We start from the raw sequence: 53,618 nt of genomic DNA, 5'->3' as shown, positions 1-53,618 counted from the left end.
GGTGGTCCGTGGTGTCCGGCCCGAGGTTTGCCCTCCCCGTTCCGACATGTACTAATCTACCCTTCGTGGGGAAGGGTGTCAAGCCGGGTCGCCAACTGCGCCGGCCCGGCTTGGCAGCGGCCCCGCTCCCCCAGCGGCCACTGCGCGCTCCGCCGGCGAGCCCGGCGAGGACCGCCACCGGTCCGAGGCGCGCCGGTGCCGGCGGGCAGGGCCGTGCCCCGGGTGCGCGGTCTGCGCACCCGGGGCACACCCGTCACTCCTGCGGGACGCAGCAGCTGAGCGGTATGCCTTCGAGGCCGAAGTCCTCGGCGTCCGCTGGGATGTAGTAGCTCTTGGACGCCTTGCGGAGCTTCGCGGTGGACGCCTTGTCCAGCAGGAGTGTGGTGTACGGGCCCTTCCGGGAGGTGTTGATCGGGCCGACCTTGCCCTGGAGTCCGTTGAGGTACTTCGGGCTCATGCCCTGGATGCGGACCGCGTCCCCGGTGGTGAGCATGGCGGCGCGGGCGGAGTTGAGGAACTTGGTTCGCTGGTGGGAGAGCTCGAAGAACCGGTCGATCTCGGGGTCGGTCGCCTGGCTGGCCAGGTAGGCGGCAACGTCGGCGACGGTGACGGTGCTGGTCACTGGTGGTCGTCTTTCTCTTCGAAGGCTGACGGCTTGGACGTGGTGCGGATGGTCAGGCGCCTTCGGCGCGTCAGGACGGCTTCGTCGGGGTGGTGAGTTCCTTGCAGCAGCCGAGCGGCACCCGCAGGCTGTAGTGCTTCGTGGTGGGGGAGATGTACTTGTAGAGCTGGATCGTCTGGAACGACTGCTCGTCCAGGCGGACGACGGCGCGGGGCTCGCCGGTGCGAGGGCGCTGGATCTCGACGATCGTGCCGGAGAGGCCGTTCATGTACTTCGTCCCGAGCTTCTCCAGCTCGACGTTCATGCCGGTGGTGATCGCGGCAGCGCGCTCGCTGCGCAGCGTCTTGCGGCGCACCTCGGCGGTGGCCTCCAGCGTGGCGAGGTCCTCGCGGCTGGCCTGGGTCGTGAGGAAGTTGACGGCCTCGGGGAAGGTGATGGTCATGGCGTGGCGTCTTTCGTTGCGAGGGCTGGTCCGGGGCGGCCTGCGTAGGCCGCCCCGGACCTGGCGGAGGGTCAGCTCAGGTCGATGACGAACACGTCGACGGTCCGGACTGCGCCGTCCCGCTCGTTCGCGCGGTCGGCGTCCGGCCTGCCCGGCCGCGCCTCGGCGGTGGCCTTCGGGGCGGGCCGCTGCGGGGCGCCCGGACCGTTGACGGCGACCAGCAGGGACAGGAGGAGGTCGAGAGGGGAGTGGCTCTCCTCCGGCTCGTGCTGCTGCGGCTCGGCGTCGCCGGTGAACATGGGGTGCCCGCAGGCACAGGTGGTCTTCACGGTGCTTCCTTGATGCTCGGAGGTTCGTGGTGGCCGGATCCGGGGCTTGCCCTCCCCGTTCCGACATGCATTAATCTACCCGCTCTGGGGAGGGATGTCAACCCGCCCGCTCGGGTCACGCGGTGCCGGTGGCCTGCTCACGCTCGGCCCCGGTGAACGTGAAGTCGCCGGTCCGCGACCCGCGCGCCACCGCCCGGCCGACGGAGGTCATGCTGGCCTCGGTGGCGGCAGTGTCGTACGGCAGGACGGTGCCGGGGTTGATCCCGAGACCTCGCGCCACTGCGAACGCGTCCTGATTGGCGGCCATGTAGACGAAGGTGGCACCTCGCGCCTCCTGCTCGCCGATCAGGTAGCGGACCACGTCGCCGGAGAACTCCCGGGAGGCGTTCTCCTGCCCGTCGGTGACGATGACGTAGACGGTCTCGGCCGGCTGCTCGGCCGCCGGGCCCGTCGCGGCGCGCCGGTCGACGCGCCGGATGGTCGAGCCGATGGCGTCGAGCAGCGCGGTCCGGCCCATCGGCCGCAGTCGCAGCCGCGGCACTTCAGCGAGCGGGCGCAGCTCGTAGTCCGTCTCGACGTCGCTGTTGAACAGCACCAGGGTGACGAGGGTGGTGCCGGGCACCTCCTGCTGCTCGGCGAGGAAGGTGGCGACTCCGCCCTCCATGTCGGCGCGCAGTTCCTCCATGCTGCCGGACTGGTCGACGATGAGGACGAGGTGACGGGTCTGGTCTGCCACGGGGGCTGCTCCTTGCTGTTGGTGGTTCTGAGAGGTGGGCGGGGGAGGCCGGCGCAGGCCGGCTACTCGTATTCGCCGTAGACGCCGTAGGACTGGCAGTCCGGGCGCAGACACTGCCAGCCGGAGGCGGCGGCATCCTGCCACTGGTCGAGGTGCTCGCGGGTGCCGCACTCCGGGCAGCGCTCGCGCGGCCGGTCGGCCGGGGGCGCGGTCACGTGCCGCCGCCGCGGACTGCTTCAACGTCGGCGCGGGCCTCGGCAACCACGGTCACCGCGCGCCAGACGTCGAGATTGCTGGCGCCGATCTCCCGGCCGGTTGCCAGGACGTACAGGTTGTACGCCTGGTCGGTCGCGCCGGTGATCCACTGCTGCGCGTCGCCTGCAGAGCCGGTCATCCCTTGCGGCTCCTCCAACTCGGCCAGGAGCTCGAAGGAGGCCCAGGCATCTTCGGACGCCACCAGCGGCGAGTGCACAGCGAGTTCGGCCGCGGCCTCGGGCACGCCGACCGGGGCCGGGCCGATCGGCTTCGGGTCTCGCCAGTAGCCGAGCCGATAGAGGTGTCCGAAGCCCTCGGCCAGTTCCTTGAGGATCCACTCGCGGAGGGGGTTGCCGGCCAGTTCCCCATGCGCGCGGTCCAGGAAGGCCGCAGCTTCAGGGACGATCGGGGGGTGTGTGGTCATGGAGCGGTGCTTTCCGGTCGTTACTGGGGCTGTCACTTCGCGGCAAGGGGTGTCTGCTCCTGTTCGGGAGCCTTCGGACCACCCTCCGGGGTGCACTGGTGCTTGGTGATGGCGGTGCGGGCTGCGAGGACGCCGACCAGGCCGGTGGCCGCGATCCGGGCGCCGCAGACGCAGTTGAGCTCCATGGACGGCGGCGGGGTGGACTCCCGGCGGCGGCTGGGCCAGAAGCGCGGCATGCGGGGCTCCGCGGCGCGGGCGGGGGTGGAGACGGGGTCGGGGGCGACGTTCATGGCACTTCCTTCGTGGTTCGCGGTGGCCGGCCCCGGGGTTTGCCCTCCCCGTTCCGACATTCACTAATCTACCTGACATGGGTGGGGATGTCAACTCGCCTGCAGCCGGGCCCCGGCCCGGCTGCGGACTCGTTGACAACCAGACCTTCGGCGCGTTCGCCTCCCCCTGCGCGCCGGGCCGGGCCCTGGGGCCGACACGCCCTGGCGGCAACCGCACTCAGGGCGGGCCACCCGGACGGTGTGGGTTGGCGATCAGTAGGAGGCGAGCCCGAAGAAGAGCCAGCCGCGGTGTTCGGGCGGGCCGCCCTGGAGGGGGACGGTGAGATCGCCGGAGCGGATCCGGCCGGTACGGGGGCAGTGCGAGTAGATGCCGGTGATGCAGTAGCCGACGGTCTCGCCCGGAAGGAGCCTGCCCTCGTCGGCGAGGACGGTCAGCGCGGCCTCTTCCGTCGTCCGGTAGCCCTGCGCGGTGGCCGGGATGGTCACCGTCACCGTCCGCTGGTCGGTCAGGACGGGGATGGCACCGGCCGGCCCGTACTTGTCCTGGACCGGATGGCGGTCGTCGGACATGATGCGGCCGGCGAGGGCTTCGGCGTCGTCCATGGACAGGGGGGTGTCGGTGATGACCTGGAAGTCGTCCTTCTCGGCGAGGGTGCCGGTGTACGGGCGGTTGCCGTACTGGTAGCGGGCTTCTTCGATGGCATCCCGGAATGCCTTCGCGGCATCGGTGCCGTCCTGGTAGGCGGTGAAGTCGACGGCTCCCATGCTGCTCCTGCTCCTCGTGGGCGTGGTCCGTGGTGGCCGGATTCGGATTTGCCCTCCCCGTTCCGACATGCATTAATCTACCAGCTCTGGGGAGGGGTGTCAACCGGAGTCGGCCCGGGGCCCCGTGGGTACCCCGCAGTCGGCTTCGAGCGTCGGCCGAGAGCCCCCTCTCTTCGACCTGGGCTCTCGGCGCGGACCTCGGCCGCGCTGCACGCAGGGCCGGCTAGAGCGGCTCGGCGAAGGCGGCGTGCCACCGGCCGAGCTTGTGCCGCTCGGCCTGCCCCCTGCTCTCCTCGCGCGAATCGGCCAGTTGCAGCCACCCGCAGCTGCACGTCGCCTCGGCCGCGGTCCACACCACCTGGTGGACGAGCAACATGGACGCGACCAGGGCCGCGGTGCGCGCCTGCACCGGGGCGCCTGCGGCCTGTTCCCCAGTGATGTAGCCGAACTGCAGCAGCTCCGCCGAGAGGGCCGGCAGTATGTCACCGCTGCCCTCGGGCCGGATGACCCACTGGTCCCGTACGTTCTGCCACGTCGCTCCCGCAGGACCGAGCAGGGCCACGGCTGCGGCCTGTGACGGGTTGAGCGGCAGCACCGGGGAGTCCGGCACCAAGCGGACCAGCGAGCCGGCGCTGCCGAACGTGGCAGGGTGCTCGTACTCGAACTGGCCGCTGTGCCAGAGCGTCATGTCCCGGCGGGCCCCTCCGGCACGGGAGAGGATGAGCCGGGCATGGTCCTCGGTGACCCGGTCCTCCCCGTACAGCTTCCCGTTGCGGGTGATGACCTGCGTCCACTCGTTCACGGTCACTTCCGATTCGTCTCGATGTGGCAGCTGGCACAAGAGCTGGCTGCGCTGGTTCGTGGTGGCCGTTCGCGGGATTGCCCTCCCGATCTCGACATGTACTAATCTACCCATCACGGGGAGGGTTGTCAACCTGCTGCCCGGCGACGCGGTGCGGTGTCCCGCGTCGGCCAGCCGCCCCAGAGCCGTCGGATGGCCGGCTCTACCAGGTCGGGCTGTCCGGCCTCCTGGAGGGATCGGGCCAGGGTGGTGATGGCGGCCCGCTGCCGGTCGCCGCCGGTGAGGCCGTCGCGGGCGGCGAGCAGGTACCCCAGGTGGACGGCTCCGAGCACCTCGGCGGCAAGGTCGGCCAGCAGGCTCTCCTGTGCGACGCCGTGCCGGCTGGCGGCGGCCCGGAGCAGCGCGGTGGTGTCGTCCATCGCGGCGGCCTGGGCGGCGTCGTCGAGGGCGTTCTCGATCAGCAGGGTCGGCATGGTGGTCATTCGGGCTCCAGATCGTGGGGCTTGGTTGTTGGTCGTGTGCTGGGCGGAGGGCGGCGATGGCGGCTGGCCACTTCGGGTCGAAGGCCGCGGACCGTTCCCCCCGGCCCCCGGCGAAATGAGATGTCCGGGGCTCGGCGACCGGAGTGCCGGGGAGGGAGGGAGTACCGGAGCCGGTAGAGCGAGCGTGCGAGCGGGCCGGCGAGGACACGGACCGGACGACCTGGTGCGCAGGTGCCGAGCCCCGAGAATCGAAGAGCCGGGAGGGTGGGGTGAACCAAGAAAATACGGTCCAGCGAAGCTGGTTTCAATTGCGAAAACGTACGTTTTTGCAGCTTATTCGACCCCGACGGCCAGGTCACCAACTGCAACTCCGTGAGCGTCGCTGACTTCGGCTGCTTGGCGTCCTCGCTACCTGTCGGCTCCTGCTACTGACAGCGCTTCAGCCCCGGGCCGTCCAAGTTGCAGTCCGAAGAGCCAGCCGCGGCGAGACGGCCGTCAGGAACCCCGCAGCGACGAACAGCCGACCGCTGCTGGGGACGGCGCCGACATGCTTCGCGCGTTGCGCCTGCGGGCCGTCGCGCAGGTCGAGACCGGCCCGGACGTCCGGGCCGGATCTTCGCCTCCACCTCCGCCGTCAGTAGCGTCGGCGGCGTCGCCGCCTTCCTTCTCGGCGAGGTGGCGGCGAACAGGCTGGGCAAGCTCCAGCGCGCCAAGGACGAGGGGCTGCGCATCCTGCTGTTCGTGTGGGCGGACACCTCACACCTGACCGTCGGCATGGCGCTCGACCGCGCCCCGGCCCACCGGCCAGCCCGCCGTCCCGTCCCGGGCGGCCGGGCGGGAGGTCTTGGCAATATCTCGGGCGATCGTCACCACCACCGCGCCGGCGGAGCAGGGGGAGGAAGGGCGGGAGTTGGAAGGGGCCCCGACCAGTAGCTCCATGGGACCCGCCCGGGAGCCTCGCGACCTTCGGCGGAGCAGCGACACTCTAGTATAAGCTACTTTTAGAAGCTGCTTATATTGATCTTGAGGGGTGTGGCATGGCTCAGCGAGACGACCACGAACAGATCGACCTGCAGGAACGCGCCCGCCGGGTGCAAGAGATCTTGGCAGACCCGGAGACCGCACGGTTGACGACCCGCACGCACCTTGCCGGGCTGACGCTTCGGGTGGTCGACGGAGAGAAGGCGAGTCGGGAGCGGGCCCGCGTGATCCGTCAGGCCTACGCGGGTGGCGGCTGGACCCAGGCCGATCTGGCTGATGCCGCCGAAATCAGTCAGCCCGCCGTGTCCCAGATCATCAACGCTCCGGAGAAAGACTTCCAGGAGCCCGACGCCTGAGCGCACGGCGCCGACAGGGAGTCCTCGGACACAGCAGGGTAGGTGTGGTGGGCATTCGGTCTCCAGATCATGGGGTTGGTGGGAACGGCGACGGCGGCTGGCCGAGTCGGAGCTGGGTCCGCGGACCGTTCCCCCCTCGGCCCCCGGCGAAATGAGATGTCCGGTGCATCGCGGCCAGCAGCCCCGGCGCCGTCGTGGTCGCCCTGTACTCTCGACCGTCCCCGCCACCACCCGAGAAGAGCGACCGTGCCCCACCCCTCCACTGACGCCCGACGGTGGCCGCCCGTGTCGGCTACCGTCGCCGGCGGAGCGCTCGCCGCTGCGCTGCTCATCCTGGCGTCGACCATGGTCGACGCGGCGCTGCCCACCGCGACGAGGAAAACCGGCTACCTCGGCGGAGCCATGCTGGCTGCTGTGGGGGTCCTCCTGGTCGTCCCCAGTGTGCTGACGCGGCTTCGGCCCGGAGGGACCCACAAGGGTGCCGCCGCCTTCGGCATCGCGGCGCTGCTCGCCGCGATGACGTGGAGCTCCGACCTCGCCCACCACGTCTGGCCGGCCCCCGAACTGCGCTACCAGCACGAGCTCAGCGGGACCACCGGCTGCCTCAACGGCACGCCGTACGACTGGAGCCAGATCCGCGCTGTCGCGTTCTCCGACCGGCAGATGACCGTCGTGCCGTCGAGCAAGGACAAGCCGCTGGTGTTCGCCAACGCCTACCAGGGGAGCACCCACCGCCTGATCCCCGCCGACGACGCCACCCGGACGATCCTGGAAACTTACGGCTGCGGAGCCAACCGCCCGTGACCGTAGCGGTGGCAACTCCTGAAGAGTCGGGTCGCCGCCTCCGTTGGCTTTGAGCCCACCGCTGCCTAGGCGCAAGGTGTTGGTCCACCGTGCCGAGCGTCGTCGCCGGGATTCGCGGTATACCGGGCTAGTCGTCGTCCTCGTGGTCGGCGGTGGTGAGCAGGTTGGTGAGCTGCAGCTTGACCAGCTCGAGGGCATCGTTGGTGTCGTCAAGGGTGACGGACAGCAGCTCGGAGTGCTCGGCGGTGGATGCCTGGAGAGCGCGATACCGCTCGAACAGCTTCTCCACCTCGGCCTGCTTGGCTCCGGCTCGGCGGGCGGCGGCGAGGTCCTTCGCGAGCGTTTCCAGCTCGTCCCGGGCGTTGGTGGTGAACGCCGCGATGACCATCTCGCGCTGCTCGTCCTGGTCCGGGAGCGGCACCCTGGCCAGCAGGCTGCCGTGGCCGAAGCGACGGACCAGCTCGCGCAGGGCTGCCAGGGTGGCGTCGTGTCGGTGGTGGACGAAGTAGACGCCACCGGTGGGGCGGAGCTTGATCGCGCCGAGGTGTTCGACGTAGGCGCGGACTAGGGAGCGCAGCCGGTCGCCGGTGAAGTAGGTGCAGTTGGTGATGTAGCTGGCCTGGATCTCGGCGAGCATCTCCCGGACGGTGGTCTGCTCGGCCTCGGGGAGTGCGGCGATGGCCTTGTCGTCCGGCTTGATGGTCATCTGGCCGGCGCCGGGCTCGCTGGTGTCGCGGCGGAAGACCACCGCGGCGAGGCGGGTGTCGTAGCGGAGCTTGACCTTGCGCTCGTCCCGCACCTCCCGCACGACGTGGCGCACGATGCGCCCGCTGTCCCGCGACACCGGGCGCACCATCAGGAGAGCGGAGCGGCCGAGCTCGTCGGGCTGGCGCCTGCGGCGGCGGCCGTCGCGGCCGGTGGCGGTCGGGTCGTCCAGTGGGTAGGTGACCCTGACGCCGTCGCGGCCGGTGACCCGCTCGTAGGCGGCGTCGCTCTTCAGCGGAGGCGGGAGGAAGTCGGGGTCGAGGTCGAGTTCGGTGAACCAGGCCGTGAGGTCGTCGGGAGTGACGGTGCCGGGGAACACGGAGTAGAGAACCACGTGTCCCAGCAACGGGGCCTGGTCGCCGGCCATGGCCGCCGTGTAGGCGTCAAGCTCGGGGTTGCCGGTGGTCAGGTCGGCGGCGGGGGAGGGATGCTGCGGGTCCTGGGTGGTCATGGTCGGGCTCCGGGCGGCAGGGGAGGGCACTGGCAGGTGGTGGGAACGGGTCAGATCGTCCGGAACAGGTCGGCGGCGGGCTCGGGGTCGGTGAGGTCGTCGATGGTGCGCACGTTGTCGGAGAGCACGTCGAGAACGGAGCCGGGTACGCCGGCCCTCGGGGATCCGACCGCGATGCCGAAGGTGCGGAAGTCGAGCCGGGCCTTGGTGACCTGCCAGTCGCGCATCCACTCCTCGCCGACCTCACACTCGCCGTCGGTGATCAGCACGATGTCCCCGCGCTGGGTGCCCTGTGCGTTGTACTGGGCGGCGAGCACCTCGGCGGCCGCCGACAAGGGCGACTCGAAGTCCGTCCCGCCGGCGTAGAAGTGCTCGGCCATCTCGACGACCTGGGCGATGCTCACCGGCTCGTCGGCGGGGAAGTGGAAGGTGCGCAGCTGGCCGGGGGAGGAGAAGAGGATCACCGCGAAGTCGCGCCGGGAGCGGCGGGCCTGGTCGAGCAGGGCCAGGACACAGGCCTTGGCCCACGCTTCACGGGTGGGCGAGCCGGCCTCGCGCCGGTGGCGGGTGTCCATGGAGGAGGAGCAGTCGACGCAGACGATGATCGCGCCGTGGCCGATGCGCTCCTCCCCGCGGCTCTCGAAGAGCATCAGCTGGCCCTCGGCGTAGCGGGATGCGAAGACCGCGCGCATCACTGGCACTCCCAGGGCGGCTGTCTCCGAGGGGAGGAGCCGGGTGAGGTCGTCCCCGAGCGTCACCCCGGTCAGCTCGCCGGGGACGTCCTCGACGCGGCGGGCCCGCTCGCCTGCGGCCATCAGCCGGAAGCGGCCGATCAGCTGGACGAACTCGCTGAGCCGGTTGCCGCGCAGCCGCTCGGCGAGCTCGGCGCGCTGGTCGAAGTCCATGCGTTCCAGCTGCCCGGGTTCCACGCCCCAGGCGCGTACCAGGTCACTGTCCTCGCCGACCTGCTCAAGCGCGTCGGCCAGGGCGTGCCGCACCGCGGCCCGGATGGCGGGCAGAGCGCGGACCAGGGCCTGGTCGGCGTCCGCCGCGGCGTCCTGTTCGGCCCGGTCGGCTTGCTCGGCGGCCTCGACCGCTTCCTGGACCGCGTCCGCCACGGCGGTGGGCACGGAGCCGTCGGCGTCGGCCGCCTCCTCGGCCCGTGCCAGTGCGGCCGCCACCGCCTGTGCCGCCTCGTCGACGGCGCGCTGGGCGTCCTCGGCGCGCTGGGCCTGTTCCTGGGCCTGCCGGGTCTCTTCCAGCAGCTGGCGCAGGTGCTCGGCCACGGCGAGGACGGACAGGCCGGCCGCGTACAGGTCGCCGACGGTCTCCCGGCGCAGCTCCGTCAGGTCGGGGCTGGCGGCCATCGTGGCGACGATCTGGTGGTTGGCGAGCCGGGAAGGTTCCATCTCCCCCTGCTCCCGCAGTGTCGGGGTGACCTTGTAGGCGAGGAGGAAGACGTCCTGGAGCAGCCCGGCGGTGTAGTCGTACCTCTGGTGGAGGTCATCGGCCAGGTCCTGCAGGGCCGAGGACTGGTCGAGGATCTCCCTCCAGTCGGTCTCGTCCCACCGGTCGGCGACGACCGCGGTGGTCGCCTTCGGCGCGACGGCGCCGGCCAGGCCCAGCCAGCGGCCGGCCCGGTGCGCCAGGTCCTTGAGCTTGGTCAGCGCCCTGCCCATCGCCCCTCGTCCCCCTTCCTGCTGCTGGTGTTCACTTCCCGGTGCCCACGGATACGCCGAGCACCTCGCTCACGATCCGGTGCAGCAAGCTCTGCTGGCGGCCGAGGACCCGGTCCACCACGGTGGTGGACCGGCCGGCGGCCACCGCCGCCTCGCGCAGCTTCTCCAGATCCTTGCCGGTCCGGTTGAGCTTCCTCCTCGCTTCCGTGATCACCCAGTTGCTCACGTCCTCTGCGGCCTGGCCGTCCTTCGCCGCCCACTGAGCCTCGAGATCGTCGAGCGCCTCCTCCAGGTCGAGTGCTTCTTTACCCTCGGGGTCGATCAGGTCCAGCACCTGACGCTCGACCAGGCGGCGCTCGGTCGGGGAGTCCCACAGCACGTGGATCAGGACCGCCACGTCGTGCTCGCCGACCTCGGTGCGCCCGTCCAGCCACGCGCTGGCCTGCATCAGCCGCACCGACTGGCGCCAGCGGCGGTCCGAGGCGATCAGCCCCTCCCTGCGCAGCGCAGCCCGCAGCGCCCCGATGGTGTCCACGATGACTTCCGGGACCAAGACAGCCGGCACCGCGGTGGCCACCGCGGCCTTGAGCTCCTTCAGCGTCACCGTGGTGCGCACGGTCGGCGCGGACGCGGCCGTGGCCGAGCGGATCAGCGCGGCGAAATTGGCCGGGTCGGTCAGGTAGTCGACTTCCAGGCGTACCAGCAGCCGGTCGTAGATCGCGGCGCTGTCCTCCCCGGAGGGCAGTTCGTTCGATGCGGTGATCGCGCCGATCAGCGGGCAGGGGATCGGCGCGCCCCCGGATTCCGGGTGGTACAGGCGTTCGTTGAGGTAGGCGAGCATCTCGTTGAGCGCGGCCGTGCTGCACTTGAAGATCTCGTCGACGAAGCCGACGTCGGCGGTGGTAGCCCGGCCGTCGAACACCTGGCGGTACTCACCCAGGGCGAGGGCGCCGACGTCCACCGGCCCGAAGATCTTGGTGGGCGGTGTGAACTTGGACAGCAGGATCTCCCAGTACCGGCTGTCCTCGATCCTGCCGGCCAGCTCGCGGGCGAGCTCGGACTTGGCGCTTCCCGGCGGCCCCAGCAGCAGGCTGTGCTGGCCGGCCAGCAGCGTCACCACCAAGGTGCGCACCACCTCGTCGCGCTCGAAGAACCGGCCCGACACCTCCTTGATGACGGCCCGCAGCCGCTGAGCCGTACCGGCCGCTCCGTCGGCCGCGAACGTGCCCGACGCTTCATCCACCACAAGGACTCCCCACTCCAGCTGACCGCCGCTCAGGCATGCTCAAGCCTATCGGTTGAAGGCTGCAAAAACGTACGTTTTTGCATAGGCTTACCCTGGTTTCCCAAGGGCTTTCTGTGCACAGTTGTTCCGATGGTGAGTCTCTCGCCGCCAGCCACCCACGCGGGGTTCCAGCACCGCGACGCCGCGACCACCGAGGGGAGAACCCAGTGCCTCGTCCCGCCCAACCGCGCCCGGTCCTGGCCGGCGTCGCCGGCCTGCTGGTGCTGGCCGCGGCCACCGCCTGCACCCCGCTCGGCACCTCGGCCGGTGCCAGGTCGACGGTCGCCGCCCCGAGTGCGAGCGCGGACACCTCGGCCCAGAGCGCGGGTTCCCTCGCCGTCGGGCCCGGGCCGCAGGCCACCTACACCGTGGCCGTCCAACCGCCCCCGGGCAGTTGCCGATACCGGTACGCCAACGGGCAGCCGCTGCCGGACCCGGCCTGCACGCCGGGAGCGGTGTCACCCGCGGTCACCCAGGCCAACCTCGACAGCACGATCTGCCGGAAGGGCGGCTACACCGCGAGCGTCCGGCCGCCGGTGGCCGTCACCGACGCGGAGAAGCGCGCCAGCGCCGCCGCGTACGGATACGCCGGCTCCCTCCACGACGCCGAGTACGACCATCTCGTGCCGCTCTCAGCCGGGGGAGATCCCAACGACCCTCGGAATCTGTGGCTGGAAGCCCCCTCTCCGGGCCACCGGCCGCAGGACGGCTTCGCGAACCCGAAGGACGACGTCGAGGACCGGATCCACGAAGCGATCTGCTCCCGGCGGGTGCCGCTCGCCAAGGCCCAGAAGGCGGTCGCGGAGAACTGGACGACCGCCCTGGCAGCTCTCGGGCTCGCCCAGTAGGCACGCCGGTTGGCCAAGAAGGCGGGACGTGCAGCAGAGTTGGGCAACGGCCGGGGGAGAGCCCCCGGACAGGATGGGGAACCGTGGGGGTACGGGATGGGCAGGCAGAAGGCCAGGCGAAGCCGACCTGCCGGTGTTCGCGGCCGGCACGTCCTGCTCGTCGCGGTCGACGGAGCCGACCTCGGTCTGCTGCCGGGTGCTCCCGTCTCCTTCGCCGCGTACTGGGCTGAGGTGGATGCTCGGGCCCGGGCTGCGGCACGGACGGGGCGGCTGGTCCTGCTCCGGCCGCTGGTCGCCTTCGACTACGCGAGGTTCTGCGACCAGCATCGGCTCGACCCTCGCAGTGCGGCCGCCTTGGCCGCGTACGAAGCTCTGCCGGTGCCGGAGCAGGAACTGACCGAGTACCTCGGCGATCCGCCCGAGGTACTGCTGAACGTCCTCCGGTACGAGAGGGAAGCCTGGGCGACCGGCCTCCGGTCGAAGGCGGTGCTGGCCGCGGTGGTCGAGGAGCACGGTCCGGTCGCCGAGCGGGAACTGCGCGGGGAAGCGGGGAAGATGCTCGACGCTCTGCTCGACGGCGCCCAGGCGGGCGACGAGCTGACCCTGGTGGCGAAGGCGGCCGGCCTGTCCCTCGGAGCCCATGCCGGGGCGGTCAGGCTGGTCGGGGGGCGGCCCGCCCTCGACGATCGTGACCGAGGTCGGCTGGAGACGCTGCTGGCCGCCGCCCTGCCGACGTCCGCCACCGGTGTTGCCGCGCTGACCTCGGCGCCGGCCGGCAGCGCGGCCGAGCGCGTACTGGTCTGGGAGCTCTCGCCTGCGGGGCTGGTGCCGAGCGAGCACGGCGAGCTGATCCTCGCACCGGACGGACCGCGCTCCGGCAGCCCGAAGGCCGAGTACCTGCCGGGGTTCGCCCTTACCAGGAGGTAGTGCCACCAGGGAGCATGGGGCCTTCGGCCCGACCGAAAAGACTCATGCGTCCTTGGTTCGGGTGTAGACCGCCTGGAGCTCGCCGTACTCGGTGACCGTGTCGACCATCGTCATCCCGAGGGACTCGAGGAGCCGCCGCGACGGTGTGTTCGCGTGCTGGGTGACGGCTACCACCGAGCGGGTCTGCCCGGCGGCCTCGGTCCAGTCGAGCACCGCAGCGACGGCCTCCTTGCCCACGCCCTGGTTCCAGTGGGCCGGAAGCAGCTGGTAGGACAGCTCGATCGTCCCCGGCCCCCGACCGTCGGCCTCCACCGTCACCAGGCCGATCGCCGGCCCGCCGGTGGCGAGTACTACGGCGAACGCGCCAGGCGCGCCGACGTACCGGGCCTTGCGGGCTTCGGCCTTGGCCGGGGAGACCGGGCCGCCGAGGTGCCGTCGGACCCGGGGGTCCTGCCAGAGCTCGACGAGCACGGGAAGATCGTCCTCCTGCACGGGGCGCAGGAGTAACCGCCCCGTCTGCAGGACGGCTGGCCAGGGGGCGCCCAGCGCGCTGGTGGAGTCAGACACGTGCCCATCTTTCCGGGCCAGGTCCCCGGGCGAGGGCCGGAACTACAACGTGGTCACTCCACCAGGTGACCAGGTCAGCCGAACTGGTCAAAATCTTTACCGGTCAAGATTTTGACCAGTAGGATGCCCAGAGGTGAGGCTGGCTGCGCGATCCGGCCCGGGGAGAGGATGACGATGACCGAGGATGTGCTGGAGATCGCCTTCACCCGGCGCTCGTTGCGGGCGCTGGACGGTCTGGTCGAGCAGCTGCGCGCGGCGGGGCTGAAGTGGCTGGAGCTGCACGACGTCGCCGGCCACATTGCCGCCGTGACGGAGTGGCTGGGACACCGGGACCTGCTGGAACTGTGCTCACGCACGGGCTGGCCGATGCCGACGTCGTCGGGAGTGGACCACACCACGCCGGCGGCACTGGCGGTGACGCGGGCCAAGCAGCGGCTGGAGAAGGCCATGCTCGCCGACCACCGCGGAGGAACCAGCGCGAACGAGGTCGCAGCGCGGGCCAGCAGCGTCCACAGTCGGCCGATCGCTCTGGACATCCTGGCGGCGGAGCGCCTGCTGGCCGACGCGGTCACCGCCTTGACCCCCTGGTTCGAAAGGGACGTGCCCCTGCACCTCTTCCCGGGCCCCGCCGACCGCAGGCGGACGCTGGAGCTCAGCGCCCTGTGGAAGGTCGAGGGGGAGGGGGTGGACCAGGCCGTTCGACGCGAGCTGCTCGAAGGCGTCGACGAAGCGCTCGCCGCCCTGGGGCTGGCCCTGCGCGACCTGGAGACTAAGGCCGCCTGCGACAGTGCAGCCCTTCTTCCCGGCGACCACGCCGTGGTCGAGCTCTACCGCGCGCAGGAGGGCGCCAAGGCCCTCTGACCTCCTGGACCGTGGCGTGGCGACCGCGGCTCGCTGGACGACCTCTGGTGTCGCGTCAGCCGCGGCGGCGAGGTTACCCCCGGGCGGGTGCCACGCTTCCGAGTAGGTTGCCCGGAATCGACCGTTTAGGCTCGTGCCTCGAACGAGAGGACTGGTGGGCCACGTGGGTAGGTGGGAGCGCGCGCTGGACGCGGCAGGGGTGCAGGCCCCCGAGCTGCGGGCGGACTACGGCCGGCAGCGGCAGCAGGTCGCCGACTACAAGCGCGAGGTCGCGGTGGCAGCCGCCATGCTGCTTCCGGAGCGGATGGTCCCGCACGTCATCGCCGCGGCCGCCTTCATGCACCGCACCGACACCCTGCTCGACAGCGGTCCGGCCGAGGGCCGCCGGGAGGCGTCCGTGCGGTGGGGCGAGCAGGTCGTCGAGAGCCTCGACGCCGGCCGCACCGACGACCCCGAGCTGCGCCCCCTTCTGCACAGCATCAGCGCGCACCCGGCCCTGCGGGAGCGGGTGCTGGCGTACCTCGCTGCGGCGGACGCGGACCTCGACTTCGCCGGGTTCGCCAGCGAAGTCGATTACCAGCGCTACGTCGACGGGTACTCGCTGCCGGGCTTCATGGTCGTCGCCGGCCTGCTCGGCCCGAGCGGCGACCAGAGCGCCTTCGACGCCGTCTGCCGGACGTACATCGACGGCAGCCAGCGGCTGGACTTCGTCAACGACCTCGCCGAGGACCTCGCGGACGGCCGGCTGACCATCCCAGAGCAGACGCTGGCCCAGCACGGCGTCACCCGCGCCGACCTCGAGCAGGCTCGGGACCTGCCGTCCGTACGGGCGCTACTCGGCGACCTGCTCGACCAGGTGGACCGCACCCTCGCCGAGGGCAAGGCCGTCGTCGACCTCGTGCCGGCCGCCCACCAGCCGATGGTCCGGTGCATCGTCGGGGTGGACGAGCTCACCAGCGCCGCCGCCCGCGCGGACCTGGGCGCTGTGCTGCGACGCTCGGCGAGCCCGTCCAAGCCGGCCGCACTGCGCCTGCTGCTTCGCGAGTGCCTCCGGGCCCGCCGGCTCCGGCGCTGACTTCCTGCGCGAGGCCCTCGCTCCCGGGGGCTCTGGCCTACAAGGATGTCCGGCCGGAGCACACGAACGAAGCAGGAGCCATGATCCGTCCCAGCTGGACCGACACCACCGCGGCGCTGGCCCGCCGGGCCGAGCTGGCCGAGACCGTGGCTCAGCGGATGCGAGACGCGGAGGCCGACTTCGGGCACAGCGAGCGGGAGACCCAGGAACTCTTCGCCCTCGTCGCCCTGAGCCGGGCACGCGACGCGGCGCTGCTCCGGGCGGCTGGCTCCGCCCTGCGCCGCCGCGCCGCCGGCCGATCGGCCCCGCTGTGGCTTCCACCGAGCCGGGTACTGCCGGGCGAGGCGGCCCCTCGGTGGTGGCGGCAGGTCGTCACGCAGACCGACGCCGGAATCTGGCGGGCCATCCCGCAGCCGGGGCCAGAGACCGCCCTGGGCCAGCTGGACGACCCTCTGGTCCAGGAGGTTGCCAAGGGCGCCCGTCTGCTGCAGACCAGCCTGGTCGGCTACAAAGGCCGGGACTCGAGCTACGAGGCGTTCGTTCCGGACGGCGGCCCCCTGCAGGGGCGAAGTGTGCCGCCGATCCCCGGGCTGAGTCCGGAGCGCAGTTGGAAGGCGAACCTGCTGCTGGGCCACGGCAGCGGGTTCCGCGTCAAGGCCGATCGGATGGACGAGTTCGCGCAGGCCAACCAGGACAGGCACGCGGTCTGGGAGAGGGCCAGGACCTACGGGGCGGCAGTCGTCGTCCTGCTCCGCGCTGTCGCCTGAGTCGCATGGTCGGGCCGGTGTCTTCGACCGCCCTAAACTGCTCGGTGTTCGAAGACGGTGAGGTGTTCCTCCCGCACACCGGCAGAAGGAGATCCAGTGCCCCACTCGGTGGCCCCGACGCTCGCTGATCGCCTCGCCGTCGTCGAGCTGGAAACGGTCAGCGCCGCCGAGATCGCAACAGCGACGGGACTGTCCGTCTCCACCGTTCGCCGACTCAGCAAGGAGCCGGGCTGGCCGGGATTGGTCAGCACCGCCGAGCAGCGCGAGCAGCGGTTCCCGCGCAAGGCGTGCGTGCAGTGGTTCCGCGACAACCAGGCCTCGCGGATCGACGTGACCGAGCTACCGGGGGACGACAGCGACCGCGTCACGATCACCGAGATCGCGAGCCGGACCGGCCTCAAGCGCGGCTCCGTCAGCCCGATGCCCACCTTGTACGAGAACAGCGCCGACCCGTTCCCCGCCGCCGACGCCCTTGGCACCTACAGCTGGGGAGAGGTGAAGCAGTGGCTGAGCCGGCGGTCCGGTCGCACCGGCCCCCGCGGCACTGCCGTAGCCCCGGCCCCGGCCGAAGTTCCGACCGCAGGGCCGACGCTCGACGTGCTAACCGCCGCCATGATCGAGCAGCTCACCGGCCGGAGCAAGGAAGCCGTCAAGACCCTGGTGCGCAGGCCTGAGATCGCCGGCCTCAGCAGCGGCAAGGTCGGACGCTCGCGGGTGTGGCCCGCAGCTGACCTGCTGCCCGTGCTCTGGCGACTCGGCTACCTGCCGGAATCTGGACCGCTCTCCGCCGAGCAGACCGAAGTCCTGATTGAGCTCGGCTACCTTCCCGCTGCCGGGCAGGAGGTGAGCGTCGAGCAGGAAGCCGTGCTGCGCGAGTTCGGCTACAACCCCCGGGGCACCGCGGAGCAGCGTGCTTGGATGGCAGGACCTCCGCGATCGGCCACCGAGCTGGCCGCCTACTACAGGGTCACCATCAGTGCCATCAGCCACAGGCTCAGCCGCGCAGTGGCGGCCGGCGGCACCGTCCCGTCGGCGATCGACACCGAGAACGGCACGCAGTACGACCCGAAGGAGTTCGACGAGTTCTGGCGCCGCACCAGCGGCACCCGCACTAGGTAGCCGCTGCCGCTCAGTCTCAGCGGTCAAAGAGCTGGACGAGCTCCGCGGCCTCCGCTGCGCCCAAGGTCACCAGCACGCGGTTCCGGAAGGGCGACCGGACGGTGAAGATCAGCCGAAGCAGGGGCCAGGGTCCGCGGAAGCTGTGCCCCGCGACCGCGTCTCCGCCCATGATCGTGAAGTTGAAGAAGGCCGGCTGGACGAGGCCGGGCGGAGACAGGTCGAGGTCGAGGCCGGACCGTACGTCCAGGTACGGCGGCATCTCGTAGCAGGCATGCTCGACCAGCCAGTGCGCAAGCCGATCGCGCACCCAGTCCAGATGGCCCCGGTCCCCGATCGCGAGTGCGACCGCGACGTCCAGGTCGGCGGCCCCGGTGGCCGGCTGCCGGGGATCTCGGACGGTCAAGATCCATCCCGGATTACCGCCCCTGGCCATGCTGGGTCCGGTGGTCAGGGCGAAGACGTCGTTGACGTTGATGCCGTCGAGCGGCGGCCTGACCAACTGGGGCTGCGATCTCCTCGTCACAACGGGCACAACGACCAGCCCTTCGCCCTGGATACCGCCGGGGCCGCCCTCAGCTGGCCGCGGCCTCGCTGGGGCCGAGCTCCCGCAGTCGGCGCTCCAGTTCGGCGAGCTCGCGGGTCTCCTTGGTCTCGCCGGAGACGTAGTAGGTGTTCCACCGCAGGGTCCGGGCGCGTTCTTCGAGCGCCTGCCTCTCGGGGGAGACCGGCGGATCGGGCTGTCGACGAAACAGGTTCAGCAATCGCACCAGTTCAGGGTAGGTGTCGGGTTTCGAGGCAGGGAGGGGTCAGCGGTGTCGTGTGCGCCACCCGCAGCTGCGGGCCGACACAGTGGACTGCGGGCACCAGCAGCGCGGAGAAGCCGGCCGGACCCCGACCTACCGTCCCGCGGTGAGGCGTACGAGCGCCCCGCGGTCAACCGCGTCCTGAAGGAGCTCCTCGCGTTCGCTCGGGGTGAGGATCTCGGGGCAGTCCACGATCACGACGTCGCCGGGGCCGAGGGCGAACTCGGCAGCGCTACCTCCGGTGCCGCGGGCCTGCTGTCGCTCGGTGAGCCAGCGGGAGAGCGTGTAGACCGGGGCGCCGTCGAGGGACTCCGCGAGGATGTGGGCGGAGAGCTGCGCTGGGCTGATGCCGATGACCTGGCCGCCGCTCGCGCGGACCGCGCAGGCGAGCAGCTCCAGCATGGTGCTCCGGCCGGTGCCCGGGATGCTGACGATGGTCTCGACGGGCTGCTCGCTCATCGCGAGGGCGCGGGCCTGCTCGACTTGGCCGGCCGTCAGCGGGTGGCCGGGGTTCTTGGCTTGGTACGCGGCGACGGTCCGCTCGAAGACGTCGGGTGAGACGGCGGGGATGACGGTCATGCCGGGGATGATTCCACCCTCGGCCGACCGTCTGCTTCGCCGTCCTCGAACCAGCCGTGTGCCGGGCCCCGGCGTTCCGGGCTCCTCTGGGCGGCGATCCCGTAGGGTCCGTTGTCGTGGATGACCAGGTGGCCGAGCGGATCCGGTTGTTCGAGCAGGTGCGCGCCGTTCCGTACGCGACGGACGGAGCCCACGATGCCGAGAGCCTGATGGTGATCGGCCGCGGTGACTGCCTGGCGAAGGCGGACTTCCTGCTTCGGGGATTCCTGCTGCTGGGCTACCCGGCCCGGCGGGTCCGCTGGTTGTACCTGCTGCCGGAGCAGCCGGCCGAGGTGCACCAGCTCGTCTCCCGCCAGGACGCGCACTCCGCCGTCGAGGTCTTGCTCGCGGAGGTGTGGGTGCTGGTGGACGCGACACATGACCCGGCGCTGGCCGGCGCCGGGCTCACCGTCGCTTCCTGGGACGGTTGGACGGACACGCTCCCCGCCTACCCGCCGCTCGACGAGATCTGGAGACCGGGGGACGGCCCCGAGCCGGTGCCCAACGGCGGCCGTCCCGGTCCCGACCCGGCTGGCCCCGGGTACCGGGTGGCGTTCAACCGCTGGCTGCGTAGCGTTCGTGGTGCTCCCGCTCGCTGACCGTCGTTTCTTCAATCACGGACGCCGAACGCGGTCGAGGCCGTGGACAGCGCGATGGCTTGCTACGCGGCCGCGCGGGAGCCCGGCCATGACGTGAAGCCGCTCCAACAGCACCGACGTGTCGCCCTGCGTGGTGTGGTCGCCACCGAGTCGGATCCGCCGGTACCGCTGCTCTTCGGGGTCCCAGGCCATGGCGTGCCGACTCCATCCCTCCATGGCGCACCACCAACTTCCGCGGCGGGTCCACCTGGGCGGCAGCGGCCGACCAGGGAGCCGGCCCCACTCGCCGCGCAGGGCCGGCTGGTCGAAGTGCGCGCCGTACGCCACGACCGTCGCCGCCGAGGCGAGAACCTGGTCCAGCTCGGCGGCGATCGCCTCGAAGGCGGGGCAGCCGATCAGATCCTCGTCCTTGATCTTGTGGACCTTGACGGCCTCGGGGTCCTGGAGCCGGCCGGGGTGGATCCGCTGGAGGTAGCGGACGGTGCCGGTGGTGTCGAGGACGCAGACCTCCACGATCCGCGGGTTCGTGAGCCGGTCCGTCTCGACGTCGACCAGCAGGACCCGGCCCGGAGGCTGGGCCAGGAGCTGCTGGGCCTCTTCGGCAGCTTGCCGCCGGGCGCCGAGGAGCTGGGCAAGGTGGGTGGCCGGCAGTCCGGCCAGCTCGTCCGGCCAGGTCTCGCTCGCCACCGCCGCCGACGCCCAGGCGTCGGTCACGGCTGGTCCAGGTCGCTGGCAGCGGCCGGGGGCGCGAGGTGCTCCCGGATCTGCTGGAGCACCCCGAAGAGCCGCTCCGCCGGCTTGCTGCGCTGGCCGAGATCCTCCTGGGGGACGTCCAGGAGGACGGCGAGGTGCTGCGGCAGCGGCGTCGCGCGGCGCTTGATCTGAGCGATCGCCTGGTGGACCTGCCGGCGGTAGTCGAGGGGCTCCAGCTTGCCGAGCTGGCCCTTGCGCGCGTTGACGGGGTGAACCGCGTGCCGCAGGTTCTGGATCATCCATGGAGGGATGGTGTCCCAGGCCGGGTCGCCCGCGGGTGGCAGCGGGGTCCAGGTCCTCTCGGCGTCGGCGACGGCACGCAGCGCGCTGTCCTGGTCGGCGAAGTACCGCTGTCCGGTCGGCTGGAGGGCACGGCGCCGGTGTGTCGCAGCCCACCGGCCCGACTGCCGCGGGCTGAGCGTGCCGATCGTCCGGCCGGCCGACCTGACCAGGTACGCACCGGGGTGGGCCTGGTCGGGGACGAGCTCCAGGCCCTCGGGCTCCTCGACCGGGACGGTCGTCGGTGTGTCCTCGGCGGCGTCCCGCTCGGGCTCGGCGGCCGGGGTCAGCGCCGCGAGACCGGTCCGTAGCTCCATGAACGCGGTGGCCTGGTCGGCGAGCTGCTGCCGCAGGGGAGAGACCACCTCCGTCTCGTACCGGCTGCGCTCGGCGGCGAACTGCTCGGCCTGGGACGCCTTCTCGGCCTGCACGGTGGCGAGGTCAGCGCCGGCCTCGCGCAGCTGCGCCTCCAGCGCAGCGACCCTCTGCTGAAGCTCTGAGACCCGGGGGCGGAGGATTTCGAGTTCGCCCTCCGCCCGGCCGGCGGCCGCCGTCAGCTCGGCGTGGGCGGTGGCCAGCTCGCGGTGCTCGTCGGCGAGGCCCTCGTGCGTCTCGGTCAGGTGCTCGTGGCGGCCGGTCAGGGCTTGGTGCTGGTCGCGCAGCTCCTGGTGCTGCGCGACCAGCAGGTCGAGCGCAGCGCGGTCGACCTTGGCCTGGGCGTCGGCTGCGGCGGCTTCCCGCTGAGCGGTGGCCGCCTCCAGGAGGGCAGCGTCGCGCTCTTCGGCGGCGTCGGCAGCCGCCTGCTCGTCCTCGGCGGACTTCGCCTGGGCGGCCGCCATGGCGGCCTGTGCGGTGGTGACCTGTTCGAGCGCCGCCTTCTCGACGGCCTCGACGTGCTTCTCGGCGGCGAGTTGAGCGGCCTGGATCCGGTCGGAGGCCGCTCGCTCAACGCCTTCGATGTGCTGCTGAACGGCGTCGGCGTCGGCCGCGGCCTGCTCGCCCTCGTTGATGGTCTGGAGGGCTTCCAGCAGCCGGGGGCCGAGCGCGCCGACCAGTTCCCGGTCGCGCTCGCGCCGGGCGAGGAGCTGGGGGAGGGGGTCGCGGGGCGGCTCCAGGGCCGCCTGTTGCTCGCGGGCCTGCTGCTGCCGCTCCAGCTTCTGGTAGTAGCGCCGGGCGAACTGCCGGTCCTTCTCGTTGTTGTGCGCCGGGCAGTACTTCGACTGCGGGCCGGTCTGCCCGTCCTTGCGGGGTGTCCGGGGGTTGGTGCACTCCGGGTACTCGCAGTTGGCACCGATGCCGGCGGCCGCGAGGCGGCTGCTCAGCCAGGTGTCGGGGTGGAGCTGCGGCGCGGTGGTCATCCCGGTCTTCCCTGGGGCGCGAGGGGGGTAGGCGGGGCCGCCGGGGGCCTCACCTCGGTGTTTTCCAAGGATAGCGAACTCACATCAATATCTCAACTCAATTCAGAGATGACGTTTTTTGATGTTCATTGATGTGACTTGAGATGCGCTCTGAACTGCATAGATCCGCTGTGCGGCCATCTAGCATGCGAAGTGTATTAGCCGCCCAGTTAGTCCATAAGCTGCTTCAGGCGTCTCAGAGTGCCCTGTGGGGCCGGATCGGGGCGAGGGGTCTCGCCGGACCCCGGAGGACAGGTTGAATTTTCAATCGTGTCGATTCGGCCCCGCCGAGGCCCTGATTCCCGATACGCTCTCCTTATCCGGAATCAGAATCCGGCGAGGACACGACAAGCAGCGTCGGCGGGCAGCCCGCGTACGCAACAACTTCGCCAGGACGGCCCGAGAGCGTGGGGGAGCAGATGCCGCGAGAGATCCCGCAGGAGCAGGAGCCGCCCACCGAGGCGGCCTTCGCCACGGCCCGGCGGCTGCTGGAGGCCGAGGCCCTGCGCCGCGGTGTCGGCCTCGCCCAGCTCATCGACGGTTTCGCCCGCAGGGGCCGCGCGCTTCCCCCCGGCAGCTACGACGGCATCACCGTCCTGGGGCCCCCGAGCAGCGGGAAGACCAGCCCGGCCGATCGGATCCGGGCCGACCTGGCCGCCCGCGGCCTCCTCTACCGGGAGCAGACCGTCGCCCGCGACGGCGCCGCGTACGTCGAGTTCAGCGTCGCGCGGCCGCAGCCCGGCGAGGGCGGCGATCGGTGATGACCCGGGATCAGATTCCGCTCGCCCCGGCTTCGTGGGTGCCGGCCAGGGTGAAGCCGGAGCACCTGCGCGCCCTGACCGTGCTGGTCGGCGACCAGCAGCGCGACCGCTCCGTCCTCGTCGCCGACCGTGCCGGCAGGCTGTCCGTGGTCACCGCGGATGCCGCCGGAGCGGGCTGCCTGGCGGGGGAGCTGCGGCTGCTGGCCACCCGGGCCGACCTCCTCGACGCCGGTCTCATCGAGTCCTGGCGGGCCGGACGGCTCACCGGCCCGGTCGTCGAGGTGTGCACCGCCGAGGCCGCCTCCCTCAACGCCGCCGAGCTGGAGCTGCTGTGACGCTGCGGCAGATCCCGCAGAACGGAGCGGGCATGAAGGTCACCGTCGACCTCGACCCGGCGCAGGCCGGTGCCTTGGAGAAGGCCGCGCGCGACTGGGGGGTGACGCCCGGGCAGCTCCTGGCCATCCTGGCCGGCCTGGTGCGGGTGGACACCTCCTTGGCGGACGAGGGCTTGGGCGGCCCGGTCCTCACCCTGGACGCCGGCGCCCCGCTGGGGGAGCCGTGGTGAGCCGGCCGGAGAACCTGCGGCACGCCGGCTCCCGGGTCTTCAGGACCGCGCCCCTTGGATCGTTCGGGGAGGGCCGGTGAGCGCCATCGCGCCGTCTCGGGCCGCCGCCGCGCTGTTCGCGGTACCGCGCCCGGCAGCAGTAGCTCCGCGCCCGCTCAGGCCGGCGGGGACACCCCTGCGGGTGGTCGCGCTCGCGCTGAGCCGGACCACCCGGATGGCCGCCCAGGCTTCGTCCGTCGCCCGGCGGCTGGCCCGGCTGGGGCCGGACGTCGACGTGGTCGGGGGATCCGCCCACTGCTGCACCCCCGCCCAGGCATGCCGGCTGCTGGGGACGGACGCGGACCTCCTGTACGCCTGCGGCCACCACTGCTGCGACCCGGTCCAGCCGCAGTTCCTCGGACTCGACCTGCACACCGCGAGCTGGGCCTTCCCCTCGATCACCGCGCCGGCGCTGGTCCTGGACACCTGCTGCGGCGCCGAGGACGACCTGCTGGGCGCGATCGCCGCCGCGCGGCCCCGGCAGTTGCCGCCCGCGGTGGTGTTCACCACCGACGCCGGGAAGGTCGCACCGTTCAGCCACGACGTGCTGTTCCGCCCGCTGCTGCAGGCCGCGCTCACCGGCGGTCGGCCGGCCTGCTGGCAGCAGCGCCTGGAGGACGCGATGGCCCAGGCGCGGGCGTCGAAGGAACTGCAGTCCCACACCCTGCGCGACTGGGATCGCTGGGGTGTCCACCAGGTTCAGGGAACGAGGTAGAGATGGGCAGCGAACTCGCCCTGACCGGCGGCAAGGCGCCTCCGGCGCGCCGGGCCCCGTCGGTGCTGCACCGCGCGGAGGCCGACGTCCTCACGCCGGGCGGGCACCGGCTGTCAGCGTCCGCGGCCCGCAAGTTGAGCGAGGCCGTCCCGCAGAACTCCCGCAACGCCCGCGCCACCCGCTGGCGCACCTTCGAGCTGTGGGCGGAGACCTACGGGTGGAGCACCGACGAGCCGGGCGCGGTGGCCTCCCACCTGGCGGAGCTCGGCGACCGCGGGCACCGCTCCACCGTGCTGGAGTCCCACTACGGCACCCTACGGGCGATGCGGGCCGTCGCCGGCCGGCCGCTGGACGCCGCCGAGATCAAGCTCTGCCAGACGATGATCCGCCACCGCGCCGGTGAGGAGGCCGACGACCCGCAGGTCGAGCCGGGCCCGCTCCAGGCCGACCCCGTGGACCTGGACGAGCTGCGGCTGATGGTGCGGACCCTGGACCGCACCACCGCCCGGGGCAAGCGGGACGCCGCAGTCATGATCATCTCGTGGTGGATGGCCGCCCGCGGCTCCGAGCCGGCCCGGCTGAACATCCACGACGTCAAGATCACGACGGTGAAGCTCGAGGACGAGTCCGGCCGCGAGGTCGCCCACCCGGCCCTGATCATCAAGATCCGCCGCTCGAAGGCCGACCAGGCCGCGCGCGGCCACGAGGTGCGGATCCTCGCCCCCGGTGACCAGGAGCTGTGCCCCATCCACGCCCTGCGCGAGTGGCTGGACGTGCTGGCGGACGACGACCAGCTGGTTCCGGGACCGCTGCTGCGCCGCATCGACAAGCACGGCAACATCGGTGCTCGGGCGGCCGGCCGCCAGCCCAAGGACCCCGCCCGGCGCGGCGGGATCTCGGCGGAGACGATCAACGACATCATCGGCGCCGCCGCCCGCGCCGCCAAGCTCGTCCCCACTCCCACCTCTGAGGAGGCCGCGGCCGCCGCCGGGGCGAAGCAGGCCGCGTACGCGGCCGCCGCCGCAGCAGCGACCGCCGAGGAGGGCAACCTGATCGTCAAGGCCTGGCGGACCGCCAAGCGGGCCGCCCGCGCCGCGGTGCGCCGGATCACCGCGCACTCCTTCCGGCGCGGCTGCATCCAGGCCATGCTCGCCGCCGGGAACCCGCCGGACGTGGTCGCCCTGCACTCCCGGCACTCGCAGCGCAGCACAGCCTTCGACGAGTACCGGCAGAAGAAGGTGCCCTGGAAGCAGAACCCGACCCTCGTCCTGGGCCTGGCTGCCTGACCGTCCGTCATCAGAACAGGAGTACGACCGCCCATGCCGACCCGCTACCCGACCGACCTGCCGGAAGTCCCGAACGACCGCTGGAACGCCGAGAAGGTCGCCGAGAACGAGATCGTGATCCCCGACGAGGGCTGGGGCCGGTCGATCAGCCACTTCGCGATCGACGCCGAGAACGGCCCGGAGGCCGAGAAGCGGGTGCTCGCCTGGATCAACCACGACTACGAAGACGATCTCCGTCGTGCTACTGCGGAGGCCGTGGCAGAGTTGGCACCTGGCCGGTGGCGGGTGACGCTGACCGTGCTCGGCGAATTCTGACTGTCCGACAGTTTTTCGGGGGAGCGGTGTCCAACAAGATCGACGGTGACGACTACCTGAGTTTCGCTGACTTCTGTGCCGACCCGAGCAACCACGCGCTGCGGGCGGCGCCGGTCAGGACCACGGCCGTCTGCGCACCGGCTCCCGATGCTGTCGAAGCCGACGGGGCGCCGTCGGTGGTGGACAGCGAGACAGGTCGCGTGCGGGTGATGGGGTCGAAGTGCTGGACGTGTGTCGGGCGGCCGGCCACCAGGTTGAGCGCTGAGCGACGCCGTGAACTTCTGGGCCGGCAGGAAGACGGGAGCTACGACGAGGGTTGGACCGTCTGCCACTCCACCTTGGACGAGGCGGAGTACGGGCTGCCCGCCTCGGTCTGCGCTTGGGTCGCTGAGCACCGCCCGTCCGCGGAGCGTTCCGTGATCATGCGGCTAGGAGCTTCCACCGGCTTCGAGTTCGTGGACCCGGCTGCTACTTTTCCACCTGGCGTACAGCGCCCGGCCGGCGAGGCGCGGGACGGGATCAGCCGTCTGGGTTGAGGAGGTCGGGGTGCCGACTCCGAGTGCTGCCCGAGACCGGCCGCGGCTCGTGGCGGCACTCCCCGGGGTGGCGACGGGGGTCGAGGCAGGTGTCGCGCATGTAGCCGCCCACGTCCCACTGCTCCATTACGTACTGGCGTTGGGCACCGGGGTCAGCAAGATGCTGCTCGCTGTCGAGCTGCGCTTCGGCGGGGCGGCAGTCGTTCAGCCTCTCGACGCCGGCCTGGATGAGGTCGGCGAGCGGGCCGGGAGAAGTGACGCCCTCGCCGGCTGCGGAGTGCTCGCGCTGATGGGCGGCGGCTGCAGCGGCGATGCCCAGCACGGCCAGCCCGCCCCCGATCACGAGGGCCTTGCCGCGCGGGCCGAGGCCGTTCCACCAGCAGCGCGCACGCGTACGCATCGTCGCCTTGGCGGCGGCTTCCGGCTCAGAGATGGAGGGCTCGGCTACGGGGTCGGCCGTTCTCCCCAGCTCCGGCTCGGCCTCCGCCTCAACCCCCGGCGGCTCCTGATGGTTCGTCATATCCCGTCGATGCTACACCGGCTGGAGTGATCGTCTTCTACGTCTGGTCGGTGCGCTCTGGGACTTTGCGGCCGTCGGGCAGAGGCAGGACGAGCTGGAGTTCGGCCAGGCCGATCGGTTCCTGACGACCGGGACCGGTCGAGGTGAGGCGGTCGTGGTGGTCCAGGCGGGGACCGCGGATGATGGCGTGCTGGTGGGTGCGGCCCGGGGTGCGGTACTCGACATGGACAACAGCGCCGGCCCCGGCGCGCAGAGCTGCGGTGAGGAGGTCGCGGTCATCGGCGCCAAGAGCCGGGGCGCGGTCGTGGATGAACCGGGCGAGGTCGTCGGCCGGTTCGCTCCGGTCCTCCACCGCCGGTCCGGCTGGCCACAGGCCGAGGTCGGCGGGGGCCGACCGGGGGCGCGGTTGCCGGGGCAGGTGACCCTGCGGCAGCTCGTACGGGGCGCCGGCCGGATCCGGCTTCTCCGTCTTTCCGGGCTTCCGGGCGGTCGAGGGACGGGGCTGGCCGTCGGGGGCGTAACCGGCGGAGCGCAGGGCGGCCAGGACGGAGCCCTCCTTCACGGGGGACAGGAGCGTGGTCGGGCCGACCTGGCGCAGCTGCAGCCGGGTGAGGTCGCGGTGGTGGGCGAGTTCGGCGGCGAGGGCGGGGGTGCGGACGTCCAGGACGGTAGCGGCCTGGGTGACCGTGATGTGTCCGTGCCGGGCCGCGGTGTCGGTGATCAGAACGGTGAGGACTTGGGGCAGGGGGGTGGTGGAGCGGGCGGCAAGCGTGTGCAGCAGGTCGGCGGGGTCGGTCCCGGGGTTGGCGTCGAAGTAGCGGCGGACGCCGGCGGGGGTGAAGCGCCACCGTGAGGTGTGGGTGTCGCGGAACTCCAGGTCGCAGAGGCCGGCGAGCAGCTCGGCGAGGGCGGGGGAGGGGGTGCCGGGGACCAGGACGGTGTGGTCGGCCAGGATCGCGGCCTGCTCCAGCAGCGGCAGTACCTCGTCGCCGGCCCGGCGCAGGGCGGTGATGTCGGCCGGGTCGCGCAGGAACGCCCGGCCCAGGGCGGTGAGGGCGCCGTCGTCGGCCAGGGCGAGGAGCTCCGCCTCGCGCAGCACCAGGGCGGCCACGTCGGCGGAGGCCGGTTGGGGCCGGGCAAGCGTAGGCGGCGCGCTGAGGCGCTGGCTTGGTGGGCCGGGGGTGTGGGGCTGGACGAGCTGTGGCGAGCGGTAGTGGACGGCCGCTGCCAGGGCTGGGGCGTCGACGGCGGCGCGGCCGGCAGGCAGGCTGGCGAGGACGCGCAGGACGGTGCGGCGCAGCGCCCCGGCGTTGTAGCGCGGGAACGGGACCAGTCCGGACGAGTACGGGAGGAACTGGCTCAGCAGCCGCGGGTCATCCCCGATGATCGGCGGCAGGCCGGGCATGATCCGGACCAGGCTGTAGGCGAGGGCCAGGTGGGCGAGGCGATCGGCCGGGGGCGTGCGGCTCCACCCGGGGGCGCGCTCCGTCCGGCTCCAGCGGCCGCCCTGTTCGGCGATCAGGTCGAGGTTGGCGGCGAGGTGCAGCCAGAGCCGGGCGTCCGCCTCGGTGCCGTCGAGGAGGCGGGCCAGGCGGCGGATCTCGCGCACGCCGATGCCGCCGGTCCTGAGCGCCGGCCACGGCTCGTCGAACGCGGCCAGCACGGTGTCCATGCCGTTCAGCGCGGCCGCGGCTGCGCCGGGACCAAGGCCGGCTGCGGGGCGGGTCTCGGGGACGGGAGTGGCCGGTGCGAGCGGCGCGGTGGCGGGCATCGCCGGTCGGCCGTGCGCGGGGCGACCGAGCGCGAGGGGGAACAGGACCGGGGCATCGGGGTGGAGGATCAGCCGGGCGCCGTCGGGCCAGGCCAGGGAGAGCACCGTGAGCGACTGCAGCACCTCGGTGAAGCGGTCTTCGGTGACGGCGGAGCCCACGCCCAGCAGGGCGGCGAGGTAGGCGCGGTCGCAGCCGAACGCCGCTCCCGGGCGGCGGGTGTGGTCGGCTGCGGCGACGGCGGCCTCCAGGAACTGCTGCTGTCCCAGGTCGAGGGCAAAGCGCGAGAGCGGGGCGGTGCCCAGCAGTCGGGCCGCGAGTTGGTGCAGCGTGCGGGGGCGGGGCGGCTGCACGGCGGTGGGCCGGGCGGCGAGGAGGACGGTCTTGTGCCGGTCGTCGATCTCCGCCAAATGCTTTACCAGGGAGCGGATCTGATCCTTCACCAGCACATCGTCGCATCGGGGCGCCGGTGCCCGAGGCGAGTTGGCGCAGGTTCCACCCGGGCTGCTAAGGGGTTCTGGGGGGAGCGCCGGATCCCAGGTCCCGCCGGGACCTCGGGCGGGTGGCCGGCGGTACCGGACGGAGGCCGAGGTCGCGCTGCGACCGCTCGGCGCGAACTGTCAGCCGTAGGATGACAGTGAGGAGCGGGTGCCGCCGCTGCTGGAAGGAACGGACCGATGACGATCACCGAGACGTACTTCGGATACCAGCAGCCCCTGCACGCCCAGGGTTGCAGGGCCACCGGCTGGGAGGTCCGCTACCGGGAGGCCTACGACACCCCCCGGGGCGGCGGCGAGCACGAGTGCCGCAATCCGAAGTGCGAGGACCACCGTTCCGAGTACACCGAGCTGCGCGTGCAGATCCTGTGCCGCTCGTGCGACCGGATCCTCGACCTCACCGGCGAGGCGCTGGAGTTCCGGCACACCCCGCTCGCCGCGGTCGGCTACGGGACACCGCCGGTGAAGGCCGGGCCGGTGTGGCTGTACGCCGGGCAGCAGATTCTGATCGGCGAGCCGGAGGTGTTCGGGTACCTGGTCGCCGGCCGCCGCACCGCCGACCTGGTCCAGGCCGACGTACTCGGCCAGGTCAGCTGCTACACAACTCCGCGCGGAGCCTTGCGCTGGAAGGCGGAGGCGCAGCCGAGCTGGCACCGCGACGGCGTCATGGTCGTCTTCGGCGCCACGGAGGACGGCTTCGCAACGCCCACCGCGGCGGCGAAGTGGATCGCCACCCAAGGCAGGCTCGACCGGTGAGCCGCAGCACCGAGATCCGTTCCTTCGTCTATCGGCTGTCCAAGATCCACGGCTGTCCCATGGAGACGGACTACTACGACCACAGGAAGAAGTGGGAGATCCGCTGGCACGACGGCCCGACGAGCAGTCTCGTACTCGCCGCCGTCGCCCGGCAGCTGCCGGACCACCGGGAGATCATCTACGCTTCCCGCGACTTCTCCGAGGAAGCGATCGTCCTCTCCGCGATCAGGCTCTTCGCCTCGGGCGAGGCCAGTCAGTGGCGGGACCTTCGCTACGCCGCGATCCGCGCGCTCGAGGACATCGGCTTCCCGCTGCGCACGGCGACCGACCGGGAGAGCGCCATGGTGGAGCGGGCCCTGGAGGAGTCCGCCCGGGACACCCGCTGGGGCCGCGACCGGGACGCCGACTACGCGCTGAAGCTGCTGACGGATCGCCGGGGGATCGGCTGGCTCCTCGCCCCACCCGCCGCCGGCGACCGTCATCCAGAAGCTGACACCCCCCTGGCCGCGGTCCCACGACTGACACCGATCGAGCTGCTGACCAGCCACTACGCCCACGGTGACCACGCGGCAGCGTGGCGCGAGCGCGCCGCACCCATGCCGGCCGCCGAGGCCTTCGCCGCCGCGCTCGCCGATCCCGAGCCCGGCCAGGACTGCGCGCTCGCCGCCCTCGCCCTGGTGGAGCACCTGCGCGCCACGCTGGACAGCCAAGAGGTCGCCATCATCGACCGGGCCCGCGCCGCCGGCGCGTCCTGGACGGACGTCGGCCAAGTCCTCCGCATCGCCAGGCAGTCGGCGCACAAGCACTACAAGACCTTGGCGGCCCGGCCGGCTCCACCGTCAGCCAACAGCTGACACCGCGTCCCGGGCAGCTGAACGGCACCGGGGAGCTCTGGCCAAGCCGTGTCGGGCCGAGCATCCGGATCAGGATTCGGCGAACACCGCGGCGGCGGGCGCAGTAGATTCGCGGTGCGCGGCGGGCACGTCCGCCGCTCGCCGCTAGGGCCCGCCCACGCCGGACCCAGCACGCCGGCCAAGCCGTCCTCCGACGCATCGTGCAGTCGGGCTTCGTCGTGTCCACTTCCGGGCGCGTACGCGTGGGGTGCGCTGCCGTGTGGAGTGTGCTCGATGACGGACCGTAGGCCCTCGCGCAAGCGTTCGCGGGAGATCCGCGCCGCGGGCGGCAAATACACCAAGGCCATGAGGGCGAACGACGCCCGGCCGGACCACGGAGATGTCCCCGACCCCGACAGCACGCCGCTCGGGCCGGTCGGCCGATGGCGCGGCGCCGGCGGCCCCGAGCAGTGGCAGCGGGCCTGGAGCCGGGCGATCGGCGAACTCGCGCCGGTGCGGGCGGCCCAGCCGGCGGATCCGTACGACCCGTACCAGGCTCGGTGGACTGAAGGAGCAGCCGGCCTGGCTCTGGTCTACTACCTCCTCGCCACCACCCGCGGCGAGTCCGTCGAAGCCGTCTCCACCGACGAGGTCCGCTCGATCGCGGAACTCCCGGACGACACCCGCAGCGCTTGGCCGGCCGTAGCCCGCATCGACGAGCTCTTCGCCCGGGCCGGCCACCTTCTCGACGCACCGGAAGACCCGGTCGCCGCCTGCTGGAGCGAGCTCCGCGCGGACTGCTCACCGACCGGCGAATGGGCGCAGAACGACTGGGTGCAGAGCGACTGGACCTTCCGCTGGGGAGCCGACCGGGTGGTCTCCCTGAGCGTCGTGCTTCACCGGCTCGCCGTTGCGGGGAGCACGCCGTGACCTTCCGCATCGTCACCTTCAACACGCTCTTCGGCGGCCACGGCGACTCCGGCCTCGGTGCTGCCGAACGCTGGGACGGCCAGATGGCGTTCCTCAAGAGCTTGCAGCCCGACATCCTGGCCCTTCAGGAGTGCAACTTCTGGGACCTGTTCGGGCGCCGGCGGCTGCACCGGGCAGTGGCCGAGCTCGGGATGGCCGCAGGCTTCCTGGCCGAGGCCAACCTGACCACGGGCGGGCACCGCTTCCACACCGCGGTCGTGGTCAGCGATCGCGTCACCGTCCTCGCCGAGGACAGCGACCGCACCCGCTACCACCACGTGATGGGCTGGATGAACATCGCGCTGCCCGAGCTGCCGGGGATCCAGGTGGAGCTGCGCCACCTGCACCTGGATCCCTTCGACCCGCGCAACAGGGCCCGCGAGATCGCTCCGCTGGAGGTCCTCGCCGCACCCGGCCGACTGGCCGCAGTCCTTGGGGACCTGAACACGATCGGCGGCAACTTCCCGGAGCCGGCCTGGCCGCAGATGGCAGCGCACCTGCTCAACGGGCACCTACGGCTGCCGGGCGAAGAGGACGTGAGCGACCGGGACGCGGTCGAGCTGCTGGCCCGGGCGGGCTTCGTCGACGCGGCCCTGGCCGCCGGGAAGGCCGAGGTCGCAACGGCGGCGTTCGACCCTGGCGATCTGCCGCGCCGCCAAGACATGATCTTGACCAGTCCGGCGCTCGCACCGGCGGTGACGAACTACCAGGTCCATCTACTGCCGGTCGAGGAGAAGCTGTCCGACCACGGCGCGGTCAGCGTCGACCTCGACCTCGCGGTGCTGGCCTAGCCCCCCGTCGGGCCGGCCCGGCGGAGGGACAGCCGGCACCGTTCCCGCGCAAGGGCTCGTCGGCCCGGGATGACATGAAGGTGTTGCTCCGGCTGCCCGTCGGCCGGTCCGGCCCGGGGCGCTCTGGTGGCACGGCCAGGCACCGCTTCCGCGTGAGGGCTCAGGGGCCCGAGGTCAGCGCAGGTGTCAGCTCTGGCCGGCCTCCGGACCGTCCCGGGCCTCGCCGGAGCCGAACATCGCCTCCTCCGAGTACAGCTCCCCGTGGAGCAGGCAGTGGTGCAGGCCGCTCAGCAGCCGGCCTCCCACCCGGCGAAGCGCCGAGGCGTAGCCGTCGCCCTTCTCCCGGCGGTCGTCGTACAGGCGGCGGGCGCCGGGGGAGCGGGTCAAGGTGCCGAAGGCCCACTGGTGGACGGTGGCCTTGAGTCGGCGATTGGCGACCTTGCGGTGGGTCACCGCCCGGCTGCCGCCGGAGGCCCAGGTCAGCGGGGCGGTGCCGGCGTACGAGCAGAGTCCGCGGGCGGTGGCGAACCGCTCCAGGTCGTCGCCGATCTCGCCGAACAGCCGGGCGCCGATCAACGGTCCGCAGCCGGGGAAGCTGCGGTAGATCGCGGCATGCGGGTGACGGGAGAACAGGTCGTCGGTCCGGTCGGCCAGCAGCTGGGCGTGGGTGCAGGCCTGGCTGAGGTCGGCGAGCAGGACGGCGGCCCGCGCTCCCATCGCCTCTTCCGTCGCGGGCCGCTGCCGCAGGCGGGGCTGGGCGAAGAGCTCCCGCAGCCGGGCGGCCTCGTTGTCGACGAGGCGGGTGCGGCCCGCGCCAGCCAGCGCCTCGGCGAGCTTGCGCTTGCTCAGTGCCGCGGCCGCCAGCGGGGTGGGGGCCTGCGCCAGGACGGCCCGGGCCTCGGGCCGCCGCAGCCCGTACTGCATCGTCGCCCACGCCTCGGTGGCCGCCGGGTAGTACAGCACGAGGTGACTGCGCAGGCTGAGCATGAGCTCGCGGGACCGGTCCGCGGCGTCCTGCTGGGCCCGCGCCATCATGGCGATGGCGGTGGCCTGGTCGGAGGTCTCGGGCACCGTCCGGTGCCGGTCCGGGTTCATGCGGACGATGTTGGCCAGCAGGGCGGCGTCGGTGCGGTCCGACTTGGAGGATGCCGTGGCCAGACGCCCGCGATGGCGGGCGACGACGGCGGGCGGGACCACCACCACGGGCTGGCGTAAGCGCTGCAGCTCGGCCGCGAAGAGCCGGCGGCCGTCCTCGATCGCCACCGGCACCTGGCGCCGGGAGAAGCGGTGCGAGCGGAGGTTGAGCTCGCGCAGCGCGCCGACGAACTGCGCCACCCCGGCCGGTCTCTCCTCCACGCGCAGGTGGGTGACCACCCTGCCGCCCTCATCGACGATGGCGCAGTCCTGCAGCTTCTCCGACCAGTCCACCCCGGCCCACCAACGCGTCACGCCAGTGCCGCCTCGGCCGGTCGCCGCCCGCGGTGGCCTGATCCCTGCACCTCAGCTGCCCTTCTTCTTGCCTGTTCGACCGATAGTCAGCAGCGGCTCGGCCGCGGGTCTGCACCTGGCGCCGGAGCTGGCCGACGCAGGCAGTCCGTCCGGACCCGCTGCGCCGCGACGTGGGCCGTCGGGGATTCGAGGTTCGCCCCGAACCACACCGACTTCGGCCCGGCGACCTCCACCCAGAACCCTGCCAACGCCCCTCCTACCGTGGTTCGACCGCGTCGCACCACGGTAGGACGTGCCACCGACAACACGTCCAACTCCCGTCGCACCGGCACCGATCCAGCAGCCCCGGCACGGTCCACCCTGGCGGCTGATGTTCTCGGTGAGCCAGCCTCACCACGCGCGGGGGAAAGGACGCTCCGGGGCCGGCCCCGCGGCGACGTACCGCTGGCCGCGTGCAGCCTCACGGTCGCTGCGGTGCTGTCACGGATTGACGAATGTCGTCAGCCCGCACCGTCTTGAGAGGGCCTCCGGCTGCTACCTAGGCTCGCGGCCATGGACCTGATGATCGGGCGGGTGCGGTTCGGACGGCAGCTGCGGCGGCTGCGGCTGGACGGCGGCTGGACGGTGCGGGCACTGGCCCGCCCCGGGATGAGTCCGGGCCATCTGGCACATCTGGAGAACGGCACCCGCAACCCCACCGAGGCAACGGTCCGCTACCTGGCGGGCCGGCTCGGCGTGACGATGGAGGAACTGCTGATGGAGACCGCCCCTTCCCTGCTCCATGCCTTCGGCGTGGTCGCGACCTCGGGCTACCTGCCCGTCCGAGACCGCATCGCCTACCTGCGCTCGGCTCTGGATGCCGACACCGACGCCGAGGGGGCGCTGCGCGGTCAGGCCCTGTGGCTGCTGACGGACTTGCTGGTGGAATCGGACGAGCACGAGGCGGACGACATCGCGGCGGCGGCGCTGCGCGAGCTGGAGGGGCTCGCCGACCGCTTGGGCGAGGTGGAACTGTCCGTCAGGTCCCGGGCTCGGCTGGCCGGGCTGCTGCGGGCCAAGGCCGACCCGGTCTCCATGGCCGAGGCGCGGCGGCTCGCTGCGGCCGCGCTGGAGATCGCCGGCAGGTTCCCGGTGCCGCCCGTGGTGGAGGCCGAGGTGCTGATGGCGGTGCTGTCGACCGGTGCCGAGAGCGACCCCATGTCCGTCGGCGCCGTGCACCTGGCCCGGCTGGAGGAGTTGGCGGAGCAGCTGCCTCCGCAGCTGTGCGCGCAGGCCCTGTGGACGGTGGCGATGGTGCACATGTTCCAGGGCTCCAACACCGCGGCCGTCCAGGTGCTGGAGCAGGCCCTGGCATCGCTCCACAGCCGCGACAACCTGCCGCTGTGGGTCAGGCTGCGGTTGGCCGCCGGCCGCCTGCACCTGGGTCTGGAGCCGGCGGACACCAACGTCGTCCAAGCGTTCCTCGACGAGGCTGCTCCTGCGGTCACCCTGCTCGAAGACCCCAAGAGGATGGCGGAGCTGCGGCAGCTCCAGGCGTCCCGAGCTGTCCGGGACGGGGACCTGGAGACCGCCCGCGTACTGGTGGCCGACCTCGGCGAAGACGCCGGACTGCTGGAACCGCGCGACCTGGCCCGCCTGCGCGAGGAGGTCTTGGCCGCGCTGTAGCCACCCGCCCGGCCAGGGCCGGCCCGGTCTCGACCGGGCCGGTGTTCGGCACCGCGGCCGTCGGGGCCGGGGCGCGGGCGCAGCGGCAGGGAGTTCGGGGTCAGGCCAGGCCCAGGCGGAGGGCGTCGGCGATGTGGACCAGCTGGTCATCGAGCCGCCCGTACAGCATCACCTGGTCCGGCGGCGTGTCTCCCCAGTCGCTGCCGGCGATCTCGGCCACCAGGTCGCGGCGGAAGCCCGCGCAGGCGTCGCAGCCGGGCACGTGGTGGATCAGGTATCGGGCCGAAGCGAGCTGCCGCCCCGCTGCTCCGGCCAGCCACAGGCCCGTCTCGCCGGTGACGTGACGGCCCCGTTCGCCGGTGACTTCGAGCAACGGAGACGCGACCCCGGAGAACGCGCTCACCTCGGCGGGGGAGCCGAGCACGTACACCGTCTCACCGCCGACGAAGTGGTCCGGGCTGATCACCCGGGCGGAGACGAGGTCGCGGTCGCTGGTCATGGCCCCACCGTACGCACCGGACGCGGGAGGCGCGCTCCCGGACCGCGGCCCCGCCCCGGACGGCAATCACTGCCACCTCGGTGTCACCCTTTCCGGTACTACCTCGGCCTGCCCGCCCTCGGGCACCGCAGCCCACCCCTACGGTGCTGTCCTGCCCGACCACCGCTCGGGCAGGACAGCACCTGCGGCTCGCTGCGCCGCGCTCTGCAGAGGGTGGTCCATGCAGGCAGACGAGTCCCCGCTCATCCGCACCCGTCCCGGCAAGGACGCGCTGGTCGCTCTGCTCAACTCCAAGGGGCTACTGCCCCGCCAGGAGCCAGGCCGCGATGAAGCCGGCGCCGTGGTGCACCGCCGCTCGGGCTTCATCCTCGAGAAGACCGAGGAGCCGCCCGGCTGGAGGGTCAGCTACGTCCACGACGAGGGGGACGAGCTCAGCGAGGGCCGTTTCCACGACCAGATCCGCCAGCTGGTGCGCGACGGTGGGCTGGAGGCCGAGCCGATCGACGCGCCGGCGTGCCGCAACGTCGCTGTCCGGGTGAGCGCGGTCCGGCCCGTGGCGGCTGAGGACCGGCAGCTGCTCGTCGCCGTTGACCAGGAGCGCATCACCAGGAAGCGCGGGCGGTGGGTCGACTCCGGCCCGCTGGGGGGTTCGCCGCTCGACACCGGCCCGCTCTCGGGTCTGGTCGCCAACGGGCTGGTGGAGTGCGGCGGGGACGGGAGTACGGCGGTGCTGACCTCCGCCGGCCGCGCCCTGCTGCACCGCCAGGCCCACACCAGCGACGCGGTGCCGGCCGTGGACTTGTCGGAGTTCCTCTGATCCGGTTCGTCGTGCCGGCGTCCGCGGGGAGGGCCTGCGGGCGTGATCGGGCGGATTCGCGCCAGGCCGTGCGATGGTCCGCCGGCACCGCGTTGGGAAGGTGCGCGATGGCGCCCCGGTGGCCCATGGGACAGGGGTGCTGACGGCTACGCGGTCCTCTCCCGGAAGCGGCGGTGGACCTGCTCGACAGCCTCCCGCATCAGCTTCTGCCGGTGGGCCTCGACCGCGTCGCGGTGCTGCTCGGGCACGGGCCGGTTGTCCTTCACCGAGATCGCCGTCGCACCGGCCAGCTCGTACGGGAACGTGGTGACCGTCCAGCCGAGGGAGTGTGCGGCCTTGCGCACGGCGGCGCGGATCGCATCGGTTCCCGGGTCCTCGACCTGCTGGTCGGTCAGGGTCAGCGACCCGGAGGCGCCGTAGCCGCCGGCCCCGGACGGGCAGAGGCCGCTCAGCACGGGCACCAAGGCGGCGGGCAGTTCATTGAGGGGGACGTCCGGCACGATGGGCGGGGCGGTCGGCATGGCGGAGAGTCTATGGTCGATCGGCCGACGGCATGGTGGGAACGGCGCTCGCGCACCACCGCGCACGCTCCGAGGAGCAGATCGCCCGGTACCGTCGGTAGCCATGTTCTCGTCGTTCGATCCGCAGCGCGTCTCGGTGCCTGCCGGGCCGCTTCCGCGCATCGACGTTGATGCCCTTCGCTCGGTCGGTGTCGAGCTGCCCGTCCTGCTGGGGACCACGGCCAAGCTGTCCGGCGGCAAGGGGGCCTCTGGCGTCTTCCACCGCCCGCGGAGCTCTCCGGGCCCGTGCCGGCACGCTTCCCGGGCCGCCGGCCTGTCCCGGGACGTGGTGATCGCCGAGGTATACGACCGGATCTGCCCGGCATGCCGCCTTCTGCCCCTGTCTCCCGTCGTCCGCACCCTGTGGCAGGCCGCGGCCCAGGTGAGCACCCTGCTGGCCGCGCTGGCGGATGCCGAGCACCTCGCGCACGCCAAGGCCGCGATGCCCTACCTGTCCTTCGCCCGCCTGCGGGCCCTGACAGGTGACCGCGACGACCAGCTGGTGCACGCCTGGTCGGCGATCGCGGCCAGCCACCCGCACTACCGGGCGGATGCGAAAGCCGCCACTGCGGCCTGGGCCCGCGCCCGCGCTCGGCACCGTGAGCTCCTGGAGTGGTTGGCCGACACCTGCCCGCCGCTCGCCTCGGCGGGCGCCGCGCTCGATGCGGCAGGGAGCCTCGGAGCCGCGACGGACGTGTCGGCCGGCGGTGAGCGGACGGTTTCGAGCGTCTCGCGTCGGCTGGCCAGAGCGGCCGGGCTGGCCGTGGAGCCCTGGGCAGTGGCCGCCTCGGCCTGGGCGGCGGCCCGCGACCGGGACGGCGATCCGCAAGAGGCCCGGGCCTCCGCGTTGGCCGCGGTCGCCGAGCAGTTGGACGGCGCACGGGTGGTCGACGTGCGGGCCCTGCCCGCCCCGCAGCTGGAGGGCGCACGGTTCAGCTCGCCCGCGGACTGGGCTGACGCCGAGCTCGGGCGCTGGTGGCGCCAGGCCGTCGAGGGCTGGTGCCAGCAGTTGGAGGAAGCTCTGCGGGATGCCGGCGGCGGGGCCGAGGAGGAGGTCCTGGTCAGCGTCCTCACCTGGCCGCTGACCCTGGACCACGACGCTGACCTGGCACATCTGTCCCTTGTCGAGCCGCTGGCGGTCGTCCCCTACGGCGCTCGCGCCGGCGGCCGCGCCAACTTCGCCGCCGTTCTCGCCCTGCCCGCCGATGTCGCCGGTCGGGCGGTCCGCCTCGGGGCGGGTCGCGTCGTCCCCGATCTCGGCGTCGGCGGTGGCGACCTCGTCTCGCGGGCCGTGGAGCTGGCCCGGGAGCTCTTCCCGTATCGGCCCGCCGACGCCGACTCCGACACGGCGACCGCCCCCTCCGCCGCGGTCGAGGAAGCCCGTGCCCACCACGGTGACCGGCCGCTGTGGGCTCCGAACGGCCGCGGGTGCAGGACCGACGGCCTGGTGGAGGCCGTTGCCGGGCTGGACCGAGATCAGGTACTCGCGCTGACCTTGGAGTGCGGGGCCCGCGACGAGGCGTTCCTGGCCACGGTGACCGGCACCGTCGCGGCCGTCGATCCGGTCGACGACCTGGTGCTGTTCACCCCCTGGGGCGGCCACGACGCTCTGCCCGTTCCGGCCCACCGCCTCGTCGCGCTGGCGCCGTTCGTCGCGCCCCGCGGCGCCTCCGTGCCTGTCTGGCTCCCCGTCAGCCGCCCGGCTGCCGACGGCGACCGATACGGGCAGCCCGGTGGGGCGCCCTCCCGGATTCACCCGATCGAGTGACCTGCTGATTCCACCGGCTACTGCGAGGCGTAGTCTCTACGTCCCGGTGCGTCATCACGCCGCACCCGGCACGGACGTGAAGATCCTCGGGGGAGGGGACCAACGTGGGGGAGAGCGACACGGACTGGGCCGCGAGAGGCTCCTGCCGTACCAGCGACCCGGACGAACTGTTCGTCGAGGGGGCGGGCCAGAACCGCGCCAAGGCGGTGTGCAGCGGCTGCCCGGTGCGCACGGAATGCCTGGCCTACGCGCTGGACGCCCAAATTGATCATGGAGTCTGGGGCGGGATGACCGACCGCGAACGGCGCGCGCTTCTCCGGCGCCGGCCGACCGTCGTCTCCTGGAGCAGGCTGCTGGAGCAGGCCCGGCGGGAGTACGAGCAGCAGGTCGGCGCCCAGGCGCAGTTGACCCGCGCGAGCTGATCCGCCCCGGCCCCGAGCCACGGGAGCAGCCGGTACGTTGACCCCCGTGACCGCCAACGATGACGTCGTCGAGACGATCCTGCTGGCCCACGCCGGCGTGCTCCCCGACACGGACGCCGAGGTGTTGGCCAACAGGATGGCCGACAGCGTGCTGCACCTGCCGGTGCCGGCTGCGGCGCTGATCGGCGGCCGCGCCGTCCCCCCGGACGTGCAGGAGTTCGCGCGCGGCCTCGGGGAGCGTCAGGGCTTGGCAGCCGCGGCCGAGGACTTCTTCCTGTTCGCCGTCCGACTGTGGCACCGCCGGCAGGCCGGCGACTTCTTCCCGAAGGATCCGGTCGACGTGGCCGTCGCGCTGCGCGAGCTGTGGGAGGAACGGGTGCGGGGAGCGGCGAGCGGCCTGACCACGATCGTGGTGACGCCGGCCTTCGATCCAGACCGGTGGCTGCGCCTGGCACAGGGCTCCCCGTGGATCGTCGGGACGCGCGGTGCCCCGCCGGGCCTGATCCCCCAGTAAGCGGGCCGGCGCCACCCGGAGCCGCACCGGTCGCCGGCCCCCCGGAGGCGCCGCGGTCACTCCTCCTCGTCCTCGTCGGCATCTGCGCCTTCGTCGACGGCGGCCATCGCACTCTCCATGAAGGCGGCCGCCTCGGGCGTGAGTCCGCAGGTGTTCTGCAACCAGTCGAGCGGGTCGATGCCGTACTCGGTCAGGGTCCGCCGGAGTCCGCAGAGGTTCTCCGCGACGTCCTGGATGCCGCCCATCGCGTAGCGCACGAGCTTGCGCGGGTTGTCGAAGTCGATGGCGCTCTGGTTGTCCCGGGGGATCACCACCTGGCTCAGGTGCACCAGGCCGTCGCGCAGCAGGTCGCGCGTCTGGCGGTCGATGCGGTCCAGCGTCTCGTTCGCCGCGCGGCGGTCGGTGCGCCCGGGCGGATCGTCGGAGTCCGCCACCGGTGCCGGCCGGGGGGCGCGGTAGCGGCCGAGCGCGAACTCGTGCTCGACGGCCCGTAGGCCCTCGCCGCAGAGCCAGTCCCTGGTGACGGGCTGAACGACGGCCTCGCGGGCGAGTCCCTCCGTGAGGGCCGCGGTGATCTGCCGCAGGTCGCGCTCCGGTGCCGCTTCGCCGGTGGACGGCACCGTGTAGGGCTCGGGCTGGCGGCAGAGCACGACCACCAGGCGGCCCACGAACTCGGCCACCGAGACGGGGACGTCCCGGTGGCGGGAGAGGCCGTCGACCAGGCGGGCCGAGGTGTCCCGCTTCCCCTTCTCCAGGTCCGCCCGGTGCACGGCGAGGAGTTCGGGCAGGGCCGGACGCAGGGCGTGGAGCCAGGCGCGGAGCGGCGCCGTGGAGGCCTGGTCGGCGCTGGCCGTGGGGTCTTGGGTGAAGACGGCGCTCAGTTCGAGGTGTCCTTGTCCGAGGGGCCGTGCCGCCGTGGAGCGGGGCCCTGGCGGGCGGCGGCCGGCGAATCCCGGCCGCGCGACGCCGACAGTAGCGGCCAGCGGCGGCCGGACCCCCGGACGCGCCGTTCCCGTTCACTCGTGTGGGTGAACGGCAACGGCTGGCAGCCCGTCAGCGCACCGTCCGGCTGGCGCCCGTGCCGCCGAATTCGCCGGACCGGGCCGCAGTCCGGGGGGGTTCCTACGTCTGGTCGGCGGTCGCCGGGGCGGTGCTGCGCAGGAGCCAGGCCATGGCGTTGTCGATGGTCTGGTCCGGGTGGGCGAAGCGCTCCCCGTGCTGGAAGTGGCGGTCGGCCAGGGCCGGCCAGCCGCCGTTGGCGGCTGCGGTCCGGGTGAAGATGACCGCGAGGGTGTCGGCGACCTCGACGTAGTGCTCGTCGCCGGACACCCAGGTGTCGATCACCGTCATCAGCTCGGTGACGGCGTGCTCGTCGAAGCGGTTCGGCTTGTCGGCGATGTCCACGCCCGGGCCCCAGAGCAGCGCCCTCATCGCCGTGCTCTCCCAGGACTCCTCGTTGCCCGCGTACAGGCGCCCGCTCTGCAGTCGGCCGGATCGCTCGCCCTCCTCGTAGGCGTGGCGCTTGGCGAGACGGAACAGGGCGACCAGCAGGCTGGCCAGCGCCTTGGGGCCGGCGCCGGTGAGGGCCGCCTGCACGCGGTCCCGGTCGGCCGCGGGGGCGGGGACGACGGGCCGCAGTGGGCCGCGGACGGCCAGCAGCTCCCCGTGGGTCATCGAGCTGAGCTTGCGGTCCTCGGCGTGGTCTGCGCGGTAGCGGTCCGGCTCGATGAGGTACCAGCCGGTGTCGAGGGCGTCGACGACCCGGAACGGGAAGCCGGGGCCGGCCGTCGCCGCGGCCGTCGGGGGGGCCGAGGGGCGGGAGAGCAGGCTTCGGTGCGGGTGGGTGGTGACGGCGTCGGGGGCGTTGGCGCCGGTCATCTGCGCGGCGGTTTCGTGGGGCAGAGCCTGGACGTGGACGGACCGCTCGGTCACCTCGGGGTAGCGCTCGACCAGCGCGGTGATGATGGCGGTCGCCGCGTGGCGCAGGAACGCGGCGACCGCGTCGGTGGAGGTCCACTCCCGGTGGGCGGAGACCTGGACCAGCAGCATGGCGGGGCGGTGGCCGGGCAGCGGCGCCATCCCGGTCTCCCTGCTGGGGAGCGGGCCGTGGACCTCGGCCAGGGCCCGGTACCAGCCGTCGTCGCCGACCAGGTAGTCGCAGGCGTCGGCGAGCACCTGGGCCGCCTCCAGCCCCTCGCGGCCGACGGGCAGCATGGTGGCGACGATCAACGGGGCGGTCAGGATCTCGTAGCCGGGGCCGGCCTTCGGGGCTTCGGCGATACCCGGCGGGGGCTGGCGGCGCTCGGCCTGGCCGGCGACGTGGTGCTGGTCCACGGCCTGGCCGGTGTGGTCGAAGCGCTGGCGGCGGCCGGCGGCGGCGTCTTCGGCGCGCTGGGCGCGCACGGCCCGGTTGCGGGCTCGGTTCTTCGTCATCTGCGGACCTCGGCGACGTGTCCCACGCCCACGTCGCATCGAAGTGAACAGCGACGATGGGGGTGCACGCGATTCTTAAGAACCTTGCCCAGACGAAGGGGGTCCGGGCGTGGGGCTGCGACCACCCGGGAGCGGCGTACGTGCACGCCGCTGGGCGTCACTGTACTGCGCAAGTCCGGCCCGGCGAGGGCGAATCCGGCAATTCGCCGGTGCCGGGGCAGTACACCTCGCGGCCGGCTCGGCCCCACCGTGCCGCCTGCAGAACGCCGCCACTCTTTCGGGTGAAGCCTGCGCGTGTCGCTCGCGCGGCGGGCACGGGTTCCGGGAGAGTAAACGCTGGCCTCCTCTAGACAGAGCAAGGCTGTGGAGGGTTCGGAGTCCACCCGCACGCCGACGGTGCGTCAGCCGGCGTCCGGTCCGCCCGGCAGTCGGCGCGCGGATCGCTGGACCTCCGCGTGCTCGAGCACGTCGAGGCCGCGGGCCCTGGTGAGGGCGTCGAGGTCGACGGCGGCTTCCAGGCCGGCGCGCACCTCGGCGACCAGTTCGTCGGGGGAGAGGGCCTCGGCCTGGACCGTGGTGGTCATGTAGTCGCCGCGTCGGTCGGAGGGCTTCTGCGGGGCGCTGGGCAGCCGATACTGCTCGATCTGCCGCGGTGTCACGGCTAGCCGTGTAAACCGGGGCGGTGGGCAGTCTCCGAGTTCAGGGATGAAGGCGAGGACGTCGGCCGCGGCCGAGTCCAGGATCGAGAGCCCGCTGGGGTCGTGGTCGCCGACGTGCAGGATGTGGGTGGGCCGGTCCCGGTCGGCGATCCGCCGGGCCGCCTCGTACTTCGCGGTGACGCTCTCGTAGCCGCCCGAACCGTAGGCGTCCACGCCGTAGTCCTGCGCGAGCTGGCCGAGCAGCGGCACCATGCCGCCCGCCTCGATCCATAGTTCGATGGCGTACGGCTGGCCGTCGGAGAGATCGTGGCGGTAGCCGCTGGCTTGCGACCTCACGCTATCCCAGAACTCGCCCGGACTGCGGTAACCACCCGTCAGCCACTGGTTGGCCGTGTCGTCGCGGATGGCCCACATCGGGATCAGCCTGGCCCGGCGCGCCCTGTTCAGGGTCTCGATCAGCCGGTCGTAGTTGCTCTCCGTCTTCTCGAAGGCGGACCTGCCGACCAGGCGGTAGTAGACCTGCCGCGCGGTCAGAGCCGACCCCAGGTGCTGGTACTCGTCGAGGACCTCCTGGATCTGCTCGACGAGCTGCCGGGTGCTGGCGCGGGGCCGCCACGGGGCGAATCCGCGCACCCTGGTGCGCCCGTAGCGGCGCCCGGAGACGGTGTCGCGCTGGCGCGGGTCGGTGGCCACGAAAGGTCAGCGCTCCTGCAGCTGCTCGTCGAGGAACCGCTCCAGCGCCGGCGGGTCGAGCAGGTCGCTCCAGACCATCCCCTCCGGCAGCGGTCCGAGGTCGGCGACGAGCAGCTGGTCCTCCTCCGGGGTGCCGGGCCGTACGGCGGCGCTCAGGCCGCTGGCGTGCCGCTCGCGCAGCTGCCGGTGACCGGGGCCGGCGGCGCCGAGCCCGGCCAGGTAGGCGCGGGCGGGCGGGGTGAGGACGACGGCGTGCTCCTGGAGGAAGGCGTCGAAGGCCTCGGTGCCGGGTTCAGCGGTGTTGGCCTCCTCTCCCACGCACGGGTAGGGCAGGCCCAGGTGCTCGAAGAGCGCGGCGGTGGTGCTGACGATCTGGTGGTCGGGTCCGGTGTGCGGCAGGCTCGGCCACAGGTGGCCCTCGGTCGCGGCCTGCCGGTGCAGATCGCGGTCCTCGTTGAACACCGCGAGCAGCAGAGCCCGCAGGGTGACCACCTCGACTTCGGCGGCCGACTGCGGGCGCCGACCACGGGGGACCAGAAGGCGGCCGGTGAAGCGCTGCCGTACGGCCGGGGCCCGACGCAGGAGTTCGGCGACGGTCTGCTCGGCGGCGAACACCGCGGCCGCGCGCGTCGCCTCGACGGCGCCCTCGTGGCTGGCGAACCGCCCGTCGGGCAGCCGCCACCCGACCTTCCAGCGCCAGTGCTCGCGCCCTCGCGCACCGGCCTCGCCCCAGATCACGCCGTCCAGGGCGTCACGGACGTCTGACCGGTCCGGCTCTCGCCGAAGGACCGCTTCCAGGATGTTCGGTGACGCGGCCACGCGGTGGCAGCCGGTGAGGATGCCGTGCTGCGCCAGCCAGGGAAGCGGAGCGGGCTGGTGCTCGGTGACCCGGACGAAGGCGTCGCCGAGCGCGGCGAGCCGCACCAGGACGGCCTTGCGCACGGCCTGCTGCTGGTCGGTCGTCCAGGTCTGCGGGGCGCTGTCGGCGAGGGCGGCCAGGAGGCCGAGCTCCTGCATGGCAGAGGTAGGGCCGTCCGGCAGAGCGTCGAGGAGCGCGGTGAGGAGTTCTCCTCGCCGCAGGCCGAGCCCGGCTGCGGCCTCCCGGAGTTGACCGGCCGTCAGGGAACGCACCAGTGCTGCCAGGGCGTCGACCAGGGTCACGGCTTCCCAGGGCGTGGCGGGTAGGGTGACCGGGAGTTCGGGCCAGTCCTTGGCGCCGTAAGCGAGGTCCGCGATCATGAGCGTGCCGCGGGGCGCCTGGTCGAGAGCGGCGAGCGTCTCGCCCACCAGGCGGCGGGCCAGGTCGTTACCTGGTGCGGGCTCACCGGCGAACGCGCAGACCACCTCCTCCGGGGCCATGTCGCCGAGCCTGCCGCCGACCTGCCTGATCCGGGAGTCCACGCACTGTCCTTCGTCTCGCGGCGGCCCGCTGCTGCGGGCGGAGGGTAGTTCGGTCGTGCTGCCCCGTCACAGTGTCCCAGTCCACCGGGGTCGTCCGGGTCGGGTTCACCCGATCGAGTAGGGGCTGTGGCGCGGCTGCTTCAGCCGACCCAGGTCAGTTCCATTAGGACGATGGTGCCCAGCTGCGGCCGGATCAGGTAGACGGCCAGGCCTGCACCGCCGCCCCACTCCATGAGGCGGATCTCCGGGCTCATCCGCTCGTGGTAGCGCTGGGCGCGGCCCCACGGGTCGGCGGCGGCTTCGAGCAGCGCGACGACCAGGAGCTCGCGGACGTCCTGGTTCAGACCGGCCAGGGTCTTGGCCGCGGCCTCGTCGACCTGGACGGCGAACGGGGTCGCGCTCACCGAGCAGTGGGCAGACCGGGCAGCAGGCCGGCCAGCTCGTCGTCGCCCAAGAGAACCGGCTCTTCCTCGCCCCGGTGGATCCGCTCAGCCCGTGCCGCCGCCTCGGCCAGCTCCGGCACCTTGTAGGCGCGCGAGCGCACCGCCCAGCCAGCAAGGTCGGCCGGCACTGGAGCGTGCTCGACCGCGGCGCTGAAGAGCGGCTGCAGGTCCTCGGGTAGGTCCTCGCGCACGCTGCGAATCGTCGGCAGCACCGGCTCGACACCAGGGGTCTCGTACGGCTGGGCGCTCATCGTCGGCTCCCTCCTTCCAGGGAAGCCTACCGGGCCGGTCGGTTCCTAGGCAGGCGTCCGGGGGACCGGGCACACTCAGGCCCGGCCAAGGTCCTCCAGGAGCAGCCTGGCGGCTTCGGAGTGGTCGGGGGCGCCGCACGTTCTCCGAGGGAACCTACGGCCCTCGGAGGGGTGCTGACCGACCTTCAGCACGCACTGCCGGGCCGGGACCCGGGGGTGGTGGCGCTTCTCCTTGTTAGGCAGCTTCATCCACCACACCTCCCCGCCCCACCACTTCCACACCATCTGGTCGATCTCGTACCGTGCTGCCCGGGCCTCCCGGGTGCCAGCGGTCTCGCACTCCTTAGCGGCCTCCTCCAGCGGCTTGTCGGTACGGGTCCAGCCAGTCACCGGATCTCCCGTGACAAGACCCGCGTCGCTGAACGCAGCCATGTGCCTGCACACGGTACGCTCTCCGTATCCAGTTTCCTGGATGAGCTGAGCCATGGATAGAAGGCCCTGTGCGTCCGCCACCGTCAGCCAGGTGCGCCCACCGTGGTGCCCTACCGCTCCACCGTGGGCGAAGAGATCGCTGGCTAGCAGGGCAAGGGCCCGGGCCCCTCGGGCGCGAAGGCCAGCCCGAGTAAGGCTCCCCCTAGGACCCCCCCGCCCGTTCCGGGCTTGTGTCAGACCTGTGTTCTCTGAAAATTCCTGCTCAGAGCCGCTCTCACCGAAGATCGTCGCAAGGACTGCGGGGGAGATGGTGACCCGCCGGTTGTGGTACTTGGCATCCGGATCGAGCTCGGTGAGCATCCCGTCGCGGTCCCGGAGGCGATTGACGGCCTGGTTGCAGGTCTCGTGGCAGAAACCGGTCGCGTTGGCGCAGCGGCGGGTGCCGAGGGTGACGTCCAGGCGGGCCGCGGCGAGCATCTGCAGGCCGACGAAGATGACCATCGCCTCGTCGGCCGGACCGCTGCGCTGCGACCAGCGCGCCGGGCCCAGGGCTGCGGCGAACTCCCACAGGCCGGCGACCGCGACGGTCACGTGCGGGGCGGGGTCGTCGCTCTCGGCGTGGCCGGCGGGGCGGCGGGCCTCGACCTCGCAGGCCAGCATCCACTGGCGGTCCAGGATCTTGCGGCCGGCCTTCTCGTCCCTGTGCGCCCGGCGCCCGCCCGGCCGGCGCTCGCTGGTCAGGTAGGCCAGACCCGGGTACTGGCCGGTCAGGGCAACCCGCCACGCCTCTTCGGCGGTCCAGCGGGCGCGGACCAAGCCGCGCAGCGCCGGGAAGAGCCGGTGGCTGTGGTCGTCGTCGGGTGCCAGCACGGTGGTCAGGGCGCGGCGGGCGCGTTCGTCCAGGGCCCGGATGCCGCCGGTGAGCTTGAGGTGCCCGTCGTCGTCGAACTCCAGGGTGCGCACCCGGTCGGTGCCGTGCTGGAGCACGCTCGGCGGCAGATCCCCGGCGTGGGCCGCGGAGTCCTCTCCCGTACCAGAGAGGGCCTGCCCGGCGTGGGCCGCAGAGGCCTTCGCCGGTGCGGGCAGCAGCGCTACCTCTTCCTCCAGCCACTCGACGAGCTGCTCGATCTGCTGGGGAGTAGCGCCCACCTTCAGGGCTTCGACCGCCTCGTCGAGAGTGATGCCGTCGAACTCGGAGACCCCGCCGTTGCGGTGCGGCGAGCCCGGCGGGCGCAGAGCGCCGAAGCCGCTGCGGTTCAGCATCGGGCTGACGTCCAGACTCGGGCAGACCCTGGCGGCGGCGGCCGCCAGGCGGCGCACCAGGGAGCCCGAGATGCCGGCCGGAACGGCGACCCAGATGTGCCGGCCACCGGACGGGCCCGAGATCGCCGGCACGTACGGAACGCCGAGGGCACCGAGGTAGGACTGGAGCACGGCGTTGTCCTGGCCGACCTGGGCAAGCGCGCCTTCGGTCTTGGCGTCCATGTCGAACGGGATGCGCAACCAGTCAGGGTCGTTGACCGACTTCTCACCCTTCGAGGTGAAGTCAGCCGTGCAGTGCACAACAAAGGGCCGGCCAGGAACCGCCGTCGCCATGGCGATGGGAAGTGGACGGGGGTAGTCGCCCGTCCACCGTTTTCCGGCCGAAGTCCGCTCCGCCACACGCACGATGGGGCGCGGCGCCAGGATCGCCAGGAACTGGTCGTACGTGTGCTTTTGGGCGGTTTCGTCTTCCAGGGCAAGGACGTTCGACTCTGTTCCGGACACGCCGGAACGAGACAAGGGGGTGCCGCCCTGGGGGGTCGTTGCTACTATGGCAGCGTCCTCTCAGGTCAAGAGAGACAACAGAGCGCGGCCCGGCGGATTGGTCTCCGGCAGGTCGTGGCTTAGCTGGTCGCATGTTGAACGGGTCTCAGCGCTGCTGTTGGAGGCGAGGAGCTGGGATCCCGAGTTAGGGGAGGTTCGCGGGGGACGAGGCGTTCTGACACGGAAGCCATCGCTGGTCAGGCGGTGGCTCGTTCGTGTTTTTGGGCCCGTTTCCCCGCAGGCAAGGTCAGCCGGTCATGGGGAGAGCCTCCTGGTTCTCAGAGGGGCCGAAGTTGGCAGCCACGGCGGCGAGAGCCTTCACGATTCGCTCCCTGGTCAGGGGAGGGTCGTTCGGCGTGGCCGGCACTAGGCTCATGATCGTGTTGACGACTGTCGACGCGGACAGGTCCGGATGAACGCCTTCGATCAGGTCGTGGATCATGTCGGCGCTGCCCGGGTCAAAGGTCAGCGTCGTGCGCCACGGCAGACCACAGCCGCGCTCGTATCCGAACTTCTTACCGCGCCGCCGGCGCGTTATCGGAGTGCTGTGGGTGGTCATGATGCTCATCCTAGGGGGTAGAGCGATTGATGTTCATCATTCGAGCCGCACGTGTCGGCCGAAATTTGGTGTTGCGATGTTCCCCGCAGGCCCCGACCATGTCCCCGCTGGCGCATAGTGTGGAGGGAGCGAGGGCCTTCGCCCCCTGTAGCGACGCTGCCGGAAGGTGAGGACGAAGTGGTTGAAGCGCAGTCGTACCCCGCCGTGGCCGCCTTCTCGGGCGCGGTGGAGAACCTGATCCAGGAGCGCTCGCTGGGCCGCTCCACCATCGCGAACCTCCGCTGGGTCGCCCGAGACCTGGAGCAGGCAGCCCAAACGGACGAGTTTCCGCCAGCGGCCCGATCGACCCTCGAAGCGCTGCTCACCCTGCAGTCCTGGGACGCCTACGCGCGAATCGCCGGCGCCGGCCTCACCCGGGTCCGCACAGGCGGCCGCATCCGGCAGGGCGGAGCGATGATCAACAGCATGCGGACGCGGGCGACGGCCTGGAATACCGTCGCGAAGTACCTCGGGATCGCTGTCCGCTTCCCGCTGCCGGCTACCCCGACCGCGCACCTGCCCGTTCCGGCCGACCAGCGGCAGATGCTGCTGCACCAGCTCTCCCAGCAGGTTCGGACTCCGATGGCCGAGGCCGATCGGATCCGCACCCTCGCGCTGCTCGGCGTGGTGACCGACACCGGCGCTCGATCGGGTGAACTTGTCGCGATGACCCTGGACTCCCTGTCCGCGGACCTCTCCACAATTGAGCTGGTCCGTAACCCGCAGGGTCCGACGGGCCCGTACGGCATCCGCCGGCTGTTCACCGAGTCGATCCGGCTGAGCCCGTTCACCCGGTCCGCGCTGCGGATGTGGTTGCTGGTGCGCGAGGACCTGGTCGAGTCGGTGCAGGGTTCCTCGGACGCGCTCTGGGTGTCGTTGCGCAACAACCACGGGCGTCGAACTGCCTCGGGCTCGCTTCCGCGGACGCCTTCGGGGATGCCGCTGCAGGTGCGCGGCCTGGAGCGGGCCTACAGCCGCGCCATCGTCAGGGTCAACGAGGAGCTCGCCGGGCAGCCTGGCTGGACCCCGGTGGCCCGGACGCTCGAGCAGCTCCGCCGGTCGATCAAGGACATCAAGGTCGAGGCGCTCGCCGCGGCTGCGTAGGCCGGTACCAGTGCTCCTGGGGGCGGGGCGACCCCCGCCCCCAGGAGCAAATTGCCGGGGTATTCGCTGCCACCGCGCGCATAGGGCCTTCTATCGTTGTCTGGCCGGCCCCGTGGCGGCTCACCTTCGTACCCGGGCCCGGCCGGGCCCGGGCTACTGCGCGTCGTCGGGCGCGCGCCAGCGCAGCAGCTCCTCCTTCTCCTCCGGAGTCAGCGCGGGGGCTGGGGGCGGGAAGGAGTCCACGTCTACGAACACCATCTCGTAGCCGGGTTCCGGCAAACCTGCGGCAGGCAGCCGCAGGTGGCCCAGCGCAGAGGCGGGCGGATTAACCCGGTCCGCTCCCTGCCACCCGCGGAGGCTGCGGGCCAAACCGGGTGACTCGGTGATGGTCTTGCCCCCTCCACCTCGCTCGAGCAGCCCTTCCAGGGCCTGCAGCATGAGGTCCCCGGTCAGGCGCTCGTCCCGCTCTGCCCGCATGGCTGCGACGGTCTGCTCCTTCTGCCGCAGGCCCCGGAGCCTCTCCGAGGCCCGGTGACCCTCCATCACCAGGTCGATGAGCTGCGCACTGGTCAGCTCGCCCGGTCGCGGTGCCCTGGTGCTCCGGCCGGTCGCCGGCCGCCTCCGCGGCTGGCACGGTCCGGGCGAGGTTCTCAGCGAGCGTCCGCACAGCCTGGTCTCGGCCGGCTCGGTCGAGCTTGGGGGGCAGCTGTCCGGCGGCGGCCGCGGCGCTGACCCGTTGCAGGGCGTGCTGGTAGCCGCAGCCGGTCAGGCGGTTCAGCGCGTGGGCGATCTTTTCCCGGTTGGTGGAGGACATCCGCCTTCTCCTTCGTCGCGCCCTGGCGCCAGCTGTTCGTCCCACCACGAGCACGGCCAGGGTGCACGGCTTGGAAGAGGGGCACCGATCGTCGCTCGCGTCCGCGCGGCAGCACGGTTCACCGGTACTCCGGGGGTGGGCCCGGGCCGACGCGCACAAGGCGAGATGCGCGCGCCGAGTCTACTGGGCGGCACTCACACAGAGCCGTGCCCGTCGTCCCCCTTGGCCGGCCCCGCTATGGGCCGGGACTCGCAATGATCAACTTCGGGTGCACCGGGCCTTCTATCTCCCGACAGCCCAGCTACCCGGCCGGGGGAGAGAGGCAAGAAGGAAGGGGCCAGTCGACACGTGCACGGGGCACGTACCGGCCTCGATGGACCGACTTGGGCAAAATCGACTGGCCCCCGGACGACCTCGCAGCCGTCCTTCACCACGACCCGACACGAAGCGGAGGGCCTCAAGCTCGAAAGCGAGGTCTACCTCTCCACGTGGACCGTACGGAGGAGTATAGCGACGCTGGGCGCCTCGACGGGCGGCCGGCTCAGTGTTCCCCGAGGAGCTCGCCGCGGTGCCGGGCGAACCACTGCTGGAAGTGGTCGTGGAGGGGGTTGGGCGGGTCGGTCGGCCACACGGCCCGCCACTTCGGCTCTCCGCGGACCAGTGCCGTCTGATCGAAGCGGTGGCCGGTGTCGCCGTGAGCCTTCCAGTGTTCGAGCACGACCGTGCTGGGGCCGTAGAGGACGGCGAGTTCGGCGTGGATCTCCGCTGCGCTGTTCGTGACGGTCGCGCCGATCCCGAGTTCGGTGACGACGGCGAGGACCTGGCCGGGGATGCTGGTGCTCCACACCCGCAGGCGGGCGATGCCGTAGCCGGCGGCGCAGCCCGAGGGATAGAGCCAGTTGGTGGCGCTCTGGAGGGTCGTGAGCTCGGGGAGTGCGGGGAAGGGGTCGTTGTCCATGGGTGCTTTCTGGGCGGGGTCCGGCGCACCCTGGGTGCGCCGGACCGGGGTGATCAGGCCGGGATCGGCTCGCGCAGGCGGGTGAGGAAGCGGCGCAGCTGGCCCGCGTTGGCCTGCCGCAGGTCGAGGCCGTTGTTGTCGGCGGCGAATCGCTGGGCGACCTGGCTGGTGGTCCAGTTGCGGGAACCGGCGGCGGTGAGGATCTGCTGCCACAGGCTGTTCAGGTCGTCGGTGGCAGCCGGGTCGCTGTCTTCGACGATCTCGGCGTCGATCGGCTCCTCCTCCCCGTCGGCCTTGGCCTTGTCGGCGGTGGCGTCGGCCTTCTCGGCTGTGCGCAGCTGGGTGCCGATGGCTTTGAGCCGGGCCTTGAGGTCGTCGTTGAGGTCCCCGGCGGCCTCGGCGAGGCGGTAGATGGCGAGGACTTCGTCGGCGGTGTCGGCGACGAGGGCGTCCGCGAGGTAGGGGGAGACGGCGGCTTCGAGTGCGGGCCGCTGCTGCGGGGGCGCGGTGAGGATGGGGTTGGGGATGGTGCCGGTGATGGCCTGGCGGATGGTGGCGTTGCCGAACTCGCAGACCACGACGGGGAAGTGCTTCGTCTGGCCGCGCGCGACGCGGGTGCGGGGTTCGATGCGCATCTGGACGGGAACGAAGCCCCGGCCGCCGGTGCCGGCGACGACGAGGTCGAGCACGCCGGGCCACTCGTTGGCGGCGTAGAAGCTGTGGGTCTCGGCGCGCCACAGGCCGATGCCGGGCAGGTCGGGCATCATGACGCTGAGTCGGCTGGTGGCCCGGCAGACCTCCTTGGGGGACATGAGGTACCAGTCCTCGCCGTACTCGTCCAGGCACAGGCAGGGCTTCTTGCTGAGCATCTCGGTCTGGCCGTCGCAGCGCCTCGCGCAGCCGCCGCCGGACCATAGCTCGTTGTACTGGCGGAGCGGCTCGCCGTTGGGGAGCATCGCCGGGATGCTGCTGGCCTGGGTGATCACGCGCCACTGGGGATCGCCGCTGCCCTGGGGTTGCCAGCGGTGGGCCTCGCCGCCCCACAGCTCGGCGGCGGCGTCGATGTAGGTCTTGTTGTGGCTGGTGAGTACCCATGTCTTGGACTTCACCGGGACGGGGCGCTTCTTCGGGTCGCGGTGGGGCACGCTCCAGCCGGTGCGCAGGCGGCCGAGCTCCACGGCCTGGCGCTGGAGCGTGATGATGCGGTGGCGTGCTGGCGCGGTGGTCTCGCGGTCCATCAGGCTGCCCTCCTCAGGGGCTCGGCGTCGTCGCGGGTGGGCGGCTTCAACGGGATGTACTTGGTGGTCTCCGCTTCCTGGAGGTGCTGGGCGACGACCAGGGCGGAGCGGAAGGCGCGGAAGGCGCGCCGGTTCGCGGGGACGGGGATCAGGTTGTGGCGGCGCTGGCGCAGGTTGAGGATGGCGGCGCCGTGCACCCTGGGCATCGGGGCGTCGCTGCCGTCGGGTGTCCAGATCGTCGGGGCGTAGCGGTAGGCGGCGAGCTGGAGCGGGTACTCGCTCCAGATCCGGGTCGAGGGCTGGGTGGCGGAGGTCTTGATGTCCACCAGCCAGAGCTGGCGGCGGGTGCGGGGGGTGCGGCCGGTGGGCAGCTGGATGAGCATGTCGAGGGTTCCGGCGTAGCCGAGCGCGCGGTTGGCGACGGTTACCTCGGCCGCAACTAGATCTTTTGCCGGATCCAGATCCCATTCGGCGACCCACTTGAGGAACTGCCGGAAGTACGGGAGGACCTCCGTGTCCTCCTCGACCGGGGTGGGCTGGCCGAGCAGGTGGGCCTCGGCGCGCTTGTGCACCCGCGAGCCCCGGTCTGCGGCGGCCTCCCTGGCCAGGTTCGGCTGCTTCTTGATCTCCTTGATGATCTCTTCGGGCCCGGTGCGAGCCG

Annotated in this window: 62 protein-coding genes (1 of these 62 only partly in view); 26 read left to right on the top strand and 36 right to left on the bottom strand. The window is 72.2% G+C overall.

Annotated elements, in window-relative coordinates; translation table 11 throughout:
• Nucleotides 1–253: 253 nt before the first annotated feature.
• The 10 genes from ACFY4B_RS27310 to ACFY4B_RS27265 all read right to left on the bottom strand — a co-directional run bounded on the left by ACFY4B_RS27310 (nt 254) and on the right by ACFY4B_RS27265 (nt 5,147).
• The gene (locus ACFY4B_RS27310; protein WP_387972162.1) at nt 254–622 is read right to left on the bottom strand and encodes a hypothetical protein; all 369 of its coding nucleotides are present in this window, start codon (nt 620–622) and stop codon (nt 254–256) included.
• 70 nt (nt 623–692) lie between these two features.
• A complete protein-coding gene (locus ACFY4B_RS27305; protein ID WP_387972159.1) occupies nt 693–1,064 on the bottom strand; it encodes a hypothetical protein in 372 nt (123 codons plus the stop codon).
• 71 nt (nt 1,065–1,135) lie between these two features.
• Nucleotides 1,136–1,393, bottom strand: coding sequence for a hypothetical protein (locus ACFY4B_RS27300; RefSeq protein ID WP_387972156.1), 258 nt, complete (start codon nt 1,391–1,393; stop codon nt 1,136–1,138).
• 115 nt (nt 1,394–1,508) lie between these two features.
• Complete coding sequence (locus tag ACFY4B_RS27295; RefSeq protein ID WP_387972154.1) at nt 1,509–2,129, bottom strand: VWA domain-containing protein; 621 nt, start codon at nt 2,127–2,129, stop codon at nt 1,509–1,511.
• A 62-nt stretch (nt 2,130–2,191) separates the two neighbouring features.
• A complete protein-coding gene (locus ACFY4B_RS27290) occupies nt 2,192–2,344 on the bottom strand; it encodes a hypothetical protein (RefSeq protein WP_387972151.1) in 153 nt (50 codons plus the stop codon).
• Nucleotides 2,341–2,808, bottom strand: coding sequence for a hypothetical protein (locus tag ACFY4B_RS27285; protein WP_387972148.1), 468 nt, complete (start codon nt 2,806–2,808; stop codon nt 2,341–2,343). The genes ACFY4B_RS27290 and ACFY4B_RS27285 overlap by 4 nt, the downstream gene beginning before the upstream one ends.
• A 32-nt stretch (nt 2,809–2,840) precedes the next feature.
• Nucleotides 2,841–3,098 carry a hypothetical protein gene (locus ACFY4B_RS27280; RefSeq protein WP_387972146.1) on the bottom strand — a complete coding sequence of 86 codons (258 nt, stop codon included), beginning with the start codon at nt 3,096–3,098 and terminating at the stop codon, nt 2,841–2,843.
• Between the two features lie 252 nt (nt 3,099–3,350).
• Nucleotides 3,351–3,863, bottom strand: a complete 513-nt coding sequence (locus ACFY4B_RS27275) for a hypothetical protein (RefSeq protein ID WP_387972143.1) — start codon at nt 3,861–3,863, stop codon at nt 3,351–3,353.
• A gap of 223 nt (nt 3,864–4,086) precedes the next feature.
• Nucleotides 4,087–4,671 carry a hypothetical protein gene (locus ACFY4B_RS27270; protein WP_387972140.1) on the bottom strand — a complete coding sequence of 195 codons (585 nt, stop codon included), beginning with the start codon at nt 4,669–4,671 and terminating at the stop codon, nt 4,087–4,089.
• Between the two features lie 122 nt (nt 4,672–4,793).
• Nucleotides 4,794–5,147, bottom strand: a complete 354-nt coding sequence (locus ACFY4B_RS27265; RefSeq protein WP_387972138.1) for a hypothetical protein — start codon at nt 5,145–5,147, stop codon at nt 4,794–4,796.
• Nucleotides 5,148–6,184: 1,037 nt separating this feature from the next.
• Here ACFY4B_RS27265 and ACFY4B_RS27260 point away from each other — a divergent pair.
• Together ACFY4B_RS27260 and ACFY4B_RS27255 are read left to right on the top strand one after the other, a co-directional pair.
• A complete protein-coding gene (locus ACFY4B_RS27260; RefSeq protein WP_387972135.1) occupies nt 6,185–6,484 on the top strand; it encodes a helix-turn-helix domain-containing protein in 300 nt (99 codons plus the stop codon).
• A 285-nt stretch (nt 6,485–6,769) separates the two neighbouring features.
• Complete coding sequence (locus tag ACFY4B_RS27255; RefSeq protein WP_387972132.1) at nt 6,770–7,288, top strand: hypothetical protein; 519 nt, start codon at nt 6,770–6,772, stop codon at nt 7,286–7,288.
• A gap of 127 nt (nt 7,289–7,415) precedes the next feature.
• Here the strand turns inward: ACFY4B_RS27255 and ACFY4B_RS27250 are convergent, their stop codons facing one another.
• Genes ACFY4B_RS27250 through ACFY4B_RS27240 form a run of 3 tightly spaced genes read right to left on the bottom strand, consistent with a single transcriptional unit; the run spans nt 7,416 to nt 11,426 of the window.
• On the bottom strand, nt 7,416–8,504 hold the full coding sequence (locus ACFY4B_RS27250; protein ID WP_387972130.1) for a DUF6744 family protein: 1,089 nt from the start codon (nt 8,502–8,504) through the stop codon (nt 7,416–7,418).
• 50 nt (nt 8,505–8,554) lie between these two features.
• Nucleotides 8,555–10,183 (bottom strand): VWA domain-containing protein, encoded by a 1,629-nt coding sequence (locus tag ACFY4B_RS27245; RefSeq protein WP_387972127.1) that lies wholly within the window; start codon nt 10,181–10,183, stop codon nt 8,555–8,557.
• A 31-nt stretch (nt 10,184–10,214) separates the two neighbouring features.
• Nucleotides 10,215–11,426: an AAA family ATPase gene (locus ACFY4B_RS27240; RefSeq protein WP_387972124.1), complete on the bottom strand. Its 1,212-nt coding sequence runs from the start codon at nt 11,424–11,426 to the stop codon at nt 10,215–10,217.
• Between the two features lie 209 nt (nt 11,427–11,635).
• Between ACFY4B_RS27240 and ACFY4B_RS27235 the strand changes: the two genes are divergently transcribed.
• Nucleotides 11,636–12,316, top strand: a complete 681-nt coding sequence (locus tag ACFY4B_RS27235) for a hypothetical protein (protein ID WP_387972121.1) — start codon at nt 11,636–11,638, stop codon at nt 12,314–12,316.
• Between the two features lie 96 nt (nt 12,317–12,412).
• Nucleotides 12,413–13,243 (top strand): hypothetical protein, encoded by an 831-nt coding sequence (locus ACFY4B_RS27230; protein WP_387972118.1) that lies wholly within the window; start codon nt 12,413–12,415, stop codon nt 13,241–13,243.
• Nucleotides 13,244–13,285: 42 nt separating this feature from the next.
• Here ACFY4B_RS27230 and ACFY4B_RS27225 read toward each other — a convergent pair whose 3' ends face one another.
• Complete coding sequence (locus tag ACFY4B_RS27225) at nt 13,286–13,810, bottom strand: GNAT family N-acetyltransferase (protein ID WP_387972115.1); 525 nt, start codon at nt 13,808–13,810, stop codon at nt 13,286–13,288.
• Nucleotides 13,811–13,984: 174 nt separating this feature from the next.
• On the opposite strand from ACFY4B_RS27225, the gene ACFY4B_RS27220 reads away from it, so the two are divergent.
• The 4 genes from ACFY4B_RS27220 to ACFY4B_RS27205 all read left to right on the top strand — a co-directional run bounded on the left by ACFY4B_RS27220 (nt 13,985) and on the right by ACFY4B_RS27205 (nt 17,632).
• Nucleotides 13,985–14,671: a hypothetical protein gene (locus ACFY4B_RS27220; protein WP_387972112.1), complete on the top strand. Its 687-nt coding sequence runs from the start codon at nt 13,985–13,987 to the stop codon at nt 14,669–14,671.
• A 163-nt stretch (nt 14,672–14,834) separates the two neighbouring features.
• Entirely contained in the window at nt 14,835–15,746 is a 912-nt protein-coding gene (locus tag ACFY4B_RS27215) for a squalene/phytoene synthase family protein (RefSeq protein ID WP_387972109.1), read from the top strand.
• An 80-nt stretch (nt 15,747–15,826) separates the two neighbouring features.
• A complete protein-coding gene (locus ACFY4B_RS27210) occupies nt 15,827–16,513 on the top strand; it encodes a hypothetical protein (protein WP_387972106.1) in 687 nt (228 codons plus the stop codon).
• A 96-nt stretch (nt 16,514–16,609) separates the two neighbouring features.
• Nucleotides 16,610–17,632: a hypothetical protein gene (locus tag ACFY4B_RS27205; RefSeq protein WP_387972103.1), complete on the top strand. Its 1,023-nt coding sequence runs from the start codon at nt 16,610–16,612 to the stop codon at nt 17,630–17,632.
• 16 nt (nt 17,633–17,648) lie between these two features.
• On the opposite strand, the gene ACFY4B_RS27200 is transcribed toward ACFY4B_RS27205, so the two are convergent.
• From ACFY4B_RS27200 to ACFY4B_RS27190, 3 genes are all read right to left on the bottom strand, one after another.
• On the bottom strand, nt 17,649–18,131 hold the full coding sequence (locus tag ACFY4B_RS27200; RefSeq protein ID WP_387972100.1) for a hypothetical protein: 483 nt from the start codon (nt 18,129–18,131) through the stop codon (nt 17,649–17,651).
• Nucleotides 18,132–18,204: 73 nt separating this feature from the next.
• The gene (locus ACFY4B_RS27195) at nt 18,205–18,399 is read right to left on the bottom strand and encodes a hypothetical protein (protein ID WP_387972097.1); all 195 of its coding nucleotides are present in this window, start codon (nt 18,397–18,399) and stop codon (nt 18,205–18,207) included.
• 129 nt (nt 18,400–18,528) lie between these two features.
• On the bottom strand, nt 18,529–19,014 hold the full coding sequence (locus ACFY4B_RS27190; protein WP_387972094.1) for an AAA family ATPase: 486 nt from the start codon (nt 19,012–19,014) through the stop codon (nt 18,529–18,531).
• 116 nt (nt 19,015–19,130) lie between these two features.
• Between ACFY4B_RS27190 and ACFY4B_RS27185 the strand changes: the two genes are divergently transcribed.
• The gene (locus ACFY4B_RS27185) at nt 19,131–19,652 is read left to right on the top strand and encodes a transglutaminase domain-containing protein (protein ID WP_387972091.1); all 522 of its coding nucleotides are present in this window, start codon (nt 19,131–19,133) and stop codon (nt 19,650–19,652) included.
• Nucleotides 19,653–19,667: 15 nt separating this feature from the next.
• On the opposite strand, the gene ACFY4B_RS27180 is transcribed toward ACFY4B_RS27185, so the two are convergent.
• Together ACFY4B_RS27180 and ACFY4B_RS27175 are read right to left on the bottom strand one after the other, a co-directional pair.
• Entirely contained in the window at nt 19,668–20,366 is a 699-nt protein-coding gene (locus ACFY4B_RS27180) for an exonuclease domain-containing protein (protein WP_387972088.1), read from the bottom strand.
• Entirely contained in the window at nt 20,363–22,042 is a 1,680-nt protein-coding gene (locus ACFY4B_RS27175) for a hypothetical protein (RefSeq protein ID WP_387972085.1), read from the bottom strand. Before ACFY4B_RS27175 ends, ACFY4B_RS27180 begins: the two co-directional genes overlap by 4 nt.
• A gap of 458 nt (nt 22,043–22,500) precedes the next feature.
• Here ACFY4B_RS27175 and ACFY4B_RS27170 point away from each other — a divergent pair, with 458 nt between their 5' ends.
• From ACFY4B_RS27170 to ACFY4B_RS27140, 7 genes are all read left to right on the top strand, one after another.
• Nucleotides 22,501–22,842 carry a hypothetical protein gene (locus tag ACFY4B_RS27170; RefSeq protein WP_387972082.1) on the top strand — a complete coding sequence of 114 codons (342 nt, stop codon included), beginning with the start codon at nt 22,501–22,503 and terminating at the stop codon, nt 22,840–22,842.
• Nucleotides 22,842–23,177, top strand: coding sequence for a hypothetical protein (locus tag ACFY4B_RS27165; protein ID WP_387972079.1), 336 nt, complete (start codon nt 22,842–22,844; stop codon nt 23,175–23,177). Before ACFY4B_RS27170 ends, ACFY4B_RS27165 begins: the two co-directional genes overlap by 1 nt.
• On the top strand, nt 23,174–23,407 hold the full coding sequence (locus ACFY4B_RS27160; RefSeq protein WP_387972077.1) for a hypothetical protein: 234 nt from the start codon (nt 23,174–23,176) through the stop codon (nt 23,405–23,407). The genes ACFY4B_RS27165 and ACFY4B_RS27160 overlap by 4 nt, the downstream gene beginning before the upstream one ends.
• A 76-nt stretch (nt 23,408–23,483) precedes the next feature.
• Complete coding sequence (locus ACFY4B_RS27155) at nt 23,484–24,161, top strand: hypothetical protein (protein ID WP_387972074.1); 678 nt, start codon at nt 23,484–23,486, stop codon at nt 24,159–24,161.
• Nucleotides 24,162–24,163: 2 nt separating this feature from the next.
• Nucleotides 24,164–25,447 (top strand): integrase, encoded by a 1,284-nt coding sequence (locus tag ACFY4B_RS27150; RefSeq protein WP_387972071.1) that lies wholly within the window; start codon nt 24,164–24,166, stop codon nt 25,445–25,447.
• A 33-nt stretch (nt 25,448–25,480) separates the two neighbouring features.
• The gene (locus tag ACFY4B_RS27145) at nt 25,481–25,762 is read left to right on the top strand and encodes a hypothetical protein (RefSeq protein ID WP_387972068.1); all 282 of its coding nucleotides are present in this window, start codon (nt 25,481–25,483) and stop codon (nt 25,760–25,762) included.
• Nucleotides 25,763–25,788: 26 nt separating this feature from the next.
• Nucleotides 25,789–26,298, top strand: coding sequence for a hypothetical protein (locus tag ACFY4B_RS27140; protein ID WP_387972065.1), 510 nt, complete (start codon nt 25,789–25,791; stop codon nt 26,296–26,298).
• Here the strand turns inward: ACFY4B_RS27140 and ACFY4B_RS27135 are convergent.
• Together ACFY4B_RS27135 and ACFY4B_RS27130 are read right to left on the bottom strand one after the other, a co-directional pair.
• Nucleotides 26,282–26,818 (bottom strand): hypothetical protein, encoded by a 537-nt coding sequence (locus ACFY4B_RS27135; RefSeq protein WP_387972062.1) that lies wholly within the window; start codon nt 26,816–26,818, stop codon nt 26,282–26,284. The genes ACFY4B_RS27140 and ACFY4B_RS27135 overlap by 17 nt on opposite strands.
• A 37-nt stretch (nt 26,819–26,855) precedes the next feature.
• Nucleotides 26,856–28,997 carry a helicase-associated domain-containing protein gene (locus ACFY4B_RS27130; protein ID WP_387972059.1) on the bottom strand — a complete coding sequence of 714 codons (2,142 nt, stop codon included), beginning with the start codon at nt 28,995–28,997 and terminating at the stop codon, nt 26,856–26,858.
• Between the two features lie 267 nt (nt 28,998–29,264).
• On the opposite strand from ACFY4B_RS27130, the gene ACFY4B_RS27125 reads away from it, so the two are divergent.
• The 4 genes from ACFY4B_RS27125 (at nt 29,265) to ACFY4B_RS27110 (ending at nt 32,433) form a co-directional block, all read left to right on the top strand.
• On the top strand, nt 29,265–29,840 hold the full coding sequence (locus tag ACFY4B_RS27125) for a hypothetical protein (protein WP_387972056.1): 576 nt from the start codon (nt 29,265–29,267) through the stop codon (nt 29,838–29,840).
• The gene (locus tag ACFY4B_RS27120) at nt 29,837–30,694 is read left to right on the top strand and encodes a hypothetical protein (protein ID WP_387972053.1); all 858 of its coding nucleotides are present in this window, start codon (nt 29,837–29,839) and stop codon (nt 30,692–30,694) included. The genes ACFY4B_RS27125 and ACFY4B_RS27120 overlap by 4 nt, the downstream gene beginning before the upstream one ends.
• A gap of 273 nt (nt 30,695–30,967) precedes the next feature.
• Nucleotides 30,968–31,603 (top strand): hypothetical protein, encoded by a 636-nt coding sequence (locus tag ACFY4B_RS27115; protein WP_387972050.1) that lies wholly within the window; start codon nt 30,968–30,970, stop codon nt 31,601–31,603.
• Complete coding sequence (locus tag ACFY4B_RS27110; RefSeq protein WP_387972047.1) at nt 31,600–32,433, top strand: endonuclease/exonuclease/phosphatase family protein; 834 nt, start codon at nt 31,600–31,602, stop codon at nt 32,431–32,433. Before ACFY4B_RS27115 ends, ACFY4B_RS27110 begins: the two co-directional genes overlap by 4 nt.
• A 186-nt stretch (nt 32,434–32,619) precedes the next feature.
• Here ACFY4B_RS27110 and ACFY4B_RS27105 read toward each other — a convergent pair whose 3' ends face one another.
• Nucleotides 32,620–33,882 (bottom strand): transposase, encoded by a 1,263-nt coding sequence (locus ACFY4B_RS27105; protein ID WP_387972044.1) that lies wholly within the window; start codon nt 33,880–33,882, stop codon nt 32,620–32,622.
• Between the two features lie 552 nt (nt 33,883–34,434).
• On the opposite strand from ACFY4B_RS27105, the gene ACFY4B_RS27100 reads away from it, so the two are divergent.
• Nucleotides 34,435–35,547 (top strand): helix-turn-helix domain-containing protein, encoded by a 1,113-nt coding sequence (locus ACFY4B_RS27100; protein ID WP_387972041.1) that lies wholly within the window; start codon nt 34,435–34,437, stop codon nt 35,545–35,547.
• Between the two features lie 100 nt (nt 35,548–35,647).
• Here ACFY4B_RS27100 and ACFY4B_RS27095 read toward each other — a convergent pair whose 3' ends face one another.
• Complete coding sequence (locus tag ACFY4B_RS27095) at nt 35,648–36,046, bottom strand: hypothetical protein (RefSeq protein ID WP_387972038.1); 399 nt, start codon at nt 36,044–36,046, stop codon at nt 35,648–35,650.
• 220 nt (nt 36,047–36,266) lie between these two features.
• On the opposite strand from ACFY4B_RS27095, the gene ACFY4B_RS27090 reads away from it, so the two are divergent.
• Entirely contained in the window at nt 36,267–36,863 is a 597-nt protein-coding gene (locus tag ACFY4B_RS27090) for a hypothetical protein (protein ID WP_387972035.1), read from the top strand.
• Between the two features lie 146 nt (nt 36,864–37,009).
• Here ACFY4B_RS27090 and ACFY4B_RS27085 read toward each other — a convergent pair whose 3' ends face one another.
• A complete protein-coding gene (locus ACFY4B_RS27085; protein WP_387972032.1) occupies nt 37,010–37,384 on the bottom strand; it encodes a hypothetical protein in 375 nt (124 codons plus the stop codon).
• A 103-nt stretch (nt 37,385–37,487) separates the two neighbouring features.
• On the opposite strand from ACFY4B_RS27085, the gene ACFY4B_RS27080 reads away from it, so the two are divergent.
• The 3 genes from ACFY4B_RS27080 (at nt 37,488) to ACFY4B_RS27070 (ending at nt 40,127) form a co-directional block, all read left to right on the top strand.
• A complete protein-coding gene (locus ACFY4B_RS27080; protein ID WP_387972030.1) occupies nt 37,488–39,191 on the top strand; it encodes a hypothetical protein in 1,704 nt (567 codons plus the stop codon).
• A 104-nt stretch (nt 39,192–39,295) separates the two neighbouring features.
• Nucleotides 39,296–39,613: a WhiB family transcriptional regulator gene (locus ACFY4B_RS27075; RefSeq protein ID WP_387972027.1), complete on the top strand. Its 318-nt coding sequence runs from the start codon at nt 39,296–39,298 to the stop codon at nt 39,611–39,613.
• A 46-nt stretch (nt 39,614–39,659) separates the two neighbouring features.
• Nucleotides 39,660–40,127, top strand: coding sequence for a hypothetical protein (locus tag ACFY4B_RS27070; protein ID WP_387972025.1), 468 nt, complete (start codon nt 39,660–39,662; stop codon nt 40,125–40,127).
• 56 nt (nt 40,128–40,183) lie between these two features.
• Here the strand turns inward: ACFY4B_RS27070 and ACFY4B_RS27065 are convergent, their stop codons facing one another.
• The 8 genes from ACFY4B_RS27065 to ACFY4B_RS27030 all read right to left on the bottom strand — a co-directional run bounded on the left by ACFY4B_RS27065 (nt 40,184) and on the right by ACFY4B_RS27030 (nt 48,804).
• Nucleotides 40,184–40,897, bottom strand: coding sequence for a hypothetical protein (locus tag ACFY4B_RS27065; RefSeq protein WP_387972022.1), 714 nt, complete (start codon nt 40,895–40,897; stop codon nt 40,184–40,186).
• Between the two features lie 352 nt (nt 40,898–41,249).
• Nucleotides 41,250–42,560, bottom strand: a complete 1,311-nt coding sequence (locus ACFY4B_RS27060; RefSeq protein WP_387972019.1) for a hypothetical protein — start codon at nt 42,558–42,560, stop codon at nt 41,250–41,252.
• 401 nt (nt 42,561–42,961) lie between these two features.
• Entirely contained in the window at nt 42,962–43,912 is a 951-nt protein-coding gene (locus ACFY4B_RS27055; RefSeq protein ID WP_387972016.1) for a hypothetical protein, read from the bottom strand.
• A gap of 6 nt (nt 43,913–43,918) precedes the next feature.
• A complete protein-coding gene (locus ACFY4B_RS27050; RefSeq protein ID WP_387972013.1) occupies nt 43,919–45,313 on the bottom strand; it encodes a hypothetical protein in 1,395 nt (464 codons plus the stop codon).
• A gap of 140 nt (nt 45,314–45,453) precedes the next feature.
• On the bottom strand, nt 45,454–45,717 hold the full coding sequence (locus tag ACFY4B_RS27045) for a hypothetical protein (RefSeq protein WP_387972011.1): 264 nt from the start codon (nt 45,715–45,717) through the stop codon (nt 45,454–45,456).
• Complete coding sequence (locus ACFY4B_RS27040; RefSeq protein ID WP_387972009.1) at nt 45,714–46,007, bottom strand: hypothetical protein; 294 nt, start codon at nt 46,005–46,007, stop codon at nt 45,714–45,716. The genes ACFY4B_RS27045 and ACFY4B_RS27040 overlap by 4 nt, the downstream gene beginning before the upstream one ends.
• Nucleotides 46,008–46,082: 75 nt before the next feature.
• On the bottom strand, nt 46,083–48,206 hold the full coding sequence (locus ACFY4B_RS27035; protein WP_387972006.1) for a hypothetical protein: 2,124 nt from the start codon (nt 48,204–48,206) through the stop codon (nt 46,083–46,085).
• A 286-nt stretch (nt 48,207–48,492) separates the two neighbouring features.
• A complete protein-coding gene (locus tag ACFY4B_RS27030) occupies nt 48,493–48,804 on the bottom strand; it encodes a hypothetical protein (RefSeq protein WP_387972003.1) in 312 nt (103 codons plus the stop codon).
• 177 nt (nt 48,805–48,981) lie between these two features.
• Between ACFY4B_RS27030 and ACFY4B_RS27025 the strand changes: the two genes are divergently transcribed.
• Nucleotides 48,982–49,947, top strand: coding sequence for a hypothetical protein (locus ACFY4B_RS27025; protein ID WP_387972000.1), 966 nt, complete (start codon nt 48,982–48,984; stop codon nt 49,945–49,947).
• A 153-nt stretch (nt 49,948–50,100) separates the two neighbouring features.
• Here the strand turns inward: ACFY4B_RS27025 and ACFY4B_RS27020 are convergent, their stop codons facing one another.
• The 4 genes from ACFY4B_RS27020 to ACFY4B_RS27005 all read right to left on the bottom strand — a co-directional run.
• Nucleotides 50,101–50,424 (bottom strand): hypothetical protein, encoded by a 324-nt coding sequence (locus ACFY4B_RS27020; protein ID WP_387971997.1) that lies wholly within the window; start codon nt 50,422–50,424, stop codon nt 50,101–50,103.
• Between the two features lie 878 nt (nt 50,425–51,302).
• The gene (locus ACFY4B_RS27015; protein WP_387971994.1) at nt 51,303–51,719 is read right to left on the bottom strand and encodes a hypothetical protein; all 417 of its coding nucleotides are present in this window, start codon (nt 51,717–51,719) and stop codon (nt 51,303–51,305) included.
• A gap of 53 nt (nt 51,720–51,772) precedes the next feature.
• Nucleotides 51,773–52,957, bottom strand: a complete 1,185-nt coding sequence (locus ACFY4B_RS27010) for a hypothetical protein (protein WP_387971992.1) — start codon at nt 52,955–52,957, stop codon at nt 51,773–51,775.
• On the bottom strand, nt 52,957–53,618 hold the 3' portion of the coding sequence (locus tag ACFY4B_RS27005; protein WP_387971989.1) for a hypothetical protein. Its footprint extends 187 nt past the window's final position; the window shows 662 of its 849 coding nt (coding positions 188–849); its start codon lies beyond the right edge, outside the window; the stop codon is at nt 52,957–52,959. Before ACFY4B_RS27005 ends, ACFY4B_RS27010 begins: the two co-directional genes overlap by 1 nt.

The organism is Kitasatospora sp. NPDC001261, from assembly GCF_042896795.1.
GTDB lineage: Bacteria > Actinomycetota > Actinomycetes > Streptomycetales > Streptomycetaceae > Kitasatospora.
The sequence above is the reverse complement of the archived record's forward strand: the minus strand, read 5'-3'. Positions and strand labels throughout refer to the sequence as shown.

Excerpts from the sequence above, each read along its gene's own strand:
- ACFY4B_RS27060 (WP_387972019.1), bottom strand. The coding sequence starts at position 42,560 with ATGACGAAGAACCGAGCCCGCAACCGGGCCGTGCGCGCCCAGCGCGCC.
- ACFY4B_RS27245 (WP_387972127.1), bottom strand. The coding sequence starts at position 10,183 with ATGGGCAGGGCGCTGACCAAGCTCAAGGACCTGGCGCACCGGGCCGGC.
- ACFY4B_RS27305 (WP_387972159.1), bottom strand. The coding sequence starts at position 1,064 with ATGACCATCACCTTCCCCGAGGCCGTCAACTTCCTCACGACCCAGGCC.
- ACFY4B_RS27040 (WP_387972009.1), bottom strand. The coding sequence starts at position 46,007 with ATGAGCGCCCAGCCGTACGAGACCCCTGGTGTCGAGCCGGTGCTGCCG.
- ACFY4B_RS27250 (WP_387972130.1), bottom strand. The coding sequence starts at position 8,504 with ATGACCACCCAGGACCCGCAGCATCCCTCCCCCGCCGCCGACCTGACC.
- ACFY4B_RS27220 (WP_387972112.1), top strand. The coding sequence starts at position 13,985 with ATGACCGAGGATGTGCTGGAGATCGCCTTCACCCGGCGCTCGTTGCGG.
- ACFY4B_RS27260 (WP_387972135.1), top strand. The coding sequence starts at position 6,185 with ATGGCTCAGCGAGACGACCACGAACAGATCGACCTGCAGGAACGCGCC.
- ACFY4B_RS27125 (WP_387972056.1), top strand. The coding sequence starts at position 29,265 with ATGACGATCACCGAGACGTACTTCGGATACCAGCAGCCCCTGCACGCC.
- ACFY4B_RS27090 (WP_387972035.1), top strand. The coding sequence starts at position 36,267 with ATGCAGGCAGACGAGTCCCCGCTCATCCGCACCCGTCCCGGCAAGGAC.
- ACFY4B_RS27080 (WP_387972030.1), top strand. The coding sequence starts at position 37,488 with ATGTTCTCGTCGTTCGATCCGCAGCGCGTCTCGGTGCCTGCCGGGCCG.
- ACFY4B_RS27100 (WP_387972041.1), top strand. The coding sequence starts at position 34,435 with ATGGACCTGATGATCGGGCGGGTGCGGTTCGGACGGCAGCTGCGGCGG.
- ACFY4B_RS27015 (WP_387971994.1), bottom strand. The coding sequence starts at position 51,719 with ATGGACAACGACCCCTTCCCCGCACTCCCCGAGCTCACGACCCTCCAG.
- ACFY4B_RS27265 (WP_387972138.1), bottom strand. The coding sequence starts at position 5,147 with ATGACCACCATGCCGACCCTGCTGATCGAGAACGCCCTCGACGACGCC.
- ACFY4B_RS27030 (WP_387972003.1), bottom strand. The coding sequence starts at position 48,804 with ATGACCACCCACAGCACTCCGATAACGCGCCGGCGGCGCGGTAAGAAG.
- ACFY4B_RS27280 (WP_387972146.1), bottom strand. The coding sequence starts at position 3,098 with ATGAACGTCGCCCCCGACCCCGTCTCCACCCCCGCCCGCGCCGCGGAG.
- ACFY4B_RS27150 (WP_387972071.1), top strand. The coding sequence starts at position 24,164 with ATGGGCAGCGAACTCGCCCTGACCGGCGGCAAGGCGCCTCCGGCGCGC.
- ACFY4B_RS27020 (WP_387971997.1), bottom strand. The coding sequence starts at position 50,424 with ATGCGGGCAGAGCGGGACGAGCGCCTGACCGGGGACCTCATGCTGCAG.
- ACFY4B_RS27285 (WP_387972148.1), bottom strand. The coding sequence starts at position 2,808 with ATGACCACACACCCCCCGATCGTCCCTGAAGCTGCGGCCTTCCTGGAC.
- ACFY4B_RS27010 (WP_387971992.1), bottom strand. The coding sequence starts at position 52,957 with ATGGACCGCGAGACCACCGCGCCAGCACGCCACCGCATCATCACGCTC.
- ACFY4B_RS27145 (WP_387972068.1), top strand. The coding sequence starts at position 25,481 with ATGCCGACCCGCTACCCGACCGACCTGCCGGAAGTCCCGAACGACCGC.
- ACFY4B_RS27085 (WP_387972032.1), bottom strand. The coding sequence starts at position 37,384 with ATGCCGACCGCCCCGCCCATCGTGCCGGACGTCCCCCTCAATGAACTG.
- ACFY4B_RS27275 (WP_387972143.1), bottom strand. The coding sequence starts at position 3,863 with ATGGGAGCCGTCGACTTCACCGCCTACCAGGACGGCACCGATGCCGCG.
- ACFY4B_RS27210 (WP_387972106.1), top strand. The coding sequence starts at position 15,827 with ATGATCCGTCCCAGCTGGACCGACACCACCGCGGCGCTGGCCCGCCGG.
- ACFY4B_RS27135 (WP_387972062.1), bottom strand. The coding sequence starts at position 26,818 with ATGACGAACCATCAGGAGCCGCCGGGGGTTGAGGCGGAGGCCGAGCCG.
- ACFY4B_RS27165 (WP_387972079.1), top strand. The coding sequence starts at position 22,842 with ATGACCCGGGATCAGATTCCGCTCGCCCCGGCTTCGTGGGTGCCGGCC.
- ACFY4B_RS27190 (WP_387972094.1), bottom strand. The coding sequence starts at position 19,014 with ATGACCGTCATCCCCGCCGTCTCACCCGACGTCTTCGAGCGGACCGTC.
- ACFY4B_RS27175 (WP_387972085.1), bottom strand. The coding sequence starts at position 22,042 with ATGACCACCGCGCCGCAGCTCCACCCCGACACCTGGCTGAGCAGCCGC.
- ACFY4B_RS27095 (WP_387972038.1), bottom strand. The coding sequence starts at position 36,046 with ATGACCAGCGACCGCGACCTCGTCTCCGCCCGGGTGATCAGCCCGGAC.
- ACFY4B_RS27115 (WP_387972050.1), top strand. The coding sequence starts at position 30,968 with ATGACGGACCGTAGGCCCTCGCGCAAGCGTTCGCGGGAGATCCGCGCC.
- ACFY4B_RS27230 (WP_387972118.1), top strand. The coding sequence starts at position 12,413 with ATGGGCAGGCAGAAGGCCAGGCGAAGCCGACCTGCCGGTGTTCGCGGC.
- ACFY4B_RS27170 (WP_387972082.1), top strand. The coding sequence starts at position 22,501 with ATGCCGCGAGAGATCCCGCAGGAGCAGGAGCCGCCCACCGAGGCGGCC.